The following is a 57,671-nucleotide window of genomic DNA, read 5'->3' as shown; positions in this document are numbered from 1 at the left end:
AGGTGACGAAGGTGATGTCCATGCCGCGCACCCGGTCGATCTTGTCCTGATCGATCTCGTGGAACATGACCTGTTCGCTCAGTCCGAAGGTGTAATTACCCCGGCCGTCGAACTGGTTGCCGTTCAATCCGCGGAAGTCGCGGATACGGGGCAACGCGGTGGTGAGCAGCCGGTCGGCGAACTCCCACATGCGGTCACCGCGCAGGGTGACGTGGCAGCCGATCGCCTGTCCCTCACGCAGTTTGAACTGTGCGATGGACTTGCGGGCCTTGGTCACCTGCGGCTTCTGGCCGGTGATCGCGGTGATGTCACGGATGGCGCCGTCCAGCACCTTGGAGTCATGCGCAGCATCGCCGACACCCATGTTGACCACGATCTTGACCAGTCCGGGAATCTGCATCACGTTGGCGTACGTGAACTCCTCGTTCAAGGCTGGCGCGATTTCGTCGGTGTAGCGCTTCTTCAGTCGCGGGGTGGTCGCCGCGGATGCAACAGCCACCTCGGCCGGCTTTTCGAGCGTCTCAGACTTGCGGGCCATCAGATCTCCTTCCCGGTCTTGCGGGCGATACGCACCCCACGGGTGCCGGTGTACTCAGAACCGTCGGGGCGGGTCTTGGTCACCTCGTTGCGCTTCGAGCCCACGCGGGTCACCACCTCGTTGCCGTTGTCGTCCTTGACGACCAACTGCACATTGGACGCATGGATCGGCGCCTCGGAGCTGATCACGCCACCCTTGGTGGTGCGTCCGGTGCTCGGATCGGCTTGATCGCGCACGTGGCGCTTCATAATGTTCACGCCCTGCACCAGGACGCGATTGTCGGCTGCGTAGACGGCCATGATCTCGCCGACCGCACCCTTGTCCTTACCAGCGATGACCTTGACGCGGTCACCCTTCTTGAGCTTCACTCAGATCACCTCCGGGGCCAGCGACACGATGCGCATGAACCTCTTGTCACGCAACTCGCGGGCGACCGGACCGAAGATGCGGGTACCGCGAGGTTCCCCGTCGTTCTTCAGGATGACAGCCGCGTTCTCGTCGAATTTGATGTAGGAGCCGTCGACACGACGGTGCTCCTTGGCGGTGCGGACGACGACAGCCTTGACCACGTCGCCCTTCTTCACGTTGCCGCCGGGGATGGCGTCCTTCACGGTGGCCACGATCGTGTCCCCGAGACCGGCGTAGCGACGCTTGGTACCGCCGAGCACACGGATGCACAAGATCTCCTTGGCACCAGTGTTGTCGGCGACTCTCAGTCGCGTCTCCTGCTGGATCATTTCTTCTCCTTCGCCCCACCGGTTCCCTGGTCACAGGGCCTTGTGGAACTTGTTGGTTGACCTGGATTTTGCCAGGACAGTTTCGGGTTCCCGCTGGTCTTCTCGTCCGCCCGAGGTTTGCTCGGCCGGATGACGAAGACGCATCGATGTTGTTTAGCGGGCCTTCTCGATGATCTCGACCAGCCGCCAGCGCTTGGTGGCCGACAGCGGACGGGTCTCCATGACGCGAACGCGGTCGCCGATGCCGGCCTGGTTCTGTTCGTCATGCGCATTGAGCTTCGTGGTCTGGCTCATCACCTTGCCGTACAGCGGGTGCTTGACCCGGTCGGCGACGGCCACCACGATGGTCTTGTCCATCTTGTCGGAGACCACAACGCCCTCGCGGACCTTGCGGCTGGGACGGCGGGCCTCGGTGTTCGTCTCGCTCATTCTTCGTCAGCCTTCTGATCAGGGTCTTCGATGATGCCGAGGTTGCGCTCCTGCAGCACCGTGTAGATACGTGCGATGTCCTTGCGAACCTCGCGCAGCCGAGCGGTGGACTCCAACTGACCGGTAGCGGACTGGAAGCGCAGGTTGAACAGCTCTTCCTTCAGCGCCAGCACCTGGTCGTTGAGCTCCTTACCGGACAGACCGCGTAGCTCGGTGGCATTGCGTGCCTTGGTATCAGCCATCTCAGTTCACCTCTTCGCGCTTGATAAAGCGGGCCTTGAAAGGCAGCTTATGAATAGCGAGACGCATGGCTTCGCGGGCCACGTCCTCGGTAACGCCGGCCAGCTCGAACAGCACACGTCCGGGCTTGACGTTGGCGACCCAGAATTCGGGGGAACCCTTGCCGGAACCCATCCGGGACTCGGCCGGGTGCTTGGTCAGCGGACGATCCGGGTAGACGTTGATCCACACCTTGCCACCACGCTTGATATGGCGGGTCATGGCGATACGTGCGGCCTCGATCTGCCGGTTCGTCAGGTAGGACGACTCCAGCGCTTGGATGCCGAAATCACCGAAGGCCAGCTCGGTGCCGCCCTTGGCCAGACCGTCGCGATGCGGACGATGCTGCTTGCGGTGCTTCACACGACGAGGAATCAGCATGCTCAGGCTCCTGCGTTCTCAGTTGCGGGGGCGCTCGGGGCGCCCTGATCAGCGGCGGCAGCGGGAGCCTCGGCGCGAGCCTCTTCTGCCCGGTTGCGGCGCGGACCGCGGCCTTCACCACGACCCGGACGACGGTTGGAACGCTGACCACGTGACGGAGCGGCCTGCCGGGCCGCCTTCTGAGCGGCGCGCTCGGCACGAGTGCCGATGACATCGCCCTTGTAGATCCAGACCTTCACACCGATACGGCCGAAGGTGGTCTTGGCCTCGTAGAAGCCGTAATCGATATCGGCACGCAGAGTGTGCAGCGGCACGCGTCCATCGCGGTAGCCCTCGGAACGGCTCATCTCGGCGCCGCCCAGACGTCCGGAGCACTTCACCCGGATGCCCTTGGCACCCGAGCGCATCGCGGTCTGCTGGGCCTTGCGCATCGCGCGGCGGAAGGCCACGCGGGCGCCAAGCTGCTCGGCGATGCCCTGGGCAACCAGCTGGGCATCAGTCTCCGGGTTGCGCACCTCGAGAATGTTGAGCTGCACCTGCTTGCCGGTGAGCTTCTCCAGCGCACCGCGCACCCGCTCCGCCTCGGCACCGTTACGGCCGATGACGATGCCCGGGCGGGCAGCGTGCAAGAAGATGGTCACCCGTTCGGAGCGGCGCTCGATCTCGATCTGCGAGATGCCGGCGCGTTCCAGATTGCCGGTCAGATACTTGCGGATCTTGTCGTCCTCGCCCACGAACTCGGCGTACTGCTTGTCGGCGTACCAACGTGCGGTGTGGTCGGTGGTCACACCCAGGCGGAAGCCGATCGGGTTGATCTTCTGTCCCATGCTCAGGCCTCCTTCTTGGTGTTAGCGGCCTTTGGGGCCTTGGGCTCGACCACCACGGTGATGTGGGCGGCACGCTTGTAGATGCGGCTTGCCGATCCCTTGGCCCGGGGGCGAATGCGGCGCATGGTGACGCCCTCGTCCACGAAGGCCTGCGAGACGAATAGATCGTCCGCACGCAGGGATTCGGTGTTCTCGGCGTTGGCGACCGCGGAGGCCACCACCTTGTAGACCGGCTCGCTGGCGGCCTGCGGCGCGAACCGCAGTGTCGACAGGGCGTCGTTGACGTCCATGCCGCGTACCAGGTCAACCACTCGGCGTACCTTTGTCGGGCTCATCCGCACGTGACGCGCGATGGCATATGAGCCAGGCCGATCGCCGAGCAGGGCAAGGCGACGGCTGGGTCGCTCGTTGTTGTTGCTCATTGTCGAATCAGTTCCTTGTCTCCCAGGCGTCAGCGCCGACGGCTCTTCTTGTCGTCCTTCACATGGCCGCGGAAGGTACGCGTGGGGGCGAACTCTCCGAGCTTGTGACCGATCATGGCCTCGGTGATGAATACCGGGACATGCTTGCGACCGTCGTGCACGGCGATCGTGTGACCGAGCATGTCGGGCACGACCATGGAGCGTCGTGACCAGGTCTTGATAACGTTCTTCGTGCCCTTCTCGTTCTGGGCATCGACCTTCTTGGCCAGGTGCTCGTCGACGAAGGGGCCCTTCTTCAGGCTGCGTGGCATTACCTAAACTCCCTGTCAGCGCTTCTTGCCGGTCTTGCGGCGGCGGACGATCAACTTACTGCTGGCCTTGTTCTTGTTGCGAGTGCGGCCTTCTGGCTTACCCCACGGCGACACCGGGTGACGACCACCGGAGGTGCGGCCCTCGCCACCACCGTGCGGGTGATCGTGCGGGTTCATCACAACACCGCGAACGGTCGGACGGACGCCCTTCCAGCGCATGCGGCCGGCCTTGCCCCAGTTGATGTTGGACTGCTCGGCGTTGCCGACGGCACCCACAGTCGCGCGGCAGCGCACGTCGACCATGCGCATCTCGCCCGAAGGCATACGCAGCGTGGCGTGCTTGCCCTCGCGAGCGACCAGCTGAATGGCCGCGCCTGCGGAGCGGCCCATCTTGGCGCCACCACCGGGACGCAGCTCCACGGCATGCACCGTGGTGCCGACCGGAATGTTGCGCAGCGGCAGGTTGTTGCCGGGCTTGATGTCGGCATCAATTCCCGACACGACCCTGGCACCTTGCGCCAGACCCGCGGGGGCGATGATGTAACGCTTCGCGCCGTCCGCGTAGTGCAGCAGCGCGAGGCGGGCGGTGCGGTTCGGGTCGTACTCGATGTGAGCAACGGTGGCCGGGACGCCGTCCTTGTCGTAGCGCTTGAAATCAACCAGGCGGTAGGCCTGCTTGTGTCCGCCACCGATGTGGCGGGTGGTGATGCGGCCCTGGTTGTTGCGTCCACCGGTCTTCGTCTTGGGTGCCACCAGTGACTTCTCAGGAGTCGACCGGGTGACCTCGGCGAAGTCGGAGACGCTCGCACCACGGCGACCTGGAGTGGTCGGCTTGTACTTGCGAATTGCCATCTGTCTCGTCGTCCTTGTTGTCGTCAGGCCGTCGGGCCCTGGAAGATATCGATCCGGTCACCGGGCGCAACGCTGATGATGGCGCGCTTGGTGCTCGAGCGGCGGCCGGTCCCATAACGGGTACGACGCGCCTTGCCCTGCCGGTTGATCGTGTTGACCGACAGCACCTTGACGCCGAAGATCTGCTCTGCGGCGATCTTGATCTGGGTCTTGTTGGCGCGCGGGTCAACGATGAACGTGTACTTGTTCTCGTCGAGGAGCCCGTAGCTCTTCTCTGAGACGACCGGCGCGATCAAAATGTCGCGGGGGTCGGGGATCTTGACGTCGCTCACTTCTCATCCTCCTGCGCTGCGGCCTCGGATTCGGTGGCCACGGCCTTGACGGACTTGCCCTTTGCAGGCCCGGCAACGAACGCCTCGAGGGCTGCCTGGGTGAACACCACCGCGTCCGAACAGACGACGTCGTAGGCGTTCAGCTGATCGACGGCGAGCACCGCGACACCGGGCAGGTTGCGCAAGCTCAGCCAACTGATCTCGTCACTACGGTCGAGGACGATCAGGTAGCGGACGTAGTCGCCGAGGGCCTGCAGGCGCTTGACCGCCTGCTTGGTGGACGGGGTCTCGCCGAAGCCGAACTGATCGACGACGAAGACCAGGCCCTCACGAGCACGGTCGCTCAAGGCACCACGAAGAGCACCCTGAATCATCTTCTTGGGCGTGCGCTGCGCGTAGCTGCGAGGCTGCGGGCCGTGCGCGATCGCGCCACCGGTGTAATGCGGGCCGACCAACGAACCCTGACGTGCCCGGCCGGTGCCCTTCTGGCGGAACGGCTTCTTGCCGGTGCCCGACACGGTCGAACGGGTCTTGGTGGAGTGGGTGCCCTGGCGGGCCGCGGCCTGCTGAGCAACCACCACCTGGTGGATCAATGGGACATTCGTCGTGACATCGAACAGCTCGGCGGGAAGCTCGGCAGTTCCGGCCTTCTTCCCGTCTGCGCCGAGGACGTCAACGCTTCGCGATTCGCTCACTTGGCATCACCCTTCTTGGCTGCGCTGCGGACGACCACGAGCGAGCCCTTGTTGCCGGGGATCGCACCGGTCACCAGCAGCAGACCCTTCTCGGGGTCAACTGCGTGCACCTTCAGATTCTGGACTGTGGAGTTCTCGCCGCCCATCCGGCCGGCCATCCGCATTCCCTTGAAGACCTTGCCTGGGGTCGAGCATCCGCCGATGGAGCCCGGCGAACGGTGCTTGCGGTGCACACCATGGCTGGCGCGCAGGCCCTTGAAGCCGTGGCGCTTGACGACACCTGCGGTGCCCTTGCCCTTGGTGACGCCGGTCACGTCGACGAAGTCACCGTCGGCGAACACATCGGCAGTGATTTCCTGTCCGACGGCGTACTCGGTGGCGTCGCTGGTGCGCAACTCGACCAGATGCTTACGGGGAGTCACACCCGCCTTCTCGAACTGGCCGGCCTGCGGCTTGGTCACCGACTTGGCGCGGATGGCACCGAAGCCGAACTGCACGGCCGAGTAGCCGTCGGCTTCGGGAGTGCGCACCTGGGTAACCACACAGGGGCCGGCCTGAATAACTGTCACGGGGACGACGCGGTTGTTCTCGTCCCACAACTGGGTCATGCCCAGCTTGTAGCCCGCTAGGCCTTTTGCTTTGCGTTCTGTCATTTCAATCGACCTCACGGGAGCTTGATCTCGATGTCGACGCCTGCCGGAAGGTCGAGCCGCATCAGCGAATCAACCGTCTTCGGGGTCGGGTCGAGGATGTCGATGAGCCGCTTGTGTGTACGCATCTCGAAATGCTCGCGGCTGTCCTTGTACTTGTGTGGGGAGCGAATAACGCACCACACGTTCTTCTCGGTCGGCAGCGGCACTGGGCCGGCGACCTTGGCACCCGTCCGGGTGACGGTGTCGACGATCTTGCGCGCCGACGAGTCGATGACCTCATGGTCATAGGCCCGAAGCCTGATGCGGATCTTTTGTCCCGCCACGGTTGTTCCTTCTACTCGTCCCTGCTGTGATCTGAACCTGAAATCAGCCCAAATCCCGTCCAACATCGCTTGTCAATGCCGTATTGCTCGACCCCCGCGGTCGGGCGTGTCGCACCTGGTTCACCGCACTACCACAAGCCCTCTGTTCATATGCTTGCCAGCCCGCGGCGTCCACCCGAAGGCGATCGCCGGCGCAGTGGGCCATGCCCACGTCCAGCTGGTGCGGCTTCCCCTGGCGGCTGCGCCAACCATCAGAAGCCTTCGCTCCGAGACCTGTCCACTCGTCCGGCCTCGGCAGCTTTACTGCCTTATCCGCGGCGCGCACACGTGGGCCCCAAAGGAGCAACCTGTAAATAATCGCACGAAGTGGGCCCCGGATTCAAATCGGGTGGTCTGTTTGCTGCCCGAAGGTTGCCGCCGGTTGATGGCTTATGGTGTCGTCCATGCCAACAATTGAGTCTTCAATCTCTCCCGGACGGCTGCTCCGCGCATTGGACGCCGCCGAGGACCGCTCGAAGACCTATCGCGCCCGGGTGGCTCCAGGCCAAGCGGCGACCGACCGGAATGCCTACCAATTCTCCGCGGCTGATCTGGGTGACCCCGAATCGGATGTCGCCTATTTGGTGATCGAAGGCCTCAAACCACGCGAGACGCTGCTGGGGGAAGCTGCCGTCTTCACCTCCAGGGCGATGATCAAAAGCTCAGTCCCACCCATTGGCCCATACCCCTCAGACATCCGCGTACCGTGACTATCCATTCACAGTATCGGTAAAGGCAGTTGACGACGACAGATCCGGGCAAGCTTCGTAGGCTAACCAATCACATCGCACCTGTACCGATCCAATCGTTGCGACCGGTGGCGCTCAGTCACGATCAATCGTCTCGTGCAGGTGCGCGGCAGCCTCCGCGAGTATCTGATTCGGACACGCAGGGTCCTCGAACGCGGCAATCAATTCATCGAAGAACTCGGAGGGGACAATGGTCGTTGCCCCATGCTCGCGCGGGATCCGGCCAGCCCGCTCCTCGGCGTCCGTCCGCGCCAAAGCTGCCACTGGCTTGCCAGCTAGCTCGGCTGCTCTCTCGATATTTCGCCACATGGTCAGCCGATGACGACGGTGACGAATTCGCGGATCGGCATCTCATAGGTCACGGTATTCGAGACCAACGGCACCTCACCCTGCTGACCCAACGCCGACCACGCCACCGACCACTCTGCCGTCACAGTAATCGTGTAATCGCCACGCTTGAGATACGTATGCCCACACGTCGGAGACGGCGTCAACGGATCCACACCCGCCGGACGCTCCGACATCTGCGTGCACTCCGAAACCGTGCCATCACCCCAATCAAACCTCACGGTGCCCCGCGACGCCGTCAACGAAATATCAATCCCCTCCGCACTGGCCGACTGAGTCAATGAGCCGGGATCATCCACCCAACCCCAAATCGGCAACCCCACACCCAAAGCACCCCACTCATTATCCTGAGGCTCCGGAGACAACCGAACCCGCGGCGCAGGAACACCAAGAGACGCAACAGCAGACCGGGCAACAGCACCCACATCCACCACCGGAGCATCAGCAACATCCGCCGCCGGCGCCGCGCCCGGCAACAACCTCCCGCCATTCGGACACTTCAACCCCGAAGCACCCTCCGCCGCCACATGGGAGAACAAATCACACACCACCACCGGCACATCCTCACCGCCACCAGAACCACCAGCGACACCATCCACCACAGACCAACCCGAATCCGCCACCACCCCAGCGGAACCAGGCTGCGTCTCCCCAGCCGTAATCTCGAGTGACGAGTCGCCAGAGCAAGTTTGGATAGTGCCGTATTGCCCCTGAACATCAGAACAATGAGCGTTGGCCGCTGTTACCTGCGCAGTCAGCGATAGCACAATGCACAGCCAAGCTGCGAATACTGATCTCAGCCAAATGGGCATTCGTCCACACTCCCTGTGGTGCCATCGAAGAGCTTGAGCGAGCCCTCAAAATGCTTGAAGAACAATTTCATGTGAAAGAGGCCACCTTCAGAAAACACTTCCCCATCCGCATCAAGCGCAGGCGCGTCTCTTGAGTCAAGACAAGCGCGTAACGCGACTTCCGAGCCTCCTTTGCTAACGCCCGGGTAGCGGGCGACGGTCAAAGCCGGGCCAACTCCAGCAGGACCGTGGAGACCGTTCTCGCGCCCAAAGTCGAACAGCTGATGGACCGAATCAAGGTACGGATCCGCCAATAGTTCATTGAGCTCGGCAGGAAACTCGCTGTAATCTCCGGACCCTTCGAATTGGTTGCGTAATTCCATTGACCGGCGAAAGACCTGCTCGGCTTCCGCATACAGTGCGTCCATCTCAGCATCCGACGACGGCGCCGCAGACACCGAAGCCATCGGAGTAGCCGACGAAGCGCCACCTCCACTCGGCTCCGCACCGCCCGGAGTGCACGCCCCGAAAACGAGCACAACCGATAAACCAACCGCCACTACACCCATGCGTCCACGCATCTGAAACTCCTGGGGCTCAAGTCAGCACTGACAAGTACCCACAGTTTCAGCCATCTCCTGAGCAGGGTCAAGCCAGGTCAGTTGTTCTGTGGACAACTCAGCGACGTCAGGAATCGGGACTCTGACCTATAGCTCCCCCGCGAGGCAGGTCAGAACCTGGGCCTGGTTGCTTACCGAAGATCTCCATCGACTCGAACAAGGGGAAGCGAGGTCTACTTGCCGATGATCGCTGCCCGAACTCGGTGACGTCATCGCATCAGCGATGAACGATGCGGCTCGCGGCCACGTCGCCGCTCCGAACGCTTTCAACATCGAACTATTGTTCGATAATATATCCAGTATGTGCGGTTAGGGTCTAGTATCCGATCTTCTGTTCGAGTATTGTTTGTTTCATGAAGACTCCCACGGCCACCAATTGGGGACCCGGCAGCGCAATCGCCGTCGGAAAACCGTCCTTGCTGGGAGCGGGCGCTCGTTCAAGCAGTCTCACGTGCAGGGCCTCAACGACCGGTCGATCCAGTCGTTCTCAATCTTCAGATGACGCCTTCGCTCGGCCGATCCTTTCGTCACCAACCGACTCCACAGATGCAGGTCTAGCGTCGGCACTGCTCGGCAAGAATCCGGTGCCTTCGTTTGCCAGCAACGCAGCGACTGGAGACTGCCGGGTCTCTACGCGATCGGTTCCTGCGGCTGCCCTTCCTCCATACCCAGGACTGAGAGCTCCCGCGGCGTCCAGGACTGTGCTGCCGGATGACGACAAGCGGATCATGGTCGCCGATCCCGAGTTCGTGGCCACACCGGCCGAACGCGCCACAGCGTTCACCGCGCTCGACCATGCTCACCATCAAGTGATCGCCGCAGAAGTAGCCGAACTCATCGCCATCCTGCACGCCGCCGAAGTCTGGGACGTCAACTCCGAGGCAGTCGACGCCGCCATCGAACGTGACACCCACGGAGAAAAGCTCACCGCCTACGGACACGACGGAACTCCACACCTGGGCGAATATCTCGCCCTTGAAATCGGACCTCTGCTCGGTATCACCGCACGATCGGCGATCTCCCGGATCGGAGAAGCCCTGGATCTGGGCTACCGATTCCCCCTCACTCTGCAAAAAGTTATGGCCGGAAACATCCGCGTATGGCAAGCCAAGAAGGCCTGTGCCCGATGCCATCACCTCCCCCTCGAAGCCGCCCATCGTGTGGACGAACAGCTCGCCCACGCGCTACGGCTACTGCCGTTCACCCTGGCCATGAAACGCATGGACGAATGGATCATCGCCGCCGACCCCCAACTCGCCCAGCAACGGCACGAAGCCGCCCGCAAGGCGCGGTTTATCCGGGTCTCTCCCATTGAGGACGGGCACGTCACGATCTACGGCGTCGTTGACGCTCGCGACGGCATCTTGTTCGATTCGATCTTGAAGCAAGTCGCCGCACTGATCCCCGCCGACCCCGACTGTGATTCATTCGATGACCACGACCGGCGACGCGCCCAAGCCCTCGGTATCGTCTGCCGCACCCACCAAGAAGTCAACACGCGGGCCGACGGCCAGGCAGGTCAAGCGACAGCCAGCTCTGTGTCGGACGCCTGCCGACGGGCCGAGTCACATCAGCTCGACAATCATGACAGCACAAGCATCGGCAAGACCGACGACACAAGCAGACTCCCGGTCCCAGCAGCATCATGGCCACAGCAGACACCCGACCAACAAGATCGGAAAGCGCGCGAGATGAGCTACGACCGGGAGACGCAAGGGAGCTGCGCACAAACATCCCGCCGCACCACTATGCCGACCCACACCCTGATCGTGCATATCAACGCCGATAATCTCGCATTCGCTACCCCAGCAGCCGGTCCGTCATCGATCGATGACAAGGGGGACCATAACTCCGGAGACAGTGCCTCGACGGTGAATCGTCAAAGCGGAGATGACGAACCGCACGGAGCCGCCCACGACCCTGCGGCAGGCGCCGGAAATGCAGAACCAGCCGGTTGTGAATCAGCCCGTAACCCGACAGAAAACCAGCGGCGGATCACCTGTTACCAACCTCAGCTGCCGCCGACCGGCATAGCCCGGATTGAAGATTGGGGGCCGATTCTTGTCAGCCAGCTACCCGAATTTCTGAAAGACTCGGCAGTCGTCGTCCGACCGGTTATCAACCCCACAGACATCAAACCGACCAACGCATACCAGGTTCCCGAGAAGATGCGGTTCGTCATCGAGCAACGCAATCCGGTCGACGTATTCCCCTACGGCACCACTGCGTCCCGCTATTGCGACCAGGACCACACGATGCCGTTTCACCGAGGCGAAAACCAGCCGACCGGCCAGACCAACCCCGCCAACCTCGGCCCGCTCTCCCGAAAGGCACACCGAGCGAAAACCAACGGCGGCTGGCAACTCCAGCAACCGTCCCCCGGCACCTTTATTTGGACTTCAAAACTCGGGTACTGCTACCAGGTCAGCCCGGGAGGCACGACCCGCATTCACGTGCCCGCGCGACGCGGCCTATAGCTCCTGGGCCAGACGCGCTATCCGGGCCAGGCTCGAATCCTTGCCCAGGATCTCCATCGATTCGAAGAGCGGGGGTGAGACCTGTTCGCCGGTGATCGCCACCCGGATCGGCGCGAAGGCGAACTTCGGCTTCAACTCCATACCTTCCACCAACGCGACATTGAGCGCCTGATGAATGGCACCCGTCGTCCACTCCCCCAGATCCTTCAACGTTGTCTCGGCCACAGCCAACACCTCGCCGGCGTTGTCCTTCAGCTTCGCAACCGAGGCCGGATTGATCGACAGGTCATAGTCCGAATCGAAAAGGAACTGCAGCTTCGGCAGCGCTTCGGCCAGTGTCACCAGCCGCTCCGAGATCAGCGGCGTCGCCGCCAGTACGGTCTCGCGTCCGCCCTCGGGCACCGAGGACCACTGCCCCGACTCCAACGCATACGAAACGATGCGATCGGCCAGCTCGTGGGTGGGCAGCGAGCGAATGTACACGCCGTTCAGCCAATCCAGCTTCTTGACGTCGAAGATCGGGCCGACGGTGCTGATCTTGCCCCAGTCGAACCCCTCGACGAACTCGTCGAACGAAGAAACTTCCTGCTCGCCCTCGGCCGGCGGATAGGCCAACAGCTGCAGAAAATTGCGTAGTGCCTCGGGCAGATAGCCCTGTTCGCGGAACCACATCAGGCGCGCAGCCGGATTCTTGCGCTTCGAGATCTTCGACTTGTCGGTATTGCGCAGCAGCGGCATGTGCGCGAAATCCGGTGCGTCCCAGCCAAGCCACCGGTACAGCAGCAGATGTTTCGGCGTCGATGAGATCCACTCCTCGCCACGCACCACCGTGGTGATGCCCATCAGGTGATCGTCCACCACGACGGCCAGGTGGTAGGTCGGGAAACCGTCTGCCTTCAAGATCACCTGATCGTCGGGACGAGGGGCTTTCACCTCACCGCGAATCAGATCATGGAAACTCAGCGTCACATCGTCGGGAACAAGCATCCGCACCACCGGCGTCTCGCTGAACCCGGGCAGCTTGGCCCGCTCCTCGCGGGTCATGCCCAGGCACAATCGGTCGTAGCCGGTATTCGACTGCTTGGATTCCTGCTGCTCCTTGCGCATCTGCGCCAACCGCTCGCCCGAACACCAGCAGTAGTAGGCGTGACCGTCCTCGATCAGTTTGTCGACGAACGGACGATAGGTGTCCAGCCGCTCCGATTGCTTGTACGGCGCGTAGGGCCCGCCGAGCTCGGGGCTTTCGTCCGCATCGAGCCCCAGCCAGGCGAGCGAATCGTAGATCTGCTGTTCGGAGCCTTCGACCAACCGGTTGCGATCGGTGTCTTCGATACGAAGGACGAACCGGCCCCCGGTCTTGCGCGCCCAAGCCTTGTCGAACAAGGCCATATAGGCGGTGCCGACATGCGGATCACCGGTGGGACTGGGGGCGACACGGGTACGAGCTGGTGTGGTCACAATCCCTCAGCCTACCGTTTCGTCGCCGGGTGCCGAACTCAGCAGGCGGCCATCGCCGAACGCTGCAAGAAGAAATCAGATGACTTCGAAAGTCTTCCCGCGATGCCCCGCACACGGCTACTGTGTGGGCATGCGAGTCCATGACGTACTGAAGAGAAAGGGCCACGACGTGGTCGTGGTCTCCCCGGACGCCACTGTGGCCGATCTGCTGCAGTTGCTCGTCACCAACCGCATCGGGTCAGTAGTGGTTGTTGACAATGGACGGCCCATCGGGCTCGTCGCCGAACGCAACATCATCAGTGCCTTGGCCCAGGCCGACGATGATGTGCGTCAACACCCGGTCAGCGAGGTGATGGACACCGACCTGCACGTCGCCGGCCTGGACGACGACACCGCCGACCTCGCGGCGGTCATGACGGAGTTCCGTATTCGCCACCTGCCCGTCGTCTCAGACGACGGCTCGCTGCTTGCGATCGTCAGCATCGGTGACGTGGTCAAGGCTCGCCTCGACTCTCTCACCGACGAGCGAGATCATCTGATCAACTACGTACAGCAATAGCGAGTGTGCCGTCTGCGGGTACAGGTGGCGTGCCGCCGACGAGATAGCTGACATGGCGTAGAAAACTATTGAGGGCGTCCGGGAGACCGGGCGCCCTCACTGTTTGTCCGATTATCTGATGTATGGCGATCAGCCCGTGATCAGCCGCCACAGCAGCCATATCCCCCAGATCAGGGCCGCGAGCAGAACAATCAGCGTGCTCGCGACCAGCCCGATCGCGCATATCAGGTAGACCGTGGAACGCTGCTTGGTGCGCTGCCGATCGTTCACGGCGGCCTCCAGCAGGCGGAGGTTCTTCCGGTTCGCGCGGTGCGCGATGTCGAGCAGATCACCCACTCCGGGCACCAGGCCCAGCAGCGCGTCCACCCCCAGATTGAATCCCATCCGGGCAAGCACCGGTATCGGCACCCTGTTGCGCACGGCGTCAGCCAGGATCGCGGTGGCAACCACCGTCGTGCTGGCGTCCCCGATGCCGGGGATGAGCCCCACCAAACCGTCCAGGCCGATGCCGATCTCGGTGCCGGGCACCCGGAGCAGATCGTCGAGGATGAGAGTCAGCGTCCTGCTGGTCTGCGAGACGCCGGGTACCGGGTCCAGAACTGCGTCCGGTTCGAGCGTCGGCCCATCCGGGTCATTCCATGGTTCATCACGCTCGGACATACCGCAAGTCTACGGATGCCCGCGACGTAGAGATCGCTCGAACAGAGCACGCGATACTCCGCCTCGAGCTGGCGGCTGCACTCCAATGAAGACTCGACCGTGCAAGCATCCGTTGGCAAGCGGAATCACGCCGTCGCGTAGGGCAACCAGACGCTCGACCAGCCGATCAGCGGCTCTCCCCAGCCGGACGACGGGGTGTCGAGCGAGATCATTCCGACCCCGCCGTTGGCGGCGCCATTGGAGTAGATCATCCCGTTGCCGGCATACATCGCGATATGGCCGAACGGGTTTCCGGCCGGAGTTCCGTCGTAGAACACCAGCGCCCCCACCGGGATGGCCGATGTGTCGTACTGCATTTGGCCCGCGTTGGCCACGATGTTGGCGGCATCGGTGGCGCTGTTGACGCCCGAACTCGAATAGCCGTAGAAGGCCGCCACCAGCGCCAGGCACATGTCCCCGTAATTCATGTTGCCGTTCATGGCCTCGGCCTGCGCCACCGCCTGCTCGACACTAAAGGGCTGGATCTGGCCGGGCGCGATGTTCGCCGTTACCCAAGACGACTGGGCGGCCACCCAACCCGCCGCCGACGCTCCTGCCGCCGCCGCAGCAGCTGCTGCCGCCGCGTCGTCCCTGGCCTGAATCTGCCCGGCCAGGTCGGAGGCCCGCTGGCGAAGCTCGGAGTCCTGGGCCAGCGCCTGGTCCAAGATCTGCTGCACCGCATCCAATGCGGACTGGCTGGCGGCCACCTTCTCCGCGACCTGATTTGCCGCGTCCAAGGCCGTCAGCGACGTCTGCTGGGCCTCCTCGAATTGGGCCACCGCGGTGTCCCTGGCCAGCTGCGCGTCCTGCTGGGCTGAGGCCATCGCATCGCGCTTGACCTCCAGATCATCCAACGCTGCGTTGAGCACGTCCAGTTCGTTCTGGATCGAGTTCATCGCGTTGTTCGTCCACTGCAGCTGATTGTTCAGATCGCTGGTGCTCATATTGCTGAACAGCAGCCCAACCGCCGTCAGCGACTTATTCTGCTGGGTTTCCTGTTGGACAGCGAGTCCGACCTTCTTCTGCTGCTCGTCGACCGCCACCTGAGCATCATCCACATCGGACTGCGCCGCCGTGAGATTCTCGGTCGCGGTCTGCAGCGCCTGTGCCGCTTCCGTCGACTTCTGCTGGGCGGACGCCTCCGCGGACTGCGCGCTCGCCAACACCGCCTGGGCATCGGCCAGCTCTGACTGCGACTGTTGCAGCACGCCATTTGCTGCGTCCCACTCGCTTTGATGCCCGCCAACTTCGGCCGCCTGGGCATCGACCTGCGCTTGCACCTGCTCGTACTGGTCGTCCAGCTCATCGGCATGAACGTTCGCCGTCGCCGGTCCGATCGACAGCGCCACAGCGACGCCGGCGCCAACAATTGCCTGGACGATGCATCGCCAGGTGCGCCGAGTGGATCGGACAGCCGAATTCGAGTAACGGGGAAGATCCCGAATCACGTTGTCCTGCTTTCTGTTGTATACACGGGTCGCAATCAGACACCGCTCAACAGAACGTAAAGCAGTTGCTACCAAAAGGTCCAGAACCTCACCCGCGCGTCGCGCAAACAGTCGGCTATGAATCTGAAAAACAGCTGAGCGAACCGGCAGGTTTCTGGCTCAACCCGACTCCTCCTAAACACAATTGTGGCCCGCTCCCTTTCGGGAACGGACCACAACCAGTTGGCAGCTATGCGCCAATGCCTACTTCAGATCACTTAACGATGTTGGTCACGCGACCGGCGCCCACAGTGTGACCACCCTCGCGGATGGCGAACTTGAGGCCCTGCTCCATGGCGATCGGCTTCTGCAGCACGACGTTCATGTCAGTGTTGTCGCCGGGCATCACCATCTCGGTGCCCTCCGGCAGCGAAACGGTGCCGGTGACATCGGTGGTGCGGAAGTAGAACTGCGGGCTGTAGTTCGAGAAGAACGGCTTGTGACGGCCACCCTCCTCCTTGGTCAGCACGTAGACGTTGCCCTGGAACTCGGTGTGCGGAGTGGTCGAACCCGGCTCCACGACGACCATGCCGCGCTCCACGTCTTCCTTCTTGGTGCCGCGGAGCAGCAGACCGACGTTGTCGCCCGCCTCGCCCTCGTCCAAGATCTTGCGGAACATCTCGACACCGGTGACGGTGGTGGTCTGGGTCGGGGCCAAGCCGACGAGCTCGACGGTCGAGCCGGTCTTGATGTGACCGCGCTCGATACGGCCGGTCACCACGGTGCCGCGGCCGGTGATGGTGAAGACATCCTCGACGGGCATCAGGAAGGGCTTGTCCAGCTCACGGGCCGGCTGCGGGATGTACTCATCCACGGCGTCCATGAGCTCGAGGATCGACGGGGTCCACTTCGGGTCGCCGTTCATGGCCGGGAACGCGGCCACCCGGACGACCGGGCAGTTGTCGCCATCGAAGTCCTGCTCGGACAGCGCCTCGCGGACCTCCATCTCGACGAGCTCGATGAGCTCCTCGTCGTCCACCATGTCGCACTTGTTCAGGGCAACGACGATGGCGGGCACGCCGACCTGGCGGGCCAGCAGGATGTGCTCACGGGTCTGAGCCATCGGGCCATCAGTCGCGGCGACAACCAGGATTGCGCCGTCCATCTGGGCAGCACCGGTGATCATGTTCTTGACGTAGTCAGCGTGACCGGGGCAGTCAACGTGCGCGTAGTGACGCTTCTCCGTCTGGTACTCGACGTGCGCGATGGAGATGGTGATACCGCGCTGGCGCTCTTCCGGCGCCTTGTCGATCTGGTCGAAAGCGGACTCCGCATTCAACTCGGGGTACTTCTCGTGCAGCACCTTGGTGATCGCCGCCGTCAGCGTGGTCTTGCCGTGGTCGACGTGGCCGATGGTGCCGATGTTACAGTGCGGCTTGGTCCGCTCGAACTTGGCCTTTGCCACTTGGGCTCCTTCTGGTTAGTCGCCACGCTGGTTGCGTGGCACACCTGTTTCGTGGCTGTGGGAGGACCCCGCAGCTCCATTGTCCTGATTTGCTTTAGCTTCAGGGCCGCGGGCGTTCACCCACGAACCTTAGTAATTCTCGTCGCCCGCGGTCCAAGAGTCAAACCGGTTGGGCAGCGCTGAAAGCGAACTGACCGCGAGCCAGTTTGGATACCCGGGCGACCTGCTGCTAGCAGACATCTTAATATGCCCGCTAGCAGTGGTTCTATCTGGGACGATCAGATCTCGCCGCGTGCCTTGGCGACGATCTCGTCGGAAAGGCTCTTGGGCACCTCACCGTAGGAGTGGAACTCCATGGTGTAGGTCGCCTGGCCCGAGGTCTTCGAACGCAGGTCACCGACGTAACCGAACATCTCCGACAGCGGCACCAGAGCCTTCACGACCTGGTTGCCGTGTTCCTCGTTCATCGACTGCACTTGGCCACGGCGTCCGTTCAGGTCGCCGATGACGGTGCCGAGGTAGTTGTCCGGAGTGGTCACCTCGACGGCCATCAGCGGCTCCAGCAGGGCGGGGCTCGCCTTGCGGGCGGCCTCCTTGAAGACCATCGCGCCGGCGATCTTGAACGCCAGTTCGGAGGAGTCGACGTCGTGGTAGGCGCCATCGGTCAAGGTCACCTTGATGTCCTCGACCGGGTAGCCGGCCAGCACACCGAACTGCATGGCTTCCTTGACGCCTGCGTCCACGGCGGGGATGTATTCCTTGGGGATACGTCCACCGGTGACGGCGTTGACGAACTCGTAGCCCGAGCCCGCTTCGGTCGGCTCCAGGTCGATGATGACCTTTGCGTATTGGCCCGAACCACCCGACTGCTTCTTGTGCGTGTATTCGACGTGCTGCACCGGGCGGCGCAAGGTCTCGCGGTAGGCGACCTGCGGCCGACCGATATTCGCCTCGACGTGGAACTCGCGCTTCATGCGGTCGATGAAGACTTCAAGGTGCAACTCGCCCATGCCTGCGATGATGGTCTGGCCGGTGTCCTCGTCGGTATGCACCTGGAAGGTGGGGTCCTCTTCCACCAGGCGCTGAATGGCGATCGACAGCTTCTCCTGGTCGGCCTTCGACTTCGGCTCGATGGCCTGTTCGATGACCGGGTTCGGAAAGTCCATCGACTCCAGCATGACCGGGTTCGACGGATCGCACAGGGTGTCACCGGTGCCGGTGTTCTTCAGCCCCATGACCGCGCAGATATTGCCGGCGGGCATGAAGTCGACCTCCTGGCGCTTGTTGGCGTGCATCTGGTAGATCTTGCCGATGCGCTCCTTCTTGCCGGTTTCCGCGTTCAGCACCTGGCTGCCTGACTGCAGGACGCCGGAGTAGACGCGCACGAAGGTCAGCCTGCCCAGGTGCGGGTCGGCGGCGATCTTGAAGGCCAGTGCCGCGAGCGGCTCGGTCTTGTCGGCATGCCTCTCGATCACCACAGACTCATCACCGGGCTTGAAGCCCTGGATGGCCGGGACGTCAACCGGAGCCGGCAGGTAGTCGATGACCGCGTCCAACAGCGGCTGCACACCCTTGTTCTTGAACGAGGTGCCGCAGACCACCGCGGTGAAGGCATTGTTCAGCACACCGGTGCGGACGGCGCGCTTGATCTGCTCCACGGTGGGCTCTTCGCCCTCCAGGTAGGTCTCCATCAGCTCATCGTCGTGTTCGGCGATGGCCTCGATCATCTCGGCCCGCGCCGCATCAGCGGCGTCCTTGAGTTCGGCCGGGATCTCCTCGACGACGTAGTCCTCGCCCATCTGGGTCTCGCCACGCCAGGTCTTGGCATTCATCTCGACCAGGTCGATGACACCGAGGAAATCGTGCTCGGCACCGATCGGCAACTGCAGGCGAACCGGATCGACATGCAGCCGATCCTTGATGGTTTGCACACAGTAGTCGAAGGAGGCACCGGTACGGTCCAGCTTGTTGATGTAGCAGATGCGCGGGACGCCATACTTGGACGCCTGGCGCCACACGGTCATGGACTGCGGTTCGACACCGGCGACGCCGTCGAAGACGGCGACCGCACCGTCCAGGACGCGCAGCGAGCGCTCCACCTCGACGGTGAAGTCGACGTGGCCTGGGGTGTCGATGATGTTGATCTGGTAGCCCTTCCAGAAGCAGGTAGTGGCTGCCGAAGTGATGGTGATGCCGCGTTCCTGTTCCTGCTCCATCCAGTCCATGGTGGCAGCGCCGTCGTGCACCTCACCGATCTTGTGGGTGATGCCGGTGTAGAACAGGATCCGCTCAGTAGTGGTCGTCTTGCCGGCATCGATGTGAGCCATGATGCCGATATTGCGTACCTTGTGTAGGTCGGTTTGCAGGTCGAGGGCCACGAAATCCCCTATTTCTTGTCGTTTTTGTGGCTATAAGTGTGATGGTTGTCGTTCGACATCGTCGGTTGGCCCAAGCGAACCCGGACCGGACATGCGAAAGGTCGCCCCCTACCAGAGGGCGACCCTCAGCAGATCACCAACGGTAGTGAGCGAAGGCGCGATTGGCCTCTGCCATCTTGTGAGTATCTTCACGCTTCTTGACCGTGGCACCCAGACCATTCGACGCGTCCAGGATCTCGTTCATCAGCCGCTCGGACATGCTCTTCTCGCGACGATCGCGGGCATAGCCGACCAGCCAGCGCATGGCCAGCGTGTTGGAGCGAGCAGGCTTGACCTCGACCGGCACCTGGTAGGTGGCGCCACCGACACGGCGGCTGCGCACCTCAACGGCAGGGCGCACGTTGTCGAGTGCCTTCTTGAGCGTCTGCACGGGATCGACACCGGTCTTCTCACGAGTTCCCTCGAGAGCGGTGTAGACGATGCTTTGTGCAACGGTCTTCTTGCCATCGAGCAGGATCTTGCTGACCAGCTGGGAAACCAGCGGAGAGCCGTAGACCGGGTCGATGATCACGGGGCGCTTGGGCGCCGGACCCTTACGAGGCATTACTTCTCCTTCTTCGCGCCGTAGCGGCTGCGGGCCTGCTTGCGGTTCTTGACACCCTGGGTGTCAAGAGCACCGCGGACGACCTTGTAGCGCACACCCGGCAAATCCTTCACACGACCACCACGCACGAGCACCATCGAGTGCTCCTGCAGGTTATGGCCGACACCCGGGATGTAGGCGGTAACCTCGATGCCCGAGCTGAGACGGACACGAGCGACCTTGCGCAGCGCGGAGTTCGGCTTCTTGGGGGTAGTGGTGTAAACACGCGTGCACACGCCGCGGCGCTGGGGCGAACCCTTGAGCGCGGGCGTCTTGTTCTTGCTGACCTTGTCAGTGCGGCCCTTGCGGACCAGCTGCTGGATGGTGGGCACCTGCTGGTATCTCTTTCCGTCATGTGGCGCGCGCCTTGGTTGAGGCGGCGCACACCGCTCGTTGTCTACTTCCCTGGCTGCGGCACGTCACTACGCACAAGAAACCACCGATATTCCTTGGACGCGTGGGAGCCGCCGTGCGAACTCCGCACTTGTCCTAGGCTCCTCGCAACGTTTAGGTGCCCAGCTCAACCGCCAGGGTACGCACATGGTGCCGGACAGACCGGACACAACTGTGCAGTCTACTAGGCGGTCAAGGACCGGTCAAAATCTTGCTTGCCTTCTAGGCAACACCATGGCTTCGTGAGCTATTCCCGCTTCGATTCATCGGCCGCTCGCTGCTGTCCAGATCCGCGTTAGCCCTGACACAAAGCGGTCGTCCGTTCATCTTGAATGGACGAACGGACGACCGCTTGAATTCAGTCAGTTACCCGACTGGTCAGTGCTTACGCGAACGCAAAGCTGCAGCACCGGCAGCCGCGGCCACCCCGACCAGCAAAGCGATCGGAGCAGGATCGACACCCTCGCCGCCGGTCTTCGGCAACTCAGCAGGCTTCTCGGGTGCCGGGTCGCTGGGCGCAGGCTCGCTCGGCTCAGGAGCCGGCTCCTCCGGCACAACCTGGGTGTAGGTGTTGAACAGCACCACGGGCTGGCCCTCACGAGCGCCGGTAGCGGTGATCTCGTAGGTGCCGTCAACGGTAAAGGGCAAGAAGGCCAGCAGGCTCAGATCGCCATTTTCGTCGGCAACATAAGGTGCATGCTCGTTGAACTCGGCCACATCATAAGAGTTACCGGCGGGATCGGTAACCGTGATGGTCACAGTGCTGCTCGGGTCGAAGGCATGCGCGAAGGCAGTCGGCTCTTCGGTCTCGACGGCGACGCTGTTAATAGTCGTAGGATCGCCGACCTGCCAGGTGCCATCTGCTTGATCGCCTGTCAGATTCAGCAGCGCACGCTGCACCTGGAAGGGCTCATCCATCAGGATCTTGTCATCGTCATCGGACGAGGCATCATCGGGCCCGAAACAATAGGCATCCAGGTAGTAATTGTTAGGCAACGGGGCAACGACCGAGATGGCGATATCGCCGCTGGCCGGAGCGTCGTAGATCTCACCACCGAATTCCATGCCAAGGTCGTTGTCGTACAGAACCGCTTCGATGGTGCTGACCTCATCTTCGACCGAGCAGCCGGACAAGGTTGCCGTCACAACGGGCCCACTGCCATCGGTCAGCACGACGACGGCGTCGGGAGCAGCCTGGGTGTCCCCCTCCGACTCGTCGGCCTGGGGTTCAACGCCACGTGGCGCCGGAGTTCCCTGCGACGAAGCGTTGTAATCCGCGCTGCCCTCAGCACCTGCCTCTTCGGCAAACGCGATTGAAGTCGCCGACAAGCTGAGGCCGCCGGCCAGCGCGACCGCGCCGAGAGCGGCGATCGCTTTTCTCGAGAAAGTCATGGGGTTTCTCCCTGTAATCATCTGATTGGTCGGGGTCAGATGGTCACGAGCACCCAAAGTTCCGGCGACCACCGTTCCTAGGCGCATTACAACACATTCACAGGTTATTCTCATAATTCATCCCGAAATGCAGATGCCAATGTCGACTGCCTTCGTCGATTCACCTGTGACTAGCGAAACTTCCCCGAGTGCGCACCGGTCAGTCGTGCTTGCGAGATTTCAGCACGACCGCTACCGCGCCCATCGCGATGCTGATCACCGCTGCGGCCGAGGTCATTCCGAGTTCCTCGCTGCCCGTCTTCGGCAGTTCGGTCGGACGCTCAGGATTTGTCGGAGTTTCAGGATCGGACGGTTCGGCCGGAGTCTCGGGATCACTCGGCTCTGCTGGTTCCTCGGAAGCGACCTGCTGATACTGATTGAGCAGCACGATGTCCGACGTTTGATCATCGGAAACCCTGGTCCCGGTGGCGGTAACGGTGTAGATGCCTTCCACTGTGTAGGGAAGTACCGAGCTTTCCGAAAGATCACCGTTCTCGTCCGCAGTGAAAGTGCCGATCTCGGTCACGGTGCCATCGGGATCGCTCACGCTTACGACGACCTCGCTACCAGGAGTGAAAGCGTGCTCCTCCTCCGGGAAGTACGCACCGCTGTCCGGGAAGGCCCGGCTGGAGATTGCGACCTCGTCGTCGGTCGCCCACGAGCCGCCGGCCTCCGGTCCCGTCAGATCAAGGTATCCCGTGCCGGACCTGAACAGGGCCGAGTCCGGGTGGCCGTCAGCGGGATCATCATCTGCCGCCTCCATACAGGAGATATCAAAGTCATAGAAGATGCCCGGTAGCGGGGTCACCGACTGAATCTGCAAATCTCCACTTTCCGGCGCATCATAGGTGTCCTCCCAGACGACATGGCCATCAAGATCGCTGGAGCTTAGCTGTGCATAGATGCTCACTACCCCATCTGCTTCGGAGCAGCCGGAAACCGTCGCATCGATCCAGGGGGCATCGGTCAGAACAGGAACGTCATCCTCGTCAACTTCAACAGACGCGATCGTGAGCATCGGCTCGATTGCGGCACGGGCGAAACTCACTGTCCCGAAGCTCAACGATCCGGCCAATGCGAGGGCACCGAGTCCTGCGGCTACCTTCTGTGATGTTCTCATCGGACCTCTTTCACATCGACACAAATCAACTCAACCAGGGCATACGGCCATCGTCGGCCAGAGCGTCCGGGTGCACCCGTGAAGTACACCACGGGTGCTGCTAGCACGGCAACCCGGTTGCCGGGAACTGCCGGATACTCCCTGGGCACTACGTCGGACGCCCGCAACTACGCCTGACGGCGGGCCTGGCGTCGGAGGCGAACCGCAGGTGGATCGCTGCCACGCCATCGCGCGGACCGGCCACCAAACACGCGAACACGGGTAAGGGGCGCCCGAGGTTTGCCCTCGAACGCCCCTTCCACGTTTCAACCGATCAGTGCCTCAATCGGACACTCAAGCCGGCTTCAAGAAATCACCGCAGATCGCGGTAATCCATGTCGTCCAGCGGCACCGCAGCTCCGGTGCCCGACCCGAAGTCGTAGTCGAAGGCGTCGTAGCTGAGCGTGTACGCGTTCGCCCTGGCATCCGCGGTCGGCTCGACCCGGATGTTGCGGTAACGCTCCAGACCGGTGCCGGCCGGGATCAGCTTGCCGAGGATGACGTTCTCCTTCAGACCGATCAGGTGATCGGACTTGCCGTTGATCGCAGCATCGGTGAGCACCTTGGTGGTCTCCTGGAAGGACGCCGCCGACAGCCACGAATCGGTTGCCAGCGAGGCCTTGGTGATGCCCATCAACACCGGACGCCCCTCGGCCGGGCGTCCACCCTCGGTGAGCGCCTTGCGGTTGGCCTGCTCGTAGGTCTGACGGTCGAACAGGTCGCCGGGCATCATGTCGGTGTCGCCCGAGTCGATGACCGTCACCCGGCGCAGCATCTGGCGGATGATGATCTCGATGTGCTTGTCGTGGATCGGGGCACCCTGAGTCGCATAGACCTTCTGCACCTCGGCCACTAGGTGCTCCTGCACCTTGCGCACGCCCTGGACGCGCAGCACGTCTTGCGGATCGATCGTGCCGGCAGTCAGCTGATCGCCGATGTTGACATGGTCTCCGTCGGAAACCACCTTGTGCACACCGTTATGGTCGTCGAACTCCAACCGGGCACGACGCGGCACCACGTACTCGACATCGGCCTGGCCGTCGTCGCGGACGATGACCAGCTTGCGGCCACGGTCCCCGTCCTCGATCTTGACGCGGCCATCGGCCTCGGCGATCGGCGCCTTGCCCTTCGGGGTACGAGCCTCGAAAAGCTCGACCACGCGGGGCAGACCCAACGTGATGTCGTCGCCCGCCACACCACCGGTGTGGAAGGTACGCATCGTCAGCTGGGTGCCGGGCTCACCGATCGACTGCGCGGCCTGAATACCGACCGCCTCGCCGACATCGACCAGCTTGCCGCCGGCCAGCGAGCGTCCGTAGCACATCGCGCAGGTGCCGGAAGCAGCATCACAGGTGAGCACCGAACGCACCTTGCAGGTGTCGATACCGGCGGCGATCATCGCGGAGATCTCGACCTCGCCGAGGTCGGTACCCGCAGGCACCACGACCTCACCGGATTCGCTGACGGCGTCCACCGCGAGGCTACGTCCGTAGACGCTGGTGTCGAGCGCCTTGACCGGACGCAGCGCGCCGGCCTCGTCCGCGGTCGCGATGGTCTTGGTCAGGCCACGCTCGGTACCGCAATCCTCCTCGCGGATGATGACGTCCTGTGAGACGTCGACCAACCGGCGGGTCAGGTAACCGGAGTCTGCGGTACGCAGTGCGGTGTCGGCCTGTCCCTTACGGCCACCGTGAGTGGAGATGAAGTACTCCAACACGGTCAGGCCCTCGCGGAAGTTCGACTTAATCGGACGCGCGATGATCTCGCCCTTCGGGTTGGCCACCAGGCCACGCATTGCTGCGATCTGACGCATCTGCGTCATATTGCCTCGTGCCCCCGAGTTCACCATCATGTAGATCGGGTTGGTCTGCGTAAAGTTGGCCTCCATCGCATTGGTCAACTCGGCGGTCGCATCGGTCCAAATGCGGATGAGCTCCTCACGGCGCTCCTCCTCGGTGACCGCACCACGCTCGTAGAGCTTGTCGATCTTCGCGGCCTTGGCGTCGTATCCGGCCATGATCTCCGGCTTGTTCGGCGGCGTCTGCACATCGCCGATCGACACCGTGACACCCGAGCGGGTGCCCCACTTGAAGCCCATGTCCTTCAGGTTGTCGAGCACCTCGGTGACCACGGTCTTCGGGTAATGCTCGGCCAGGTCGTTGACGATCGCACCCAGCTGCTTCTTACCGACGTGGGACTCAACGAACGGGTAGCTGTCGGGCATCGTCTGGTTGAAGATGATCTTGCCCAAGGTGGTGTCCATCAGCAGCGAGCCGTCGGCGTGCACCTGGTCGGCCAGCCTGGCGGGCGGGGTGATGTCGTGGACGCGCACCTTGATCTTCGACCGAATGTCGATCTCGTGCAGGTCGTAGGCCATCACGGCCTCGTCGATCGAGCTGAAGACCCGTCCCTCACCCGGCAGACCGTCGAGGTTCTGGGTCAGGTAGTACATGCCGATGATCATCTCGTGGCTGGGCAGCGCGACGGGCTTGCCGTCTGCCGGCTTCAAGATGTTGTTGCTCGACAGCATCAGGATGCGGGCCTCGGCCTGAGCCTCGGTGGAAAGCGGCAGATGGACGGCCATCTGGTCGCCGTCGAAGTCGGCGTTGAATGCTGCACAAACCAGCGGGTGCAGCTGAATGGCCTTGCCCTCGATGAGCTGCGGCTCGAACGCCTGGATGCCCAACCGGTGCAGAGTTGGTGCACGGTTCAGCAGCACCGGGTGCTCGGCGATGACCTCTTCGAGAACGTCCCACACCTGCGGGCGCTGACGGTCGACCATCCGCTTGGCGCTCTTGATGTTCTGGGCGTAGTTCTGCTCGGCGAGCCGCTTCATCACGAACGGCTTGAACAGTTCGAGGGCCATGTTCTTCGGCAGGCCGCACTGATGGATCTTCAGCTGCGGGCCGACCACGATGACCGAACGGCCGGAGTAGTCGACGCGCTTGCCCAGCAGGTTCTGGCGGAACCGGCCCTGCTTGCCCTTCAGCATGTCACTGATCGACTTCAGCGGACGGTTGCCCGGCCCGGTGACCGGACGCCCGCGGCGTCCGTTGTCGAACAGCGAGTCAACGGCCTCCTGCAGCATCCGCTTCTCGTTGTTCACGATGATCTCGGGCGCGCCGAGATCCAAGAGGCGCTTCAGACGGTTGTTGCGGTTGATCACGCGGCGGTACAGGTCATTCAGGTCGCTGGTCGCGAACCGGCCGCCGTCCAGCTGCACCATCGGGCGCAGGTCGGGCGGGATCACCGGGACGGCGTTCAGCACCATGCCGAGCGGCGAATTGCCGGTGTCGAGGAAGGCGCGGACGACCTTGAGGCGCTTGAGCGCGCGGGTCTTGCGCTGCCCCTTGCCGGTCTTGATGACGTCGCGCAGCGACTCTGCCTCGGCGGCCAGGTCGAAGCTCTCCAGACGCTTCTGGATCGCCTCGGCTCCCATGTAGCCCTCGAAGTAACGGCCGAAGCGGTTCTTCATCTCACGGTAGAGCACCTCGTCGCCCTCGAGGTCTTGCACCTTGAGCGACTTGAAGCGCGTCCAGACGGCATCGAGACGATCGAGCTCGCGCTGCGCACGGTCACGCAGATGCTTCATCTCTTTCTCGGCGGCGTCGCGCACCTTCTTGCGGGTGTCCTTCTCGGCACCTTCGGATTCGAGCGCGGCGAGGTCTTCTTCCAGCTTCATCGAGCGGGCCTCGATGTCGGAATCGCGGCGCTTCTCGATCTGGGTGTGCTCCACCCCGACCTTGGCCTCCAGGCTCGGCAGGTCGCGGTGCCGGGCGTCTTCGTCCACCCGGGTGATCATGTACGCGGCGAAGTAGATGACCTTCTCGAGGTCCTTCGGCGCAATGTCCAGCAGGTAGCCGAGCCGGCTCGGCACACCCTTGAAATACCAGATATGGGTGACCGGGGCGGCCAGTTCGATGTGCCCCATGCGCTCACGGCGCACGTTCGAGCGGGTCACCTCGACGCCGCAGCGCTCACACACGATGCCCTTGAAACGGACACGCTTGTACTTGCCGCAGTAGCATTCCCAGTCGCGGGTCGGCCCGAAGATCTTCTCGCAGAACAGTCCGTCGCGCTCAGGCTTCAGCGTCCGGTAGTTGATGGTCTCCGGCTTCTTGACCTCGCCGTAGCTCCACTCGCGGATCTCGTCCGCAGTCGCCAGCCCGATGCGCAGCTGGTCATAGGTATTGGCATCCAGCACTTGTTTGTCTCCCGAATATGGGTCGTTGGTCGTAGCGTTTGAGGGTTGGCGGATCAGACTTCGTCCACGATGGCGAACGAGTCAGCACCCGGACGCCTCGACAGGTCGATTCCCAAGTCTTCCTGAGTGCGATAGTCGTCCTCGCTGTCGCGCAGATCGACAACCTCACCGTCGCTGCTCAGCACCTCGACGTTCAGGCACAAGGACTTCATTTCCTTGACGAGCACCTTGAACGACTCGGGGATGCCGGGCTCGGGGATGTTCTCCCCCTTGACGATTGCCTCGTAGACCTTGACGCGGCCGGGCACGTCATCGGACTTGATGGTGAGCATCTCTTGCAGCGCCCAGGCGGCGCCGTACGCCTCCAGAGCCCACACCTCCATCTCACCGAAACGCTGGCCACCGAACTGTGCCTTACCACCCAGCGGCTGCTGGGTGATCATCGAGTACGGACCGGTCGAGCGCGCGTGGATCTTGTCGTCGACCAGGTGGTGCAGCTTCAGCATGTACATGTAACCCAGACCGACCTTCTCCGGGAAAGGCTCGCCGGAGCGTCCGTCGAACAAGGTGGCCTTGCCGTCACCGTTCACCATCCGAACACCGTCGCGGTTAGGCAGACCGTTGGTCAGCAGACCACCGATCTCGTCCTCGCCTGCGCCGTCGAACACCGGAGTGGCCAGCCGCTGGTCGCCGGACACCTGGCCCAGGCCGACATCGCGCAGCCGTTCGGCCCAGTCCTCGTCCACCTCGGTGATGTCCCAACCGGAGTGGGCGATCCAGCCGAGGTGAGTTTCCAGCACCTGACCCACGTTCATTCGCGACGGCACACCCAGCGGGTTCAAGATGATGTCGACCGGAGTGCCATCGGGCAGGAACGGCATGTCTTCCAGCGGCAGGATCTTCGAGATGACACCCTTGTTGCCGTGCCGGCCGGCGAGCTTGTCGCCCACCTGCACCTTGCGCTTCTGGGCAACGTAGACGCGCACCATCTGGTTCACGCCCGGGGGCAGCTCATCGTCCTCTTCGCGGTCGAAGACGCGCACACCGATGACGGTTCCGTCTTCGCCGTGCGGCACCTTCATCGAGGTGTCGCGCACCTCGCGGGCCTTCTCGCCGAAGATGGCGCGCAGCAGGCGCTCCTCGGGAGTCAGCTCGGTCTCGCCCTTCGGGGTGACCTTGCCGACCAGGATGTCGCCGGTGGTGACCTCGGCTCCGATGCGGATGATGCCGCGCTCGTCGAGGTTGGCGAGCATGTCGTCGGAGACGTTCGGGATGTCGCGGGTGATCTCTTCGGGGCCGAGCTTGGTGTCGCGGGCATCGACCTCGTGCTCCTCGATGTGGATCGAGGTGAGCACGTCGTCACTCACGATGCGCTGGCTGAGAATGATCGCGTCCTCGTAGTTGAGGCCCTCCCAGGGCATGAACGCGACCAGCAGGTTGCGTCCGAGCGCCAACTCGGCGTTGTCGGTGCAGGGGCCGTCGGCCAGCGGGGTGCCGGCCTCGACACGGTCGCCCGCATGCACCATCGGACGCTGGTTGACGCAGGTGCCCGCGTTCGAGCGGCGGAACTTCTCCAGCCGGAAGGTCTCGTAGGAGCCATCGTCGTTGGCGACCTCGATCAGGTCTCCGGAAACGCTGGTGACCACACCCGGACGATGAGCCAGCGTGACATCGCCGACGTCGACAGCGGCGCGGTATTCCATGCCGGTACCGACGTAGGGAGCCTCGCTGCGGATCAGCGGCACGGCTTGGCGCTGCATGTTCGCGCCCATCAAGGCACGCGACGCATCGTCGTGCTCGAGGAACGGGATCAGCGCGGTGGCGACCGACACCATTTGGCGCGGCGAGACGTCGATGTAACCGACTTCGCTCGCGGGGACGGCGTCCGCATCGCCGTGGCGCACACGCACCACGACGTGGTCTTCGACGAAGCGGCCGTTCTCGTCCAGCTCCGCATTGGCCTGCGCGATGTTGTACCGGTCTTCTTCGTGCGCGGTCAGATAGTCGATCTCGTCGGTGACGCGGCCGTCGACGACCTTGCGGTACGGGGTTTCGATGAACCCGAAGGCGTTCACCCGGGCGAACGAGGCCAGCGATCCGATCAGGCCGATGTTCGGGCCTTCAGGGGTCTCGATCGGGCACATGCGTCCGTAGTGCGAGGGGTGCACGTCTCGGACTTCCATGCCTGCCCGGTCACGGCTCAGGCCGCCGGGGCCCAGCGCCGACAGACGACGCTTGTGCGTCAGCTCGGCCAGCGGGTTGTTCTGGTCCATGAACTGGGACAGCTGCGAGGTGCCGAAGAACTCCTTCAGCGCCGCGGTCACCGGACGAATGTTGATCAGGGTCGACGGGGTGATCGCCTCGATGTCCTGGGTGGTCATCCGGTCGCGGACGACCCGCTCCATGCGTCCCAGACCGGTGCGCAGCTGGTTTTGGATCAGCTCGCCCACGGTACGCAGCCGGCGGTTGCCGAAGTGGTCGATGTCATCGGCCTCGACCAGAACGGTCTGGCCGCCCTCACGCTCGATCTCGGTCTTGCCCTCATGCAGCGCGCAGATGTAGTCGATCGCAGCGACGATGTCGTCGATCGTCAGCACCTGGGTGTCGAACGGCAGGTTCAGGCCCAGCTTCTGGTTGATCTTGTAACGTCCGACCTTGGCCAGGTCGTAGCGCTTCGGGTTGAAGTAGTAGTTGGTGAGCAACTGCTCGGCCGCATCGCGGGCCGGCGGCTCGCCCGGGCGCAGCTTGCGGTAGATGTCGAGCAGGGCCTCGTCCTGAGTGGTGACGTGATCCTTCTCGAGGGTCATCCGGATCGACTCGTACTGGCCGAACTGCTCGAGGATGCGATCCTCGCTCCAGCCGAGCGCCTTCAGCAGCACGGTGACGTTCTGCTTGCGCTTACGGTCCAACCGGACGCCGACCTGGTCGCGCTTGTCGATCTCGAACTCCAGCCAGGCACCACGCGACGGGATCACCTTGCAGGTGAAGATGTCCTTGTCGGAGGTCTTGTCGGGGGTCTGCTCGAAGTACACACCGGGAGAGCGGACGAGCTGGCTCACCACCACGCGCTCGGTGCCGCTGACGATGAACGTGCCCTTGTCGGTCATCAACGGGAAATCGCCGATGAACACGGTCTGGCTCTTGATCTCGCCGGTCTCATTGTTCATGAACTCGGCGGTCACGAACAGCGGGGCCGCGTACGTGGTGTCGCGATCCTTGCATTCGTCGATCGAGTGCTTGGGCTCCTCGAAACGATGGTCGCGGAAACTCAGCGACATCGTCTGATTGAAGTCCTCAATAGGGCTGATCTCGTCGAAGATCTCCTCCAGGCCCGACCTGGTGTTGACGTCAGTCCTGCCCTGCTCCAGGGCCTGCTCCGTCTTTTGCTGCCAGGCCTCACTGCCGATCAGCCAGTTGAACGAATCAATCTGCAGGTCGAGTAGATTAGGCACCTGCAGCGGCTCGGCGATCTTGGCAAACGAGATACGGCCGCTGGTGGAGATGACGTTGGTGTTCTTCGACGCATTGCGCGAGGTGGCCAAGATGTGGTCCTTCCAGAACTCACGGTGGTTCTATGCATGCTGAACGACCCATGTCAAATACATGGGTCACCAAACGATATGTGCAACAAAAAACTATAGCTCGCGCTATATACCGGATGCAAATCAACGGGTCAACTCCGACCCGCCCGTCTGGTCCTGGGCTCGCTTCCACGAAAAGGGTGCATCAAGCAAGGCCCATCAGTCAAGCGGAGATGCCGGTGAGCCGGCTATTTTGCTGGCCACCAGCTTGCTGCAAGCGGGTTGCCAACGGGCCATCTGGATGACTGCGGAGCGCAGATAGTGCGCTCGGATTGCCGCTTACCCGCTGGCTCAGCCGCGTTTGCGCGATCGCGCGGTCCTCGGCCTGGTGATCGGGAATCGCATTCGCCCGCATTCCCGCGCCAGAAATCCGATCACGCGCCCGATATACCTGGCGCGGCTTACTACATCGGGCGCGCCTACCGCCAAGCGAGTGGCGGCGAGGACGCGAAGAGGGGCGGACGCAATGCGTCCGCCCCTGTTCGCTGATGAGTTCTCTGCGATCAGCAGATACCCGGCAAAGGTGCCTTGGTCACTTGAGGGTGACGGTGGCGCCCTCGGCCTCCAGGGCCTCCTTGGCCTTGTCGGCGTCTTCCTTCTTGGCGTTCTCGAGAACGGCCTTCGGGGCAGACTCGACGAGATCCTTGGCCTCCTTGAGGCCCAGGCTGGTCAGCGAACGAACGGCCTTGATGACGCCGATCTTCTTGTCGCCGGCGGCCTCGAGGATGACGTCGAACTCGGTCTTCTCCTCGGCGGCCGGAGCCTCCTCGCCGGCAGCCGGAGCTGCGGCAGCGGCGACGGCAACCGGAGCGGCGGCCTTGACATCGAAGGCGTCTTCGAAAGCCTTCACGAACTCGGACAACTCGATGAGGGACATCTCCTTGAACTGGTCAAGGAGCTCCTCGGTGCTCAGCTTCGCCATGATTGGCGTCCTTTCTTACTGGTTGTCAGCAGCCGCGGCTGCCGCGTCGGTGGTGGTCTCGGCAGCTGCCGAGGTGTCGGGCTTCTGGTCGGCTTGCTTGGTTTCCAAAGCGCCGAAAAGCTGTGCAGCCTGCGTGAGCGGGGCGGCGAAGGTGCCAACCGCAGTGCTCAGCGAAGCCTTCATCGCGCCAGCCAGCTTGGACAGCAGGACTTCACGCGATTCGAGATCGGCCAGCTTCTTGACCTGTTCGGCGTTGAGGACCTTGCCCTCGAGAACGCCGCTCTTGATGACCAGAAGCGGATTGGCCTTTGCGAAATCACGCAGTTTCTTGGCTGCCGTGGCCACATCGCCCTTGACGAAGGCGAGTGCGGTCGGTCCGGTCAGTTCGTCGTCGAGTCCTTCGACGCCGGCCTGCCGGGCGGCAATCAGAGCCAGGGTGTTCTTCGCAACGGCGTAGCTGGCGTCCTCCCCCAGGGACCTGCGAAGGTCCTTCAGGTTCTTGACGGTGAGTCCGCGATACTCGGTCAACACGACGGCGTTGCTGCTGGAGAACTCGTCTGCCAGCTGCGCGACCGCGGCTGCCTTGTCAGGCCTCGCCATTGGGTCTCCTTCCCACTTCTTGTTGATACCCGGATCCATCGTCCTATCGACCTGATGGGCGACACCATCGAGCGCGCTGGCCATCCTCTGACTCCTCCGAGCGACCGTTGAGTCGTCGTCGCAAATCCAGCTGGCCATCGCACCCATCCGATGCCGGCGTCGAGCCGCCGATTCGTCCGGGCTAGTACCCAAGTCCGCGAGATCATGCACTACCCGGGACATAAAAAACCCCCGGGACGCGGGCGTCTCCGGGGCACTCACACTGCCTGATTGTTCGGGCAGCTCAATGCTGGTTCCACCTGCGCCGGCGTCCTTGCGGACTTTGAAGTACACCTACCTGCGGTCTTCGGCCCGATTCATGTTAGTCGGCAAGCCTTGACGAGCCAAATCGAGCACCGATGACGGACGATCGGTTGCCATCCGTTCGGCGCGATGCACATCGCTCGCCATAACCCACGAACGCCTATCGCCGTGCACGCCACTCACCCAAAAGGAGTTCGCCTACGTTGCAACAGCAGCAAACTTAGTTTGAGTAGGCGTTATGCAGGACGGCGAGCATCCATGCAGGACGGCGAGCGTCTACACACGGACGATGGACACTTCGATCGCCATTGGACGAGCCACGTCGCGATGGACCAGGCACGACGCATCTTGCTGGTTCAGAAGCCAACGATCCCCGCCAGGAATCAACCTGGCAGGGATCGTTCGTTAACCTAAACCCGCCGATTAGCACCGCGCTCGCCATTGACGAATCCGGGAACACACCCGGTGCTACCGGTCGCTATCAGGCAGCGGTCTCGGTCGCCGGCTTCGAGGCGGCCACGTCCACCGGAACGCCGGGGCCCATGGTCGTCGAAACGGTGATCTTGCGGACGTAGCGTCCCTTCGAGGTGTTCGGCTTCAGGCGGGAAACCTCGTCCATCGCGGCGCGGTAGTTCTCCAGCAGAGCCTGTTCGGTGAAGCTGGCCTTGCCGACGATGAACTGCAGGTTGCCGTGCCGGTCGACGCGGAACTCGATCTTGCCGCCCTTGATGTCGCTGACCGCCTTGGTGACGTCCATGGTCACGGTGCCGGTCTTGGGGTTCGGCATCAGGCCGCGGGGGCCGAGCACGCGGCCCAGGCGTCCGACCTTGCCCATCAGATCGGGAGTCGCAACCACGGCGTCGAAGTCGAGGTAGCCTGCACCGACCTTCTCGATCAACTCGTCGGAGCCGACCTCATCGGCACCTGCCTCGAGGGCCTCGGTGGCCTTGGCGCCCTGGGCGAAGACGAGGACCCTTGCCGTCTTGCCGGTGCCGTTGGGCAGATTCACCGTGCCGCGGACCATCTGGTCGGCCTTGCGGGGATCGACGCCGAGCCGCATCGATACCTCGATCGACTCGTCGAATCCCCCTGCCGGGAACTTCTTGATGATCGCGATTGCTTCTTCCGGCGTGTAGAGCTGATCGCCGTCCCGCAGCTCTGCCGAAGCGCGATAGCGCTTGCTGTGCTTCATGTCTGGTTCCTTTCTGTCAGCCTCGCGAGCTGATTCACCAGGTCCTGGTGCGGGCCAGTCCGCCCTTCCAGGGGTTGATTATGTCGTGGTGCCTGCTGCACCCAGATGCTCCGCGTCAGCGGATCATTCGACGGTGACGCCCATCGAACGGGCCGAGCCCTCGACGATCTTCATCGCCTGCTCGATGTCGTTGGCATTCAGGTCGGGCATCTTGGTGTTGGCGATTTCGCGCACCTGATCCTTGGTAATCTTGCCGACCTTCTCCTTGTTGGGGACGCCCGAGCCCTTCTGCAGGCCGGCGGCCTTCTTGATCAGCTCTGCGGCGGGCGGGGTCTTCACGATGAAGGTGAAGGTCCGGTCCTCAAAGATGGTGATCTCGGCCGGCACGACGGTGCCGCGCTGGGCTTCGGTCTTGGCGTTGTATGCCTTGACGAACTCCATGATGTTGACGCCATGGGGGCCAAGAGCAGTACCGACGGGCGGAGCCGGAGTGGCGGCACCCGCTTGAATAGCGATCTTGACGATCGCCGCTACCTTCTTCTTAGGAGGCATTTTGGGTCCTTTTCTGTTCTGTTCCTACCTATCCCGAATCGCTGAATTCGGGCTTGGCATCGAGTCGGACGAAGTAGACGGCCCTCGTCCTACCTGACGCCGGTTGCCGCCGAAGCGGCACCAGACTTCGAAGGTCTAGACGACCTTTTGGATCTGGGCGAAGGTCAAGTCTACCGGGGTCTCGCGGCCCAGGATCTCGACCATGGCCTTCACGCGCTGGTTGTGGGGGTTGATCTCGGTGATCGAGGCGTGCACGCCGGCGAAGGCGCCATCGATGATCTGCACCGAATCGCCCACCTGGTAGTCGACGACCTCGATCTTCTTGCGCTTGGCGGCCGGCGCCTGTTCGCTGGCGGCAACCTTGGCCTGCACCGCAGGGGTCAGCATGCGCTCCACCTCTGCCATGTCCAGCGGCACCGGCTGCTGGGCGTGGCCGACGAACCCGGTCACCGAGGCCGTGTGACGCACCGCTGACCAGGCCTCGTCCGTCAGATCCATGCGCACCAGCACATAGCCGGGCATGAACGTGCGGGTGACGGTCTTCTTCTGGCCGTTGCGGATCTCGACGGCGTCCTCGGTCGGGACGACGGTCTCGTAGATATAGTCCTCGAGGTTGAGCGAGATCACCCGGGCATCGATGTTCTGCTTGACCCTGTTCTCCATGCCGGAGTAGGTGTGCACGACGTACCAGTCACCCGGCTTCGCGCGAAGTTCGGCGCGCAACTCGTCGAGTGCCTTCTCGAGGGCTTCGTCAGTCTCCTCGGACGCCTGCTCGGCTGCCTCGTCCGATTCGGCGCCCTGCTCGCTCTCATCGGATTCGGGAGACAGGTCAATGCCCAGATCGTCCGAGTCTTCCTCGGGCTCGGAGAAGTCGGCAAAGTCGAGATTGATCTCGACGTCGTCCGAAGACTGCGAATCATCGTCGGGGTTCTCACCCAGGTCGATCTCGATATCGTCGCGACTCAGGTCGTCATCGGCGTCTTGGCTCATCATTCCTCCTGTGTCGATCAGGCCAGCCACAGCAACAGCAGCCAGCCGAACAGGGCGTCCAGGCCGGCCACGAAAGCCATGATGAATAGCACGAAAACCAGCACGACCAAGAAGTACTGCCACGTGGTGTGCGGGGTCGGCCACACGACCTTCTTCAATTCGCCGACCGCCTGCTTGACGAACTGCACCGGGGTTGTGCTCTTGCGTTCGCCCTTCTTGGCGTCCGACTGCTTGGGGGTCGGCTTGGCCTTCTTGACCGGGGCTACGGTCTGATTGCGTTTGACAGGCTTCGGCTTGGCGAGTTCCGCTTCGGCCGATTCGTCGTCGGCCTCGTCTGCTTGCTCGGCATCGCCCGCATCGTCTGCGCTGCCGTCGAGGTCGTCGCCGGACTCGTCAGCCTCAGTGGCCTGGTCGGCGGCGTCCGCATCGTTATCGGCATCATGATCGAGGGTCTCGGGGTTCGGCTCTTCGGCGTCGCTTTCCGGGGTCGGCGAAGCTGCGCGCGTCGGCTTGCCATCGCCGCGGGACTTGCTGCTATCGGCCACTACTCGTCCTCCACCGAATTTCCTGCTGTCATGAAACTGGCGTGGGGCAAGGAACGCGCCTCGACCCACGCCCGGTTCGCAGGGCAAGAGGGACTCGAACCCCCAACCTGCGGTTTTGGAGACCGCTGCTCTGCCAGTTGAGCTATTGCCCTTCACCATCGGCCCAGCTCTGCGTCCCTGCTTGAAGGCAGGGTCGGACGCTGAAAGTTGCCGACAAGTATTTGAGTGTACTAGGTCGCCTACGGCAATGCGAACCGAGGCCGCTTCGCATTGCCAAGCACCCAACCGGACGCCCGGATCACGGCGAGTTCGCGCAAGCGAATTGGCGAAACGGGGTGCAGACCTCAGGGATAGCGGGCGCAAGCGCTCGAGAAAACACCTGGCTGACCGTCATCGACCGCCGGCGATTGCAGTTCCATTCAGCAAAACCCCGGCTGCTCGGCAGACTCGCGGCAGTAGCGTTGGCACCGCACGAACCTAATGCGAAGGATTTACCCATGACGCTTTTCAGTTCCGTCGAGCAAGCCCCGGCCGACCCCATTTTGGGCATCACGGAAAAGTACAACGCCGATCAGCGTCCGGCCAAGGTGAATCTGGGGGTCGGTGTTTATCAGAACGCTTCGGGTAAGTTGCCGCTGATGCGCTGCGTGAAGCTCGCCGAGCAGAAGCTTGCCGAGGATCCCAGGCCGCGCGGCTATCTGCCGATCGATGGCCTGAAAAGCTATACCGCCGACGTGCAGGCTCTGGTCTTTGGTAAGGATTCCGATGTGCTCGCCGCAGGGCGGGTCGTCACCTTGGAGGCCCTCGGCGGCACCGGCGCGCTGAAGCTCGGCGCCGACTTCTTGCGCCAGGTGAACCCGGGCGCCACAGTACTGATCAGCGACCCCTCCTGGGAGAATCACCGGCAGCTGTTTTCGCGGGCAGGATTTGAGGTCTCCGCCTACCGCTATTACGACGCTGAGAATCGCGGCATCGACTTCGCGGGCATGCTGGCCGATCTTCGCCAGGCGGAACCCGGCACGATCGTGGTGCTGCACGCCTGCTGCCACAATCCGACCGGCTACGACCTGAAGCACGATCAGTGGCTGCAGGTGTTGGACGTCGTGGAGCAGCGCGGGTTGGTGCCCTTCCTCGATATGGCCTATCAAGGGTTCAGCGAGGGCCTGGACTCCGACGCCTGGGTGGCACGCACCTTCGCCACCAGGCTCGGCAACCTGTTCTGCTCGAGTTCGTTCTCCAAGAACTTCGGGCTCTACGGCGAGCGGGTGGGAGCGCTGTCGATCGTCTGCCGAGATACTGATGAGGCCCAACGGGTGCGATCTCAGATGAAGATCGTGATCCGGACGAATTATTCCAACCCACCGACGCACGGCGCGCAGCTGGTGGCGAGCGTGTTCGCCGACCCGGCACTTCGCGCCGAATGGGCCGCCGAGCTGACCGAGATGCGCGAGCGCATCAAGTCGATGCGGGTCTCGTTGGCCTCCCATCTGGCGGCCGAGGGGCTGCCCGAAATGGGCTATGTCGCCGAGCAGGTCGGCATGTTCAGCTATTCAGGATTGAACCGTGATCAGATGCTGCGGCTTCGCGACCAGTTCGGGGTCTACGGCACCGACGCCGGACGCATCTGCGTGGCCGCCCTCAACGAGAACAACGTCGAGTACGTGGCCAAGGCGATCGCCGCTGTCGTCAAGGGCTGAGAGATCAAAGCGATGATCCTCAGATCTCGAGGCCGACAAGTACTGGCTCAGGCTCGAGACGGATTCCGAACCGCTCCATGACCCCTGCCCGCACCGTGCGGGCGAGGGAGACGATGTCGGCAGCCGTGGCGTCCTGGTGGTTGGTGAGCGCCAGCACGTGCTTGCTGGACAGCCTCGCCGCGCCTTCGGCCGGGTATCCCCTGCCGAATCCGGCGTGGTCGATCAGCCAGGCCGCCGACGTCTTGATCCGGCCGTCCGGCTGGGCGAACCGTGGGGCCGTGCTCGGCAACCGGGCAGCGACCGACTCGTCCACTATCGGATTCATGAAGAAGCTGCCGGCCGACCAGGTGTCGTGATCATGTGGGTCGATGACCATGCCCTTGCCTGCCCGCAACGCCCACACGGCCTCGCGGACCTTGCGGGCATCGACTCGCTCCCCCACCTCGACCCCCAGGGTCTGCGCCAGCTGGGTATACCGCACCGGCTCGCTCAGACTGGCTAGCCCGAATTGGAACCAGACGTCGAGAACCACAAAGCGTCCGGTCGCCTGGTCGTCGGCCCTGGAGCGCTTGAACACCGAGTCGCGGTATCCGAAGTTGCAGTCGCTGGCCATGAAGGTCTTCAGTTCTTGCTTCTGGCGGTCCCAGGTGCGCACCCGCGCGATGGTCTGGGCGACCTCTTGCCCGTAGGCGCCGATGTTTTGAATCGGGGCGGCTCCCACCAGCCCGGGGATTCCGCTGAGCGCCTCGATACCGGCCCAGTCCTGAGAAATGGTGTATGCGACGAAGTCGTCCCAGACTTCGCCGGCCTGCACCTGGACGAACGCCCCGCCGCAGCCGCTCACCTCGGCCTCCAGGCCGTGGTTGTCGACCAGCACGACCGTGCCGTCGAATCCCTCGTCGCCGATCAGCACGTTCGATCCGCCGGAGAGCACCAGCAGCGGCTCGCCTGCCCGGTCGGCCTCGCTCACCGCGGCAATGATCTCGTCGCGGGTTGTTGCGCGGACCAGCTTATTGGCGGGCCCACCGATCTTGAAGGTGGTGTGTTCGGCGAGAACCGGGGAGTCGCTCGTCCGCTGGGCGGGCAGCTGACCCGATAGCCTCTCGACCGAGCAACTCTCCTCGGTCACAGGGACGATGTCTTCGGGCACCCAAGTGGATTCAGTCATCAATTCCTCAACCAAGCCGAACGGTCGCTTTGGCGGCCCCGAGCACCTTATTGCCGTCGTGGGTTGCTTCGATGGCAATGGTCGCCAGCTGGTCATCGACGGCGCTGACCTGGGCATGCACCTCGACGGTCGTGCCTTCGTCGGTGTCGGGCACCGGCACCGGGTTGACAAAGCGGACGAAGTAGCTGGCCACCCGCGCAGGATCGCCGGCCCAGTCGGTCACGATGCGCAGCGCGGCACCCATCGTCCACATGCCGTGGACGACGACCCCGGGCAGCCCGATCGCCTGGGCCATCCGGTCGGAGTAGTGAATCGGGTTGAAGTCGGTGGAGGCTCCCGAGTAGCGCACCACGTCTTGCCTGGTCAGATGCAGTTCGAGAGCGGACAGCTGATCGCCCACCGCGATCTGGGAAAGGTCGGCGCCGCTCATGCCGCGGCCTCCTCACGGGTATGGATCAGTTGGCTGGTGGCGGTACCGAGCTCCTCGCCTGAGACCGTCGACAGCGCGACCCCTACGGTGACCATGTCGACGTTGCCGCGGCTGCGGACCTTCTCGATGGTCAAGGTGGCCACCACGTCGTCGCCCTCGCGAAGCGGGCGGACGATGTCGAACCGCTGATCGGCGTGAATCGTCCGGCGCAGGGCCAGCCCGAGGTCGGGATCGGTGAACATGGCGTCCCATGCCTGGGCAGCAATCACTGCGGCGAAGGTGGGGGGCGCGATCGGGTCGTCCTGGTCGAAGTAGGCGGGGTTATCGTCGTGCAGCGCGGTGGCGAACTCGGCGATCTTTGCGCGGCTCACCCGATACGGCTTGGTCGCCGGATAGCTGCGTCCGACGTGTTCTGCGGAAATAGGCACCCACCCAAGCTAGCCGAAATACCAGGCTTCGGCCCACCGCAAACCACACTGCACCCGGGCTGAGCAGCCAGGTTGCGGCTCGGGCACGCCCAAAACTCACCCATCTCGCCAAGACACCAGCAAGCTCGTCGAAACACGAAGCAGCGACGCCAAAAAGCCGCCTGCATCAGCAGGCGGCTTGTCAGCTTTTGGTCTTCAGCGAGACTCAGCGGGTCTCGCGGTGCAGGGTGTGCTTGCCATCGCGGGGGCAGAACTTCATCAACTCAAGACGATCCGGCGTGTTACGGCGGTTCTTCTTGGTGATGTAGTTGCGATTTTTACACTCCGTGCACGCCAAAGTGATCTTCGGACGAACGTCCGCCGCTTTCTTCGCCATGATGGTCCTTCTTCAGCTCGTGTGACGTGTGTTGCGGTAGCGGGAGCGGGACTCGAACCCGCGACACAGCGATTATGAGCCGCTTGCTCTACCGCCTGAGCTATCCCGCCTTGCGTCTTCCCCAGATAGTAGCTCTGCTGCGGTAGCGGAACCTCCGAGTTCGACGGAGCCCCGATGCGGAATTGAACCGCAGACCTCGTCCTTACCAAGGACGCGCTCTACCATCTGAGCTATCGGGGCCAGCCGAGGAGATAACCTATCGTTCTTTCTCCGAACTATCAAATCGGCAATGCTTGCCGTGGCCGGTGTGGTTACGATGAACGCACCAGTCGCGATTTCGGTCGCCCTGGTGACGGCGCGCGAGGTCGGCGGACGGCAACCACTGCCTGGCATACCACCGGCATGCGACGTAGTTGACCGTGGATATCAAGGCGGCGCGCGTAGACGGACCCGGGGCCTGACCCGGACTGACGATCTTGGAGGATTGGTGACGATTCGTTACAGCCCGCTGGTGCGCGACGCGCTTGACCACGGCTATCCCGTGCTTGCCCTGGAGACCGCGAACATCACGCACTCGATGCCCCGGCCCCTCAACCTCGAGATGGCTCAGGCTGTGCAGCAGCAGATCCTTGCATCCGATGTGGTACCGGCCGCGATCGCCGTCATCGACGGTGATCTGGTTATCGGCCTGACCGACGACGAGCTCGCGCGGATAGCCAATGAGCCCGGCACCGTACGCGTCTCGATCAGCGATCTGCCGGTCGTGGAGACCCGGAAGCTGACCGGCGGCACGGCACTGGCAGCCGCCGTTCATCTCGCCCACCGGGCCGGTATCAAGGTCTGCGCGACCACCGGGTTGGGTGGCGTGCATCGGGCGAGTAAGAGCGGCAATCTCATTCAGGAGTCCAGTGATCTGATGGCCTTATCGACCCATCCGCTGGTGCTGGTCACCTCGGGAGTTCGTCCGATGCTGGACGTCGCGGCAACCTTGGAGCGTCTCGAGACGATGGGTATCCCGGTGCTCGGCTACCGCACCTCGCACTTCCCCAGCATGTATCAGGCCGATACCGGCTACGAGGTCGATCATCAGGTCACCGATCCCTCCGAGGTCGCCGATATCGCCCGAGCCCGAGATGAGCTGGGGCTCGGCCAGTCGCTGCTGGTCGCCAATCCGACACCTCCCGAGCTTCAGGTGGACGACTACCAATCCCGGGTCAGCGAGGCAGCCGAAATCGCGTCCAATCTGCCGGCCCCCCAGGGCCCCGAGGACACCCAGGTCCTGCTGGCCAGCTTCGAGGAAGCCACCAAGGGCCGGGCCCGCGAGCTCAACACCGAGTTGTATCGCCGTAACGTGGCGCTCGGCGCCCAGATCGCCAAGGAGTTGGCGACCACCCCGCATTACACCGACTGAGGCGAGGGAAACGGGAGCTTGCTCACGTTTCCGAGCCGATGGAAGGTGTTGCCGAGCGAAGCGAGAAACACACTGATTGAGCCGAGTGGAGTGCGAGCTTGCTCGCAACTTCCGAGGCGATTGAAAGTGTTGACGCGCGAAGCGCGAAACACACCGACTGAGCCGAGCGAAAAGGTCTCCTGAGCCAGACGGATCAGGAGACCTTCGATACTGGTGGCAGCTGATGGATTCGAACCATCGTAGGCGAAGCCGACGGTTTTACAGACCGCTCCCTTTGGCCGCTCGGGCAAGCTGCCGTATTGCTAACCAGCGAGAAAAGACGATAGCAGACGCCCCGAGAGATGTCATAACCGGGATCGGCTCGTACTGGTTCGCGAATCCCGTCCATGAGACAGGTAGAGGAGACCCGCCCGAGAGCTCGTAGATGACGCCGGGCAATTGGGGCACCGCTCGCGTGGCCATGGATGCCGAGGTGATTGGTCACTGGCGGTCCCGCAGGCGTCGTAATGGATTAAGGTTGCCCCATGGCTGCGGACAGTTCTTTCGACATCGTCTCCAAGGTCGACCGGCAGGAGGTCGACAATGCGCTCAATCAGGCCGCCCGTGAGGTGCGGCAGCGTTTCGACTTCAAGGGCACCGACGCCGCGATCGAATGGTCGGGCGATCAGATCGCGATGCAGGCCAGCGGCGAGGAGCGGGTCAAGGCGATCTGGGATGTCTTCCAGTCGAAGCTGGTGCGCCGCAAGGTCGACCTCAAGTCGGTTCAGGCGAGCGACCCGAAGCTATCAGGCAAGCTGTGGCACATGACTGCCGACATGCAGAACGGCATCTCCCAGGACAACGCGAAGAAGATCTCGAAACTGATCCGCGATGAGGGCCCCAAGGGCGTGAAGGCGCAGATCCAAGGCGACGAACTCCGGGTGAGTTCCAAATCCCGCGATGCCCTGCAGCAGGTGCAGCAGCTCATCAAGGACGCCGACTACGACTTCGCCATCCAGTTCGTGAACTATCGCTAGCCCACTTCAGGCGGGCGCGAATTGGCTATCTTCTGGTACTGCGCGGCAATCAAGGTGGCTTGCCGGGAGCGGTTTGCATAAAGCTCACCGGTGACCTCGTCCCTGGCGTCCAGCACCGCCCAGACGTATTCGGTATCGCTCAACATCGCTGACTCACTACGGACGACGTCGGGCGCGATGTGCTGCGACTGCTCGAGGAGCCGGTGACAGGTATCGATCCGGATTCGCGCCTGCCGAACGTAATCGGCCGCGGTCTCCGGACGCTGGGCTTGATCCAGCAGCACCTCAAAATGCCGAACGTGATTTGATCCCACCTCAAGATGAGTGTGGCCGCCCGCGAGCTGATGACGCCAGAGGAGGAGGTTCGCCTCGGTGCGCGCGGCGGCGAGTTCGTAGCTCGGTGCCGGCGGATCGCGGAAACTTGCCTGCCCCAGCTGCCTGGACAGTTTGGCGCGTTCCCACAGCTGGTCGATCGCCTCAAGGTTCTTGATGTTGGCGAACGCCGGCTCGGCCACCATCCGGTGGATCTTGGCGTTTATCAGCAGCCGCATCGCGTCGGCGAGGGCCAGATACTTCCGCCACATGGAGCCGTCAACGCCTCCCAGACGCAGCCGGATACCGTCATCGCCATCCGAGAAGGTCGAGGCCTGGGCCGAGGGTGCTGCGCTCGCGAGTATCGCAATGGCGCCCCGCAGCTCCCGCTCGGCACCGGCGAGGTCACCGGACGCAAAGGTACGGCTTGCGTCGTCCTTGATACCGGCCCAGGCGATCAGGACTTCGCTTATGGGATTCGGCGACGATGCGGCCATGATGCTCCTCCGATCTCGCGCCAACGGACGACATCAGCATGCCGCAGCCCCCGCATCATTTGCCGACGCCCGAGAAGAGCTTTGTGCATTCATACACAAGCCGACGCTCAGGTCCGGCGTCCGAAGACCATGGCGACCGACCTCAGCGCCAGGATGAAACCGGCGAACCCGAGCAGGAATCCGAGGATGTCGAAGAGCCGGTAGGTTCCCTCGATCGTCGGGCCCCCATCGGCGGTCACCAGCAAGATCGCGCCGATCACCGCGAACCCGGCCAGCACCGCGACCACCACCTGGTTCGCCAGTCCGGTCAGGAACGCCTGATCGTCCGGATGCGAGACCACCCGAACATGGCTGGTGAAGCGTCCGGTCGACAGATCTTCGGTGATGCGATTGATTCTCCTCGGCAGATGGCTGACCAGCGGCACCAGCCGGATCGCCTGGTTGGCGATCTGTTTCTTCGCGCCCTCCGGCGTGATGTCCCCGATCACCGAACGTGCCTGGTCTCGTCCGGTCGCAATCAGGTCGAGCGCGGGGTTGATGAGCTTGAGCGTCCCCTCCAAGGCACCCAGCGAACGCATGGCCAAGGCGATATTGCCCGGCACGCTCATCCCTTTATCCATCACCAGCCGCAGCAGCTGAGTGAAGAAGGCCATCGTGCTGCCGGTCGCCCCGGCCCGCACCTGGGTGATGATGGCGCCCAGTCGGCGCTGCAGATCGTGCTCATCGAGTTGACCGTCGTGGTCGAGCAGTTCGAGCACCGAGTCGGTGGCGAGCGCCGGATCATCCGCGTCGACCGACCAGAGCAGCAGACCCAGGTTGCGCCGGGCGGTGGCGTCCAACCGGCCCACCGAGCCGTAGTCGAGCAGGCCGACCGCACCATCGGGCCAGACCAGCACGTTGCCGGCATGCAGGTCGGCGTGGAAGACACCCTGGTCGAGAATCTGCCCCAGGACCGCCTTCAACAACACCGTGGCCGCCCGTTCGCGAGTCGGCTGGGGCATGGCCGAAAGCAACTCGCCGGCTCGCGCCACCGGCGTTCCGTCGAAGCGGTCCATCACGATCAGCCGGTCGTCGCTTAGCTCGTGATAGACCTCGGGCACCCGCACTCCCCCGGCCACCAATGCCGGACGCAAGGTATCCATGTTGTTCACTTCGATCGTGAAATCGAGTTCGTCGCGCACCGAGTCGGCGAAACCGCCGACGATGTCGTCCACCCCGAGCTTGCGCGCCCAGTCGGCGTTGCGCGCGAGCCGGCGGGCCAGGCGTCTGAGGATCTGCAGGTCGATCGCCACCTGCTCGCGCGCATTGGTCCGCTGTACCTTGACGACCACCTGTGTGTCTTCGTCCAGCACCGCCGCGTGCACTTGGGCCAGCGACGCCGAGGCAAGCGGCTCGGGATCGACCTCGAGCCTGCCGAGGTTGTCGCCGAGTTCGGCGGTCAGCGCCTTCTGGACGCGCGAGTAGGGCTGCGCCTCAACCTGACTGGTCAGTTTGGACAGCTCGGTGATGAACTCCGGTGGCAGCAGATCGCTTCGGGTCGACAAAAGCTGGCCCAGCTTGACGAAGGTGACGCCGGCGTCCTGCATGGCCAGTCTGACCGACTCGGCGGTGCTCGGCCCGACGTTCAGCACGCCGCGAAGCGGGGCGGTCAGGCCCCGGCGGAACAGAATAGCCATGATCTGCAGGTAGCGTCCGGTTCGTCTGAACCGAGCCCGCCAGCCGGTCAGCAGCACTCGCAAAGGGGGAGTCGAGCCGGTCGGGATGATGATCTCCAGCACCATCAGCACCAGCATGCCGATCGCGAAGGCACCCAGGGCGAGGGCGATCAACAACACCGTGACCGAGATGACGCCTGCGGTGCTCGTGTCGTCGAACTGCGTGTCGTCGCCGAAGTAGACGGCCAACGGCCCGAGTATCGAGAACAGGCCGATGACAACGATCAGTGCGCGAAAGGCCGAGACCTGAATGCCGAGCACCCGTTTGCTGGTGCGCGCCACCAGGACGGTGACGATCGCGAGAGTGATCAGGCTGTAGATCGCGGCGGCGCCTTGGCCGAGGATCTCCCAGAAGCTCATTCGTGACTCCCCGGCTCAGGCCACCCGCACTGCGGTCTCGAAAGCGTCGGTGATCACGGTAACCACTTCGCCGCCGTGCAATTGACGTCCGCGGCGGGTCTCGGGTTCGCCGTCGACCTCGACGTCACCCGCCTCGATCAGTTCGCGAGCGTGCGCCCCGGAATCGGCGATTCCCGCGTACTTGAGGAACTGCCCGAGCCGGATGGTGCCACCGACCTCAACGGTTTCGATGCTCATAGCCTGAATCCTTGTCGCTCGCCGGTGGGGATTCAACCCGGCTCAGAAAATACCCAGATGCTCGGGTATGACGATCAGCAGCGTCCCGAAAAACAGCAGGAGCGCAGAGACGATCGCCCAGATCACCATCAGTGGATCGGTCGGGTTCAAGACGGTGGACGACACGGCGATCAGCGCGACGACGATCCCGACGACCGGCAACGCCAGCAAGAAGATTGCACCGATCCGGATGCGTCCGGAGTCTCGGAGCACGGAGCCGATGCTGCCGATCGTGCCGGTCAGCGCGGCTGCTGCGGCGAAACCGATCAGCCAGATACCGGCACGCCCGGCACCGACGCGCGATTCGTCGGCCAGCCAGCTGTTCAACAAGGCCAAGCCGCCCACCGCGAGCAGCACGGCCGCCCACCAGCAGATGACCGCTATCCAGGCCGCCTTGCTGCGGAAACTCAGATGTGTGCCATGACCTGGATCGGGCCGGCCGGCCGGCGTCCGCTTCTTGCTCATTCATCGAGCTTAGGCGCCCGGTCTGTATGGACTTCCCGAACGTCCCTCACAACCTCTGTGACAAGCCGACATATACTCTGACCGCACTCACCTCGGCCCGTCTCGAAATGCGCAGGCTACAACACCCCTGGCGACTCGTCGGCCAAGCGGTACTGCTGATGTCCGTCCCGGTCGCGAACCATCACACCCAACGAGCGGAGCTTGTCTTGCGCGGCTTCTGCAGCTCCCGGGCGCTTGTCTGCCAGTGCCCGGCGCCGGTCACGCAGCAGCTCCTCGACGGTCTCCGTCAGTCGTCCGTCCCCATCAACCCATGTGGTGAACGTCCCTTCATAGGGATCACCATCGATCAGTGATGGATATCCGTGGGCTTCCAAGGCCATCCGTAGTCCGGGTACCAGCTCCCCTTCGATACCGCCGCGGTAGATCTCGCCACGGTCGTCCAGCAGCACCAATTCCTTTCCGGACCTCACGACCTGCACGATCCGGTCGCGGGAGACGAATCGGTCGACGTCCTTCGTGTGTACGGTGAGCCCCTCGACCGCGACCTCGATCGTGCCGGCGTCCTCTATCCAGGACTGACAGATGAGGAAGCCCGCAATAGCACCGACGATCAGCAAGACCGGTACGGCCCACGCGAACGGAAGCTCTGCAGCCAGGCGCAACAGGCCGGGAGCATCCCCCATCAGGCCCAACAGCCAGCCGACAACCGGGCCGACGACGAACGCGGCAATCAGGCCGATGGCTGCCCCTGTGGTGGTAAAAATCGGTCGATACTTCGCGGGTACAGCGACGGTGATTGCACTCCTATCGGACAAGGTCAGATCCTTTCAGTTACCTGGCTTCAGATAGCCCAGCGCAGTGCGCCGCACCTGTGCTGACGGGTCGTGCCCGGGTTGGGTGTTGAGGTAGCAGGCGTCGACAATCGCCATCAGCCAGCCAGCGCTCTGATCGGGATCAAGCGTGGGATCGACCTGGCCCGCCTCGATCGCACGGGCGATGAGTTCGGCGAGTCCCTGTCGTTGGGTGGACGCGACCTTCTCAGAGACCGCAATGAGGTGCGGGTCATGTCCCATTCTGCGTAAGGATTCGACGAGCATCCCCTGGGCGTACGGGTAAGCGGCATCCGCTGCGAGCACTGTTACCACGTCGAGGATCGAGGAGAGTGGATCGGTAGTGTTCCGATGCTGCTCAATGAGCTTCTCTGCCACCGGCAGGTCGGCCTCGAAGGGCGCACGGAATAGGGACGCCTTATCCGGAAAATAGTAGAAGATGCTCGCGGGACTGGTGCCGACCTCTTTCGCGACCTGGGCGACGCTGGTGCTTTCGAAGCCCTGGGACGCGAAGAGCCTTGCGGCGACTTCGGCGATCTCCGCCTTCTTCTTGGCGACCTTCTCCGGATCGATCGTCCTGGCCATCGTCCCCTCCCTGTTTTCGCGGGGCAAGTACATAAGAAATTAATTAACTGATCGATCAGATAATAGCGAAGGATCCGCCTCTTCCCAAGCCTGAACAGCCCGTAACCTCATACCGGAACCTGGCGGCGAGTCAGAAAAGATCGCAGGCATCTCCTATGGTTGGCCTCATGCGCATCGCCACACACAATGTCAACGGAATCCGGGCAGCTGAGCGGCGAGGTTTCGCAACCTGGCGCGATGCCCGGACACCCGATGTCGTGGCGTTACAGGAGGTGCGCTGTTCGGCCGATCAGTTGCCGCTGGGCATTTTCGGCGACTATCACGTGGCCTACGATCCGGGCACGTTGGCCGGACGCAACGGTGTGGCGTTGCTCACCAAACAGCCGGTGTCGGCGGTTCGCGCCTGGGGCTCCCACGCGTTGTGTTGGGCGTCCGGTAGTCAGCCGGAGCCGGCCGAATTGGGCAACGACTATCCGTTGGCGCGTGAGCTGCGCGAGTTCATGGCCGAGGGACGCTACATCGAGGTCGATCTCGCCTCTGCTCCGCTCACCGTCGCCAGCGTGTACATACCCAAAGGGGACACTCCGTACGCGCCAGGCAATGCGCCGATGAGCGAGGCCGCGCAGATCAGATACCAGCGCAAGATGGTCTTTCTGGCCGGGTTCGCGAAACATCTGCAGCACGCCCGTAGGGCTGCTGCGATGCGTGGCCGCGAGTACCTGGTGATGGGCGATTTCAACATCGCGCACACCCGCAACGATCTGAGGAATTGGCGAAGCAATCAGAAGTCGGCCGGGTTCCTGCCCGAGGAGCGGGAGTGGTTCGACACCATCGTTTCGCCGCGGACGATGGTCGATGTAATGCGGCGGCTGTATCCGGAGGCGGAGGGGCCCTACTCGTGGTGGAGCTGGCGCGGCCAGGCGTTCACCAATGACACCGGCTGGCGGATCGACTACCAACTGGCCACCCCGAAGCTTGCGAAATCCGCAACCACTGGTGGCACGGACCGGGAATCGTCCTACGAGGCCAGGATCAGCGACCACGCCCCGGTGGTCATCGACTACGCGATCTGAACGAAGCAACCGAGCCGGCAATGCCGTCATAGTCCGGCTAGTTGCCAGACCACGGAGTCGAGAATGTCTCGAATACGGTGTGAGGGTTCTCGTCGTCTCCAGGCAGGAATCCCTTGGGATCATAAGCAAGTGCCATCGCAGCACCGCCCACGACAAACAACTGTGCTGATAAACCAGCTTCAGCGAGACGATCAGAAAGCTCTTGAAACAGGGCAAGCACTTTCGCGGCGTCGAGTGTGCCTCGGCTACCTGGTCACCGCGGACAGCGCACGGATCGCCGGCCAATGGAGATGGCGCTTGGCTTCAGGCCTGGAACCGGGCCGCGACCAGCGCAGGGTCGACGTCCTCGACCCGGGCGTGCCGCCACTTGGGGGCACCATCCTTGTCGATCATCTTGGAGCGCACTCCCTCGACGAAGTCTGCCGGGTTGGCCATCAAGGTGGTGGCCAGGGTGCGGTCCTGGTCGAAGACCTGTGCAACGTTGGGCATCTGGCGGGCGCCTCGCACCGCCTGCAGCGCGATGCACACCGACAGCGGGCTGCGCGAACGGATCGTTTTCGCGGCCTGCCGGGCGTCCGGATTCGGATGAGCTTCCAGGGCGGCCAGGATGCTCGGAGCGTCCGGCTTGCTGAAGCAGTCGTCGATCCACAGCGCGGCTCCGGCGAGCGGCGATGCGCCGGGACCTGTGCAGCCGCGGCATTCGACCAGCAGCCCGGCCCAATGCGCCGACTCGCCGTCGGTGGTCTCGCCGCTCATCGCGAGGTATTCGCCGGTGTGTCCCGGGGTCCGCGAGAGCTCATAGCAGACGCCGACGTCGGGCCACAGTCCGATGGCGACCTCGGGCATCGCCCAGCGGGTGCCAGGCTCGCCGATGCTGTTCGTGTTGTGCAGGCCGACGCCGAGCCCGGCACCCATCGCCACGCCGACCAGGTAGGAGGTCACCGGTTTGGGGTAGTAGGCGATGTATTGCTCGAGTTCGTACTCGGTGTACAAGAAGTCCAGCGCGTGCTGTTCTCGTCCCGCGATGACGTCTTCGCGCAACGCTTTCACATCGGCACCCGCACAAAAACCACGCTCCCCCGCGCCCGCGAGACTCACCTGCCGGACGCGGTCGTCATCGGCCCAGGCGTGCAAGGTATCCGACAGCTCGCCGACCATCGCCCAAGTGAGCGCGTTGATGCTCTTCGGACGATTGAGCACGATGGTGCCCACGCCGTCCGAGATCTCGGTCACGATTTCACTGGTCACATCAATCAGTCCTTCTGCAACTCGATATGGTCTGCTCCTGCGGGAATCCGGCGCCGCCGGTTGCCGGTGCCCGGTGCCGCGCCGCCGTGGGTACGAGCCAGCCAGGCGATGCCCGCGGCGGCGGCGAAGCCCAGCGCCATGGTGTCGTTACGCCACGCCATATTGATGCCGTTGTAGCAAAGCAGCACCACCGTCGTCCACACCGCGATGTTCACCACCCGGCGCGGCGGGGCGGCGACCGGCAGCAGCAGCCCTCCCCACAACATGTACCAGCTGCGCACTGCCGGCAGCGACAATGCTGCGGTCAGATAGCCGAGCGCCAAGAACAGAATCGGACGCGTCCTCGCGATCGTCACGGCCATCGCCGCTATCACCAGGGCGGCGAAGATCACGCCGACCGTGCGGGACACGGTGATCGCGGCCCAACCACTGGGGTCGAGGCCGAACAGGTTCAGCACCAGCTGGATGGCCTGCCCGATCACGGTGAACGGAGCGATGGTCACCACTCTGCCGGGCACGCTGACCGCGTTGATCCAGCCGAAGCCGAGCCCGGTCGCCAGGCTCACCAGGCAAAAGGTGCCGATGGCCACAGCGAAACTGGCAAGCACCCGCGCCGCCGTGATCGCCACCTCTCGCACGCTCCAATTGGCCCACGGACGCGCCATCAGCGGCAGTGCGTAAGCGGCCATGATGGCCGGCTGTTTGATGGTCGCACCCAGCCCGATCAGCACGGCCCCCACCAGCCACCACCAATTGAGACCGGTGATAGTGCGCCAGCGGCGGCCGGAAGGTGAGTCGGCCGGTAAGCCTGGCTCCAGCCCGCCCACGGCTGAACGTTCCTGCCCGGTCTCCAGGCCCTCCCCCGTGGGCTTCGCCCCCCACAGGGTCACCCACAGCCCGGCAACCACCAGCCCCATCATCAGCGAATCATTGTGTGAGCCGCCGACGAAGTCGATCACCAGAACCGGGTTGAGGGTGCCGAACCAGGCGGCGAACGCCGGGTCGGCACCCCTGATGCGGGCGATCCGCGGAATCAGCAGCCCGATCAGGCCGACTCCGACCAGCGCGAGGATGCGCATCGCCACCGCGGACGCGTAAGGCCTGAATCCCATCACGTCGACGATCGCGTGCTGCAGCTGCAAGGCCAGCGGCCCGTAGGGCGCCGGGGTGTCGCGCCACACCCACGACACCTGGTCGGCGAAGGCCCCGGGCAGCACGGCAGGGCCGGCCTCGTAGGGGTTGATGTTGTTGTGAATCAGCCAGCCCTGCGCGGCATAGCTGTAGGCGTCGTGGCTGAAGATCGGTGGCGCGAACAGGAAGGGGGCGCCCCAGATCAGCAGGATCGCCCAGTGTCGCACGTGGTAGTAAACATATTGTTCGGGTTCGCTCGCGTTCTTGCGTGGCCGCAGCCTGAACCAGGCGTCCAACAGCAAGAAGAGCCCCACCATGGTGAGCAGTGTCCCGGTGAGCTTGGCCGGCCAGCCGGAGACGTCGGCGTCCGAAAGCATCTGCCACCACGGCGAGTTGCGGGGCAGATAGGCCGGTGAGAATGCGCCGAGCGTGATGAGCAAGGTGCCATAGAAGCCCCGGCGGACGTTCTTTGCGCGCCAGGCGTCCGCGATCTGAGCCAGCCATATCCTCAGCACGACTGGCACCCCGACGACCCGGCCGAGCCACGCAACCCATCGGCGTCGTTCGGCACCTGCTCGATTGATTTCGCCGCGCATCCGGTCGCGTCCAAACCAGCAGCCCACGAACCCGGCATCGGTCGACGGCGATCTGCGGGCATGGGGTCAACCCTACGCCCTGAGTGAACGAGCGGGCAGAGACGGCATAACCACCTGTGAGCGGGCGGCCAGGTTTTTCGCAACAACTATCGTAGAAAAAGCGTTGGAGAGGTTGCGCGACCTCTCGAAGGCTGCGCCAACTGGTGCGCGCGGCCTCATGTCCGCGAATTTGGAGGTTACCGGTGCCCGAGCAAGTCAGCAGGGTGGTCGTGCGGTTTGCTGGTGATTCTGGAGACGGTATGCAGCTCACCGGCGGCAGGTTCGGTACCGAATCGGCGCGGCAGGGCAACGACATCGTCACCTTGCCCGATTTTCCTGCCGAGATTCGGGCCCCGCAAGGCAGCCTCGGGGGCGTCAGCAGCTTCCAGGTGCACTTCGCGGACCGGGACATCGTGACCCCCGGCGAAGATCTCGATGTGTTGGTGGCCATGAACCCCGCCGCACTGAAGGTCCATCTGCGGGCACTGCGCCGAGGCGGGGTGCTGATCACCGATTCGTCCGAGTTCACCAAACGCAACCTCAACCACGCCGGATACACCTCCAACCCACTCGAGGACGACGGCTTGGAGGCCACCTATCAGGTGGTAACCCTCGATCTGACCAAGACCACGGCTCAGGCCGTCGAGGGGCTCGGGCTGGGCCGCAAGGCCATCTCCCGGACGCGCAACATGTTCGCGTTGGGCCTGGTCAGCTGGCTGTTCAGCCGCGACATGACCCCGACCAGAGAATGGTTGGCGCACAAGTTCGCGTCCAACCCCGACGTGCGCGACGCCAACCTGGCAGCCCTGGAGGGCGGCTGGAACTATGGCGAGAACACCGAGACCTTCGCCGTGCGCTATGAGGTGGCCCCGATCGCCCAGAAAGCTGGCCAGTACCGCCAGATCTCCGGCAATCAGGCCACCGCGCTCGGTTTGCTGGCCGCCTCGGTGGCGTCCGGATTGCAGTTGTTCCTGGGCGCCTACCCGATCACTCCGGCATCGGATCTGCTGCACGAGCTGAGCAAACGAAAAGGGTTCGGCGTCGAGACCTTCCAGGCCGAGGACGAGATCGCTGCGGTCGGCGCGGCCCTGGGCGCCTCGTTCGGCGGAGCCCTCGGGGTCACCACCACCTCGGGGCCGGGCCTCGCACTCAAGCAAGAGATGATCAACCTGGCCGTGATGACCGAGCTGCCGCTGGTGGTCATCGATGTGCAACGCGCCGGCCCCTCCACCGGTATGCCCACCAAGACCGAGCAGGCCGACCTGCTGCAGGCGATGTGGGGACGCAACGGTGAATCGCCGCTGCCGGTCATCGCGCCTGCTTCACCCTCGGATTGCTTCCGGGCCGCCTTCGAGGCCTGCAAGCTCGCCATCGAGCGCCGCACTCCGGTGATCATGCTATCGGACGCATACCTGGCCAACGGTTCGGAGCCCTGGCTGGTTCCGGAAGCGGCGACCTTACCCGGTATCGATCCGGGTTTCGCCACCGAGCCGAACACCGAGCAGGGCACGTTCGCGCCGTACCGGCGTGACCCCGAGACCCTGAACAGGCCCTGGGCGTTGCCCGGCACGCCGGGCCTGGAGCATCGTATCGGTGGCCTGGAGAAGTCGAACGGCCTGGGCTCTGTCAGCTACGACGCCGACAATCACGATCTGATGGTCAAGCTGCGCGCCGAGCATATCGCCCGCATTCCGGTGCCGGACGTCGGCTGGGACGATCCGAGTGGGGTCGCCAGGCTGGCCGTCGTGGGCTGGGGATCCAGCTGGGGAGCCATCACGGCCGCGGTGCGCAGGGTGCGCGAGCTCGGCGTCCCGATCGCCCAGATTCATCTGCGCAATCTGAATCCCTTGCCGGGCAACCTTTCCGATCTGCTGCACCGCGCCGATCGGGTGATCGTCCCCGAGGTCAATCTCGGCCAGTTGACCACCGTGCTGCGGGCCAAGTATCTGGTGGACGCCAGAAGCTGGTCGAGGATGCGTGGCCTGCCGCTGAGCGTCAGCGAGTTGACCGAATATCTGTTGAGTGAAGTGGAGGAGGTTCAGCATGCCTGAGCCCATCGCATCGTCGGCGAGCCCCGGCGGCCTGCATCAGGTGCCGCTCGCCATCAATCCGCTGAAACGCAAGGATTTCACCAGCGACCAGGAGGTGCGCTGGTGTCCGGGCTGTGGCGACTACGCGATCTTGAGCACGGTGCAGGGGCTGCTGCCCGAGCTGGGGATCGCCCGCGAGAACACGGTGGTGATCTCGGGCATCGGCTGCGCGGCGAGATTTCCGTATTACGTCAACAGCTACGGCATGCACTCGATCCACGGCCGGGCCCTGACGATCGCCACCGGCCTGGCCGTCACCCGACCCGATCTGGCGATCATGGTGGCGACCGGCGACGGCGACGCGCTGTCGATCGGGGCCAATCATCTGGTGCACGCGCTGCGGCGCAACGTGAACATCACGGTCGTGCTGTTCAACAACCGCATCTACGGCTTGACCAAGGGCCAGTACTCGCCGACCAGTGAGCTGGGCAAGGTCACCAAGTCGAGCCCCGACGGATCGTTGGACACCCCGGTCAACGCGGTCAGCCTGGCGTTGGGCGCCGAGGCCAGTTTCGTGGCCCGCAGCATCGACTCCGACCGGACGCATCTGACCGCGACCCTGCGCGCCGCATTCGAGCACCGCGGATCCTCGCTGGTCGAGGTCTACCAGAATTGCCCGATCTTCAATGACGGAGCATGGGACGACCTGACCGGCCCCGACTCGGATGGCGTCATCAAGCTCGAGGCCGGCGAGCCCGTGCTGACCGCGGGCGGAGATTTCGGGGTCGTGCAGGCCGCCGACGGCCATCTCGAACTCGCCCGCGTCGCTGAGGTCGGCTTGGACAAGGTGATTCGGCACGATCCTCACGCCGCCGACCCGACCCGGGCGTTCGCGCTGAGCAGGCTCACCGACTCCGGGGTGATGAAGCGCAGCCCGATCGGTGTCTTCCGCAGTGTCGAGCGTCCGACTTTCGATGACATGTCGCGCCAACAGATCGCCACCGCCCAGGGTGGCGCCCCCGACAGCGCGGACGAGAAGTCTGCCCAGTTGCAGGCGTTGCTCGCCGGGGACGATACCTGGATGGTCGCCTGATCTCGCAGATGGCGGAACTCATCGGGACGCCACGCTCCGTCGCGCATGGGTAGGCTGAGTCGGTGACTACCGAAGCATTGAATCAAGCTTTTTTCGATCGCGATGTGCGTCCGGCCGACGACCTCTTCCGGCATGTGAACGGCTCGTGGTTGAAGACCGCCGAAATCCCGGAAGACCGCAGCGGCTGGGGTGCCTTCCACGAGCTACGGGAGGAATCCGAGGCGGCGATCCGGCAGATCGTTGATGCCTGCACGCCCGACGGAGACCCGGACAGCACGCGAATCGCGAACCTCTACGCATCGTTCATGGATTCCGATGCCGTCGAGGCGCTCGGCGTCGCTCCCCTCGTCCCGCTGCTCGAAAAGGTGGACGCGATCAGTTCGGTCGCCGAGTTGGCACACTTCTGGGGCTGGTCGGCCAGGCGCGGCATCGGCGCCCTCGTCGATCTCGACAACGATTCGGACCCCGGCAATCCGGCCCGCTATCTGCTGTTCGTCGGCCAGTCGGGCATCAGCCTGCCGGACGAGGAGTACTACCGGCTACCCGAGCACGCTGAGATCCGCGAGGCCTACCTTGCGCACATCGAAGCGATGCTCACCCTCGCCGGCTTGCCGGACGCCGCCGACCAGGCCCGCCGGATCTTCGAGCTGGAGACCAAGGTGGCCGGTTGCCATTGGGACAAGGTACGCACCCGCGACATGGTGCAGATGTACTTCCCGCAGACCTGGGAGGAGTTCTGCCGGCTCAGCCCCGATCTGGCCTGGGACGAATTCCTGGCCGGGGCGGAGCTGCCCGCCGAGGCCGTCGCCGAGGTCGTCAACTGCCAGCGCACCTTCCTGCCCGACGTCGCATCCCTGGTGAATGCGGACGCTCTGGACGACTGGAAGGCGTGGGAACGCTGGCAGATCATCGACGCGCTCGCGCCCTACCTGACCGGCGCCATGGTGAACCAGAACTTCGAGTTCTACGGCAAGACCCTGCAAGGCATCCCGGTGCTCCGCGAACGCTGGAAGCGCGGTGTCTCGCTGGTCGAAGGCGTGCTGGGTGAGGCGGTCGGGCGCATCTACGTGGCCGATCACTTCCCGCCCGCCACCAAGGCCCGCGCCGAAGAACTGGTGGCGAATCTGCTGGAGGCCTACCGGCAGTCGATCTCCACGCTGGATTGGATGACCGACGACACCCGCGCCGAGGCACTCAAGAAGCTCAGCAAGTTCCGCGCCAAGATCGGCTACCCGAATCGCTGGCGCGACTACTCTGCGCTCGAGTTGACCGCGGACGATCTGCTGGGCAATGTGCTGCGCGCCGAGAGCTTCGCCTTCGACTATATGATTCATCAGCTGTCGGGCCCGATCGACCCCGAGGAATGGCTGATGTACCCGCAGACCGTCAACGCCTACTATCACCCGCTGCGCAACGAGATCGTCTTCCCGGCCGCCATCTTGCAGCCGCCGTTCTTCAACGCGGACGCGGACGATGCCGTCAACTACGGCGGCATCGGCGCGGTGATCGGCCACGAGATCGGCCACGGCTTCGACGACCAGGGTTCCACCTGCGACGGAGACGGCAGGCTGCGCAACTGGTGGACCGACGAAGACCGTGCGGCGTTCGAGCAGCGCACCAAGTCGCTGGTCGCCCAGTTCAACGAACTGGCCCCCGCCGAGGTGCCCGATGTGCACGTCAACGGTGAGCTCACCCTCGGCGAGAACATCGGCGACCTAGGTGGCCTGCAGGTCGCCTACCACGCCTGGCGGATCGCGGTCGGCGACCACGATCCCGAACCGGTCGACGGCATCCCCGCCGCCCAGCGGCTCTTCTACGGCTGGGCGCAGACCTGGCGCACGATCATGCGTCCACAGGCCCTCAAGGAGCGGCTGGCGACCGACCCGCACTCCCCCGACGAGTTGCGCTGCAACCAGACGGTGCGCAACATCAACGAGTTCCATGAGGCCTTCGGCACCCGGCCCGGAGATGAGCTATGGCTCGAGCCGAGCGAGCGCGTCCGAATCTGGTGACCTCACCGCCAGCATCAGCAATTCGGTCCCATCCGGTCGTCCCCGGGTGGGACCGGTTGTTTTCGGTGCACCATCACTCTTCGATGTCGATGACCAGGCGGCCCGGATCGTCCAGCGTGGATACGGCGAAGCCACGTTCGGCGTCCAGCCCGATCCATACCACCGAGTCCCCTTCGAAGACCGGATCGACATAGACGCCGGTCACATTGCCCTGGGCTGCCGACGGCAGCACACCACTCGGCGGGTCATCGGACGTGGGCGGGAACAGCTGCCCCCGGACGATCACCCTGAGATAGGCGTCGGCTCCCAGGTCGATGGGATCGCCCTTGCCCTGAGTGGCCGGGTCTTGTTCGTAGCTGGTCAACCAGGCCAGATCCGAGATCTGACCGCCGGTGAACTCGACCACCACCCTGTCGAACCCATCGTGGTCGCCGACACGGACATCGGTCATCTCGAAACCATGAGCCGACGATGAACCGGCTGCCTCGGTCGGGGTCGTGTCGTACGGGGTCTGGGGTGTCGAAGGCTCCGGCACGGCAGGTGACGACGTCGACGCGGAAGAGGCATCAACCGAACCCG

General features: G+C 63.6%; 56 protein-coding genes and 4 tRNA genes (2 of these 60 cut by a window edge). 10 read left to right on the top strand and 50 right to left on the bottom strand.

Annotated elements, in window-relative coordinates; translation table 11 throughout:
* The 14 genes from rplE to rpsJ form a co-directional block, all read right to left on the bottom strand.
* Positions 1-538, bottom strand: partial view of a 50S ribosomal protein L5 gene (rplE, locus tag QQ658_RS02195; protein ID WP_286026050.1) — the 5' portion only. Its footprint begins 146 nt before the window's first position; 538 of the gene's 684 nt are visible here — the first part of the coding sequence; its start codon is at positions 536-538; its stop codon lies beyond the left edge, outside the window.
* Positions 538-906 (bottom strand): 50S ribosomal protein L24, encoded by a 369-nt coding sequence (gene rplX, locus QQ658_RS02190; protein ID WP_286026049.1) that lies wholly within the window; start codon positions 904-906, stop codon positions 538-540. Before rplX ends, rplE begins: the two co-directional genes overlap by 1 nt.
* Positions 907-1,275, bottom strand: coding sequence for a 50S ribosomal protein L14 (gene rplN, locus QQ658_RS02185; protein ID WP_286026048.1), 369 nt, complete (start codon positions 1,273-1,275; stop codon positions 907-909). It lies immediately after the preceding gene.
* A gap of 153 nt (positions 1,276-1,428) precedes the next feature.
* Positions 1,429-1,704 carry a 30S ribosomal protein S17 gene (gene rpsQ, locus QQ658_RS02180; protein WP_286026047.1) on the bottom strand — a complete coding sequence of 92 codons (276 nt, stop codon included), beginning with the start codon at positions 1,702-1,704 and terminating at the stop codon, positions 1,429-1,431.
* The gene (gene rpmC, locus QQ658_RS02175) at positions 1,701-1,946 is read right to left on the bottom strand and encodes a 50S ribosomal protein L29 (RefSeq protein ID WP_286026046.1); all 246 of its coding nucleotides are present in this window, start codon (positions 1,944-1,946) and stop codon (positions 1,701-1,703) included. Before rpmC ends, rpsQ begins: the two co-directional genes overlap by 4 nt.
* Before the next feature lies 1 nt (position 1,947).
* Positions 1,948-2,364 carry a 50S ribosomal protein L16 gene (gene rplP, locus QQ658_RS02170; RefSeq protein WP_286026045.1) on the bottom strand — a complete coding sequence of 139 codons (417 nt, stop codon included), beginning with the start codon at positions 2,362-2,364 and terminating at the stop codon, positions 1,948-1,950.
* Positions 2,365-2,366: 2 nt separating this feature from the next.
* Positions 2,367-3,191, bottom strand: a complete 825-nt coding sequence (rpsC, locus tag QQ658_RS02165; protein WP_286026044.1) for a 30S ribosomal protein S3 — start codon at positions 3,189-3,191, stop codon at positions 2,367-2,369.
* Positions 3,192-3,193: 2 nt separating this feature from the next.
* Positions 3,194-3,613, bottom strand: coding sequence for a 50S ribosomal protein L22 (gene rplV, locus QQ658_RS02160; protein WP_286026043.1), 420 nt, complete (start codon positions 3,611-3,613; stop codon positions 3,194-3,196).
* A gap of 29 nt (positions 3,614-3,642) precedes the next feature.
* A complete protein-coding gene (gene rpsS, locus QQ658_RS02155; RefSeq protein ID WP_286026042.1) occupies positions 3,643-3,924 on the bottom strand; it encodes a 30S ribosomal protein S19 in 282 nt (93 codons plus the stop codon).
* A 15-nt stretch (positions 3,925-3,939) separates the two neighbouring features.
* Entirely contained in the window at positions 3,940-4,776 is an 837-nt protein-coding gene (rplB, locus tag QQ658_RS02150) for a 50S ribosomal protein L2 (protein WP_286026041.1), read from the bottom strand.
* 23 nt (positions 4,777-4,799) lie between these two features.
* Positions 4,800-5,108 carry a 50S ribosomal protein L23 gene (rplW, locus tag QQ658_RS02145; RefSeq protein ID WP_286026040.1) on the bottom strand — a complete coding sequence of 103 codons (309 nt, stop codon included), beginning with the start codon at positions 5,106-5,108 and terminating at the stop codon, positions 4,800-4,802.
* Positions 5,105-5,803, bottom strand: coding sequence for a 50S ribosomal protein L4 (rplD, locus tag QQ658_RS02140; protein WP_286026039.1), 699 nt, complete (start codon positions 5,801-5,803; stop codon positions 5,105-5,107). The genes rplW and rplD overlap by 4 nt, the downstream gene beginning before the upstream one ends.
* The gene (gene rplC, locus QQ658_RS02135; RefSeq protein WP_286026038.1) at positions 5,800-6,456 is read right to left on the bottom strand and encodes a 50S ribosomal protein L3; all 657 of its coding nucleotides are present in this window, start codon (positions 6,454-6,456) and stop codon (positions 5,800-5,802) included. The genes rplD and rplC overlap by 4 nt, the downstream gene beginning before the upstream one ends.
* Before the next feature lie 11 nt (positions 6,457-6,467).
* Entirely contained in the window at positions 6,468-6,779 is a 312-nt protein-coding gene (gene rpsJ, locus QQ658_RS02130; RefSeq protein ID WP_016668002.1) for a 30S ribosomal protein S10, read from the bottom strand.
* Between the two features lie 443 nt (positions 6,780-7,222).
* Between rpsJ and QQ658_RS02125 the strand changes: the two genes are divergently transcribed.
* Positions 7,223-7,528: a hypothetical protein gene (locus QQ658_RS02125; protein WP_286026037.1), complete on the top strand. Its 306-nt coding sequence runs from the start codon at positions 7,223-7,225 to the stop codon at positions 7,526-7,528.
* Positions 7,529-7,878: 350 nt separating this feature from the next.
* Here the strand turns inward: QQ658_RS02125 and QQ658_RS02120 are convergent, their stop codons facing one another.
* Both QQ658_RS02120 and QQ658_RS02115 read right to left on the bottom strand, forming a co-directional pair.
* Complete coding sequence (locus QQ658_RS02120) at positions 7,879-8,538, bottom strand: PKD domain-containing protein (RefSeq protein ID WP_286026036.1); 660 nt, start codon at positions 8,536-8,538, stop codon at positions 7,879-7,881.
* Positions 8,539-8,711: 173 nt separating this feature from the next.
* Positions 8,712-9,134 (bottom strand): hypothetical protein, encoded by a 423-nt coding sequence (locus QQ658_RS02115; RefSeq protein ID WP_286026035.1) that lies wholly within the window; start codon positions 9,132-9,134, stop codon positions 8,712-8,714.
* 893 nt (positions 9,135-10,027) lie between these two features.
* Here QQ658_RS02115 and QQ658_RS02110 point away from each other — a divergent pair.
* Positions 10,028-11,803 (top strand): DUF222 domain-containing protein, encoded by a 1,776-nt coding sequence (locus tag QQ658_RS02110; protein ID WP_286026034.1) that lies wholly within the window; start codon positions 10,028-10,030, stop codon positions 11,801-11,803.
* On the opposite strand, the gene gltX is transcribed toward QQ658_RS02110, so the two are convergent.
* Positions 11,798-13,192 (bottom strand): glutamate--tRNA ligase, encoded by a 1,395-nt coding sequence (gene gltX / locus QQ658_RS02105; protein WP_502928976.1) that lies wholly within the window; start codon positions 13,190-13,192, stop codon positions 11,798-11,800. The genes QQ658_RS02110 and gltX overlap by 6 nt on opposite strands.
* A gap of 148 nt (positions 13,193-13,340) precedes the next feature.
* Here gltX and QQ658_RS02100 point away from each other — a divergent pair, with 148 nt between their 5' ends.
* On the top strand, positions 13,341-13,820 hold the full coding sequence (locus QQ658_RS02100) for a CBS domain-containing protein (RefSeq protein WP_286026032.1): 480 nt from the start codon (positions 13,341-13,343) through the stop codon (positions 13,818-13,820).
* 129 nt (positions 13,821-13,949) lie between these two features.
* Here the strand turns inward: QQ658_RS02100 and QQ658_RS02095 are convergent, their stop codons facing one another.
* The 17 genes from QQ658_RS02095 to QQ658_RS02015 all read right to left on the bottom strand — a co-directional run bounded on the left by QQ658_RS02095 (position 13,950) and on the right by QQ658_RS02015 (position 36,456).
* A complete protein-coding gene (locus tag QQ658_RS02095; RefSeq protein WP_286026031.1) occupies positions 13,950-14,480 on the bottom strand; it encodes a DUF4112 domain-containing protein in 531 nt (176 codons plus the stop codon).
* 125 nt (positions 14,481-14,605) lie between these two features.
* A complete protein-coding gene (locus QQ658_RS02090; RefSeq protein ID WP_286026030.1) occupies positions 14,606-15,967 on the bottom strand; it encodes a coiled-coil domain-containing protein in 1,362 nt (453 codons plus the stop codon).
* Positions 15,968-16,220: 253 nt separating this feature from the next.
* Complete coding sequence (gene tuf / locus QQ658_RS02085) at positions 16,221-17,411, bottom strand: elongation factor Tu (RefSeq protein WP_286026029.1); 1,191 nt, start codon at positions 17,409-17,411, stop codon at positions 16,221-16,223.
* A 278-nt stretch (positions 17,412-17,689) separates the two neighbouring features.
* Positions 17,690-19,738, bottom strand: coding sequence for an elongation factor G (fusA, locus tag QQ658_RS02080; protein ID WP_502928975.1), 2,049 nt, complete (start codon positions 19,736-19,738; stop codon positions 17,690-17,692).
* Positions 19,739-19,922: 184 nt separating this feature from the next.
* Entirely contained in the window at positions 19,923-20,393 is a 471-nt protein-coding gene (rpsG, locus tag QQ658_RS02075) for a 30S ribosomal protein S7 (protein WP_286026027.1), read from the bottom strand.
* Complete coding sequence (gene rpsL / locus QQ658_RS02070; protein ID WP_286026026.1) at positions 20,393-20,764, bottom strand: 30S ribosomal protein S12; 372 nt, start codon at positions 20,762-20,764, stop codon at positions 20,393-20,395. The genes rpsG and rpsL overlap by 1 nt, the downstream gene beginning before the upstream one ends.
* 439 nt (positions 20,765-21,203) lie before the next feature.
* Positions 21,204-22,217, bottom strand: a complete 1,014-nt coding sequence (locus QQ658_RS02065; RefSeq protein ID WP_286026025.1) for a hypothetical protein — start codon at positions 22,215-22,217, stop codon at positions 21,204-21,206.
* A 199-nt stretch (positions 22,218-22,416) separates the two neighbouring features.
* Positions 22,417-23,376, bottom strand: coding sequence for an LPXTG cell wall anchor domain-containing protein (locus QQ658_RS02060; RefSeq protein ID WP_286026024.1), 960 nt, complete (start codon positions 23,374-23,376; stop codon positions 22,417-22,419).
* A gap of 352 nt (positions 23,377-23,728) precedes the next feature.
* On the bottom strand, positions 23,729-27,619 hold the full coding sequence (locus QQ658_RS02055) for a DNA-directed RNA polymerase subunit beta' (protein ID WP_286026023.1): 3,891 nt from the start codon (positions 27,617-27,619) through the stop codon (positions 23,729-23,731).
* 53 nt (positions 27,620-27,672) lie between these two features.
* The gene (rpoB, locus tag QQ658_RS02050) at positions 27,673-31,161 is read right to left on the bottom strand and encodes a DNA-directed RNA polymerase subunit beta (protein WP_286026022.1); all 3,489 of its coding nucleotides are present in this window, start codon (positions 31,159-31,161) and stop codon (positions 27,673-27,675) included.
* Positions 31,162-31,732: 571 nt separating this feature from the next.
* A complete protein-coding gene (rplL, locus tag QQ658_RS02045; protein WP_286026021.1) occupies positions 31,733-32,122 on the bottom strand; it encodes a 50S ribosomal protein L7/L12 in 390 nt (129 codons plus the stop codon).
* 15 nt (positions 32,123-32,137) lie between these two features.
* Positions 32,138-32,722 (bottom strand): 50S ribosomal protein L10, encoded by a 585-nt coding sequence (rplJ, locus tag QQ658_RS02040; protein ID WP_286027013.1) that lies wholly within the window; start codon positions 32,720-32,722, stop codon positions 32,138-32,140.
* A gap of 784 nt (positions 32,723-33,506) precedes the next feature.
* Complete coding sequence (gene rplA / locus QQ658_RS02035; RefSeq protein WP_286026020.1) at positions 33,507-34,217, bottom strand: 50S ribosomal protein L1; 711 nt, start codon at positions 34,215-34,217, stop codon at positions 33,507-33,509.
* 123 nt (positions 34,218-34,340) lie between these two features.
* Complete coding sequence (rplK, locus tag QQ658_RS02030) at positions 34,341-34,769, bottom strand: 50S ribosomal protein L11 (RefSeq protein ID WP_286026019.1); 429 nt, start codon at positions 34,767-34,769, stop codon at positions 34,341-34,343.
* 135 nt (positions 34,770-34,904) lie between these two features.
* Positions 34,905-35,759, bottom strand: coding sequence for a transcription termination/antitermination protein NusG (gene nusG / locus QQ658_RS02025; RefSeq protein ID WP_286026018.1), 855 nt, complete (start codon positions 35,757-35,759; stop codon positions 34,905-34,907).
* Between the two features lie 17 nt (positions 35,760-35,776).
* Positions 35,777-36,304, bottom strand: a complete 528-nt coding sequence (secE, locus tag QQ658_RS02020) for a preprotein translocase subunit SecE (RefSeq protein ID WP_286026017.1) — start codon at positions 36,302-36,304, stop codon at positions 35,777-35,779.
* A gap of 79 nt (positions 36,305-36,383) precedes the next feature.
* A tRNA-Trp gene (locus QQ658_RS02015) sits at positions 36,384-36,456 on the bottom strand.
* A gap of 345 nt (positions 36,457-36,801) precedes the next feature.
* On the opposite strand from QQ658_RS02015, the gene QQ658_RS02010 reads away from it, so the two are divergent.
* A complete protein-coding gene (locus QQ658_RS02010; RefSeq protein ID WP_286026016.1) occupies positions 36,802-38,001 on the top strand; it encodes an amino acid aminotransferase in 1,200 nt (399 codons plus the stop codon).
* Between the two features lie 19 nt (positions 38,002-38,020).
* On the opposite strand, the gene QQ658_RS02005 is transcribed toward QQ658_RS02010, so the two are convergent.
* From QQ658_RS02005 to QQ658_RS01980, 6 genes are all read right to left on the bottom strand, one after another.
* Complete coding sequence (locus tag QQ658_RS02005; protein WP_286026015.1) at positions 38,021-39,169, bottom strand: UDP-N-acetylmuramate dehydrogenase; 1,149 nt, start codon at positions 39,167-39,169, stop codon at positions 38,021-38,023.
* 7 nt (positions 39,170-39,176) lie between these two features.
* Positions 39,177-39,599, bottom strand: a complete 423-nt coding sequence (locus tag QQ658_RS02000) for a MaoC/PaaZ C-terminal domain-containing protein (RefSeq protein WP_286026014.1) — start codon at positions 39,597-39,599, stop codon at positions 39,177-39,179.
* Complete coding sequence (locus QQ658_RS01995) at positions 39,596-40,027, bottom strand: FAS1-like dehydratase domain-containing protein (protein WP_286026013.1); 432 nt, start codon at positions 40,025-40,027, stop codon at positions 39,596-39,598. The genes QQ658_RS02000 and QQ658_RS01995 overlap by 4 nt, the downstream gene beginning before the upstream one ends.
* Positions 40,028-40,232: 205 nt before the next feature.
* Complete coding sequence (rpmG, locus tag QQ658_RS01990; RefSeq protein WP_286026012.1) at positions 40,233-40,403, bottom strand: 50S ribosomal protein L33; 171 nt, start codon at positions 40,401-40,403, stop codon at positions 40,233-40,235.
* Positions 40,404-40,440: 37 nt separating this feature from the next.
* Positions 40,441-40,513 (bottom strand) — tRNA-Met (locus QQ658_RS01985).
* Positions 40,514-40,570: 57 nt separating this feature from the next.
* A tRNA-Thr gene (locus QQ658_RS01980) sits at positions 40,571-40,643 on the bottom strand.
* A 247-nt stretch (positions 40,644-40,890) separates the two neighbouring features.
* Between QQ658_RS01980 and QQ658_RS01975 the strand changes: the two genes are divergently transcribed.
* Complete coding sequence (locus tag QQ658_RS01975; RefSeq protein ID WP_286026011.1) at positions 40,891-41,814, top strand: pseudouridine-5'-phosphate glycosidase; 924 nt, start codon at positions 40,891-40,893, stop codon at positions 41,812-41,814.
* Positions 41,815-42,025: 211 nt separating this feature from the next.
* Here the strand turns inward: QQ658_RS01975 and QQ658_RS01970 are convergent.
* A tRNA-Tyr gene (locus QQ658_RS01970) sits at positions 42,026-42,110 on the bottom strand.
* Positions 42,111-42,338: 228 nt separating this feature from the next.
* On the opposite strand from QQ658_RS01970, the gene QQ658_RS01965 reads away from it, so the two are divergent.
* Positions 42,339-42,830 (top strand): YajQ family cyclic di-GMP-binding protein, encoded by a 492-nt coding sequence (locus QQ658_RS01965; protein WP_286026010.1) that lies wholly within the window; start codon positions 42,339-42,341, stop codon positions 42,828-42,830.
* Here QQ658_RS01965 and QQ658_RS01960 read toward each other — a convergent pair.
* From QQ658_RS01960 to QQ658_RS01935, 6 genes are all read right to left on the bottom strand, one after another.
* Positions 42,827-43,639 carry a hypothetical protein gene (locus QQ658_RS01960; protein WP_286026009.1) on the bottom strand — a complete coding sequence of 271 codons (813 nt, stop codon included), beginning with the start codon at positions 43,637-43,639 and terminating at the stop codon, positions 42,827-42,829. The genes QQ658_RS01965 and QQ658_RS01960 overlap by 4 nt on opposite strands.
* A gap of 107 nt (positions 43,640-43,746) precedes the next feature.
* Positions 43,747-45,714, bottom strand: a complete 1,968-nt coding sequence (locus QQ658_RS01955; protein WP_286026008.1) for an ABC1 kinase family protein — start codon at positions 45,712-45,714, stop codon at positions 43,747-43,749.
* A 15-nt stretch (positions 45,715-45,729) separates the two neighbouring features.
* On the bottom strand, positions 45,730-45,951 hold the full coding sequence (locus tag QQ658_RS01950) for an RNA-binding S4 domain-containing protein (RefSeq protein ID WP_286026007.1): 222 nt from the start codon (positions 45,949-45,951) through the stop codon (positions 45,730-45,732).
* Positions 45,952-45,993: 42 nt separating this feature from the next.
* Positions 45,994-46,455: a hypothetical protein gene (locus QQ658_RS01945; RefSeq protein WP_286026006.1), complete on the bottom strand. Its 462-nt coding sequence runs from the start codon at positions 46,453-46,455 to the stop codon at positions 45,994-45,996.
* A 116-nt stretch (positions 46,456-46,571) separates the two neighbouring features.
* A complete protein-coding gene (locus QQ658_RS01940) occupies positions 46,572-47,270 on the bottom strand; it encodes a YqeB family protein (protein ID WP_286026005.1) in 699 nt (232 codons plus the stop codon).
* A gap of 12 nt (positions 47,271-47,282) precedes the next feature.
* Complete coding sequence (locus tag QQ658_RS01935) at positions 47,283-47,870, bottom strand: TetR/AcrR family transcriptional regulator (RefSeq protein ID WP_286026004.1); 588 nt, start codon at positions 47,868-47,870, stop codon at positions 47,283-47,285.
* A 167-nt stretch (positions 47,871-48,037) separates the two neighbouring features.
* Here QQ658_RS01935 and QQ658_RS01930 point away from each other — a divergent pair, with 167 nt between their 5' ends.
* Positions 48,038-48,943 (top strand): exodeoxyribonuclease III, encoded by a 906-nt coding sequence (locus QQ658_RS01930; protein ID WP_286026003.1) that lies wholly within the window; start codon positions 48,038-48,040, stop codon positions 48,941-48,943.
* A 303-nt stretch (positions 48,944-49,246) separates the two neighbouring features.
* On the opposite strand, the gene QQ658_RS01925 is transcribed toward QQ658_RS01930, so the two are convergent.
* Together QQ658_RS01925 and mptB are read right to left on the bottom strand one after the other, a co-directional pair.
* The gene (locus QQ658_RS01925) at positions 49,247-50,191 is read right to left on the bottom strand and encodes an enoyl-CoA hydratase/isomerase family protein (protein WP_286026002.1); all 945 of its coding nucleotides are present in this window, start codon (positions 50,189-50,191) and stop codon (positions 49,247-49,249) included.
* A gap of 5 nt (positions 50,192-50,196) precedes the next feature.
* Positions 50,197-51,837, bottom strand: coding sequence for a polyprenol phosphomannose-dependent alpha 1,6 mannosyltransferase MptB (gene mptB / locus QQ658_RS01920; protein WP_286026001.1), 1,641 nt, complete (start codon positions 51,835-51,837; stop codon positions 50,197-50,199).
* 323 nt (positions 51,838-52,160) lie between these two features.
* Here mptB and QQ658_RS01915 point away from each other — a divergent pair, with 323 nt between their 5' ends.
* From QQ658_RS01915 to QQ658_RS01905, 3 genes are all read left to right on the top strand, one after another.
* Positions 52,161-54,008 (top strand): 2-oxoacid:acceptor oxidoreductase subunit alpha, encoded by a 1,848-nt coding sequence (locus tag QQ658_RS01915; RefSeq protein WP_286026000.1) that lies wholly within the window; start codon positions 52,161-52,163, stop codon positions 54,006-54,008.
* Positions 54,001-55,080 carry a 2-oxoacid:ferredoxin oxidoreductase subunit beta gene (locus tag QQ658_RS01910; RefSeq protein ID WP_286025999.1) on the top strand — a complete coding sequence of 360 codons (1,080 nt, stop codon included), beginning with the start codon at positions 54,001-54,003 and terminating at the stop codon, positions 55,078-55,080. The genes QQ658_RS01915 and QQ658_RS01910 overlap by 8 nt, the downstream gene beginning before the upstream one ends.
* Positions 55,081-55,157: 77 nt before the next feature.
* On the top strand, positions 55,158-57,092 hold the full coding sequence (locus QQ658_RS01905) for a M13 family metallopeptidase (RefSeq protein ID WP_286027012.1): 1,935 nt from the start codon (positions 55,158-55,160) through the stop codon (positions 57,090-57,092).
* Positions 57,093-57,165: 73 nt separating this feature from the next.
* Here QQ658_RS01905 and QQ658_RS01900 read toward each other — a convergent pair whose 3' ends face one another.
* Positions 57,166-57,671, bottom strand: the 3' portion of a protein-coding gene (locus tag QQ658_RS01900; RefSeq protein WP_286025998.1) for an AMIN-like domain-containing (lipo)protein. It continues 130 nt past the right edge of the window; 506 of the gene's 636 nt are visible here — the last part of the coding sequence; its start codon lies off the right edge, out of view; it ends in the stop codon at positions 57,166-57,168.

Origin of the sequence: Propionimicrobium sp. PCR01-08-3 (assembly GCF_030286045.1) — a bacterium.
GTDB lineage: Bacteria > Actinomycetota > Actinomycetes > Propionibacteriales > Propionibacteriaceae > Brooklawnia.
The sequence above is the reverse complement of the archived record's forward strand: the minus strand, read 5'-3'. Positions and strand labels throughout refer to the sequence as shown.

Bases quoted from the DNA above. Each gene is read 5' to 3' on its own strand.
- QQ658_RS02065 (WP_286026025.1), bottom strand. From the start codon at position 22,217: ATGACTTTCTCGAGAAAAGCGATCGCCGCTCTCGGCGCGGTCGCGCTG.
- rplL (WP_286026021.1), bottom strand. From the start codon at position 32,122: ATGGCGAAGCTGAGCACCGAGGAGCTCCTTGACCAGTTCAAGGAGATG.
- rplB (WP_286026041.1), bottom strand. From the start codon at position 4,776: ATGGCAATTCGCAAGTACAAGCCGACCACTCCAGGTCGCCGTGGTGCG.
- QQ658_RS01965 (WP_286026010.1), top strand. From the start codon at position 42,339: ATGGCTGCGGACAGTTCTTTCGACATCGTCTCCAAGGTCGACCGGCAG.
- gltX (WP_502928976.1), bottom strand. From the start codon at position 13,192: ATGGCCTTGTTCGACAAGGCTTGGGCGCGCAAGACCGGGGGCCGGTTC.
- rpmG (WP_286026012.1), bottom strand. From the start codon at position 40,403: ATGGCGAAGAAAGCGGCGGACGTTCGTCCGAAGATCACTTTGGCGTGC.
- fusA (WP_502928975.1), bottom strand. From the start codon at position 19,738: ATGGCTCACATCGATGCCGGCAAGACGACCACTACTGAGCGGATCCTG.
- rplV (WP_286026043.1), bottom strand. From the start codon at position 3,613: ATGAGCAACAACAACGAGCGACCCAGCCGTCGCCTTGCCCTGCTCGGC.
- QQ658_RS01935 (WP_286026004.1), bottom strand. From the start codon at position 47,870: ATGGCCAGGACGATCGATCCGGAGAAGGTCGCCAAGAAGAAGGCGGAG.
- QQ658_RS02095 (WP_286026031.1), bottom strand. From the start codon at position 14,480: ATGTCCGAGCGTGATGAACCATGGAATGACCCGGATGGGCCGACGCTC.
- rplN (WP_286026048.1), bottom strand. From the start codon at position 1,275: ATGATCCAGCAGGAGACGCGACTGAGAGTCGCCGACAACACTGGTGCC.
- QQ658_RS01960 (WP_286026009.1), bottom strand. From the start codon at position 43,639: ATGGCCGCATCGTCGCCGAATCCCATAAGCGAAGTCCTGATCGCCTGG.
- QQ658_RS01930 (WP_286026003.1), top strand. From the start codon at position 48,038: ATGCGCATCGCCACACACAATGTCAACGGAATCCGGGCAGCTGAGCGG.
- nusG (WP_286026018.1), bottom strand. From the start codon at position 35,759: ATGAGCCAAGACGCCGATGACGACCTGAGTCGCGACGATATCGAGATC.
- QQ658_RS02100 (WP_286026032.1), top strand. From the start codon at position 13,341: ATGACTTCGAAAGTCTTCCCGCGATGCCCCGCACACGGCTACTGTGTG.
- rpmC (WP_286026046.1), bottom strand. From the start codon at position 1,946: ATGGCTGATACCAAGGCACGCAATGCCACCGAGCTACGCGGTCTGTCC.
- QQ658_RS01955 (WP_286026008.1), bottom strand. From the start codon at position 45,714: ATGAGCTTCTGGGAGATCCTCGGCCAAGGCGCCGCCGCGATCTACAGC.
- QQ658_RS02005 (WP_286026015.1), bottom strand. From the start codon at position 39,169: ATGACTGAATCCACTTGGGTGCCCGAAGACATCGTCCCTGTGACCGAG.
- rplK (WP_286026019.1), bottom strand. From the start codon at position 34,769: ATGCCTCCTAAGAAGAAGGTAGCGGCGATCGTCAAGATCGCTATTCAA.
- rplA (WP_286026020.1), bottom strand. From the start codon at position 34,217: ATGAAGCACAGCAAGCGCTATCGCGCTTCGGCAGAGCTGCGGGACGGC.
- rplC (WP_286026038.1), bottom strand. From the start codon at position 6,456: ATGACAGAACGCAAAGCAAAAGGCCTAGCGGGCTACAAGCTGGGCATG.
- QQ658_RS01945 (WP_286026006.1), bottom strand. From the start codon at position 46,455: ATGAGCAAGAAGCGGACGCCGGCCGGCCGGCCCGATCCAGGTCATGGC.
- QQ658_RS02125 (WP_286026037.1), top strand. From the start codon at position 7,223: ATGCCAACAATTGAGTCTTCAATCTCTCCCGGACGGCTGCTCCGCGCA.
- rpsG (WP_286026027.1), bottom strand. From the start codon at position 20,393: ATGCCTCGTAAGGGTCCGGCGCCCAAGCGCCCCGTGATCATCGACCCG.
- rplJ (WP_286027013.1), bottom strand. From the start codon at position 32,722: ATGGCGAGGCCTGACAAGGCAGCCGCGGTCGCGCAGCTGGCAGACGAG.
- QQ658_RS02010 (WP_286026016.1), top strand. From the start codon at position 36,802: ATGACGCTTTTCAGTTCCGTCGAGCAAGCCCCGGCCGACCCCATTTTG.
- rplP (WP_286026045.1), bottom strand. From the start codon at position 2,364: ATGCTGATTCCTCGTCGTGTGAAGCACCGCAAGCAGCATCGTCCGCAT.
- QQ658_RS02115 (WP_286026035.1), bottom strand. From the start codon at position 9,134: ATGGACGCACTGTATGCGGAAGCCGAGCAGGTCTTTCGCCGGTCAATG.
- rpsC (WP_286026044.1), bottom strand. From the start codon at position 3,191: ATGGGACAGAAGATCAACCCGATCGGCTTCCGCCTGGGTGTGACCACC.
- QQ658_RS02000 (WP_286026014.1), bottom strand. From the start codon at position 39,599: ATGAGCGGCGCCGACCTTTCCCAGATCGCGGTGGGCGATCAGCTGTCC.
- QQ658_RS01950 (WP_286026007.1), bottom strand. From the start codon at position 45,951: ATGAGCATCGAAACCGTTGAGGTCGGTGGCACCATCCGGCTCGGGCAG.
- QQ658_RS02060 (WP_286026024.1), bottom strand. From the start codon at position 23,376: ATGAGAACATCACAGAAGGTAGCCGCAGGACTCGGTGCCCTCGCATTG.
- rpsQ (WP_286026047.1), bottom strand. From the start codon at position 1,704: ATGAGCGAGACGAACACCGAGGCCCGCCGTCCCAGCCGCAAGGTCCGC.
- rpsS (WP_286026042.1), bottom strand. From the start codon at position 3,924: ATGCCACGCAGCCTGAAGAAGGGCCCCTTCGTCGACGAGCACCTGGCC.
- QQ658_RS01910 (WP_286025999.1), top strand. From the start codon at position 54,001: ATGCCTGAGCCCATCGCATCGTCGGCGAGCCCCGGCGGCCTGCATCAG.